We start from the raw sequence: 57,671 nt of genomic DNA on the forward strand, positions 1-57,671 counted from the left end.
CGCAGCCAGCCGTGCTCTTCATTCGAAACGGTGACCATCTCGCGATTCTTCAAAGCACCCACGATCGACGATTTAAGCGAAGGCTCGCTGCGGACATTCAATGAGTCGGTGTATACCTTGGCTGTATAACTACCGCTTGCTTCCGCCCGGTTTGGTATATAACCGGAGATACTAATCAACCCACAGATCAAAATTTTCAGGTATACAATTTTTTTCATACAAGTCTCTTTTAGTATTCTTAGGCTATGTAGATCTACTATTATACCAGCAATTACTAGATTCATGCAGACCTATATATGCAAAATTCCGCCCGTATTCTCCAGCGCCGCAAAAAATTAGAGTCATACCATACAACAACGTGATAGTAGGTTTCGGGCTCGCGTTTGAACAAAAAAAGACCTCGGTTCTCAAATAAGAACTTAAGGTCTCTTTTCATATTCAATGTGTGAGATGAGTTTTAGTAATATCCCAAATACTATCTTTTATCTGTACTTTAACGGTTGTTGTCTTTTCAACACCATTTGAGTAATAAGAAGTAAAGAGGAAATTATAATAGCCGTCTGGCAGGGAATTAAAGTTTTTTCGCCACATCGACCCCTTAAAGATAATGCTTCCAGATGGGCTATTACTGAGATCGATAGTTATACCTTGACCTACTAAACCTACTGTTACCTTATCCGCCTTGACTAATGAAGATCCAGTATCTGTTACATTTGCAGAAAGAACAAATTCTTCACCTGCCCAGAACATATCTGACGGGCGTGTGGCAGTCGGATTGGCTTTATTAAACTCTAATCGGTTTTCCTCCCATTTTGTTGTATGACTGACCCATCCTGTAATTCCAAGTGGACGAACTTGAATTACCTTCGTAACCGTTATCGGTTCAGCGATCTCGTCACTTACTACCATTTTTGCTATCCAGTTGCCCACCTCAGACATTCTAATCGATGGACCATTAACTGGATATGGTTTGTTCATATTGTAGCTGTAATTTTTCTTAACACCTGAGGGACTTGTTAATTCATAAGTTACTACAAGTATATTGCCATCTTCATCATTAACATCTGTTTTAAATTGGACCATATCCCCTTCATAGACCGGTTTAGGTGACCAATCAAAGTCTCCCGTCGGTGGGCGGTTAGTAACGAAATGGATATACGCATAATGGCCTTCATTCCCTGCAACGTCATAATCCAAAACAGTTACCCGATATTTTTGCCCGCTAATTAAGCCTTCAACGCGATATGAATGTTTAGTGAGTGCAAGCGGTACGCTGTATTCTGCCGATCCATCCTTATTTAAGTCAATGTTTGTCACGCTGCCGTCTTCATTTACCTTTTGTAAGTAGAAGATTCGCGTAGCATGGCCAGAAGACGGATCCGCATCACTAAAGGCATTGAAGCTCACCGTAACCGCTGTTGGCTTATTGAATCCCGCTGTCTCGAGCCGATTGGACAATTAGTGCTATTACCTCTTTTTGTTCTTTCGTCAATTCACTCAAGACTCTATTGATCTTTTCATTCTCTTCCGTTTTCGGCCAGCCATTGCCCGTTATCCAACGAGGATACACACTTGGGCGGAGTTCTACCAGATCATCTATGAATTCCTTATATAGTTCTAATGCTTGCTCCTCCATCTGTTGACCCCCAATTTATCTTTCTGACCTGACAGCTTTGTTTCAACTAAAGATTCAACTAACGTGTTCCGTTAACGTAACGCTAAGCTATGATTTTTTAAGCACTATTGACTTTCACACTAGTGTCAACCTTTAGAATGAGCTAAGTAAGGATTAATTCGAATCCATCAAGGAGGAAAACGCATGAAAAAGTATATAGCTAAGAAAGCCGTCATTACGGGCGGTACGCATGGCATAGGGCTGGCAACTGCAAAAGCCTTATTGGAGGAAGGCGCGGAAGTGATTATCACAGGACGCAATGCAAGGAACGTAGAAGAGGCGCAACGGGAGCTTGGGAATCGAGCGCACGTCGTTCAGTCCGACGTGTCGAGTTTGAAGGACATTCAAGATTTAGGAAATATTGTGCAGGAACGATTCAGCCAGATCGATTTTGTGCACGTTAACGCAGGGATCGCGCTGCTTGAACCGTATCATGAGGTAACAGAAGAGTCTTATGACAAAACATTTATGGTTAATACGAAGGGGGCCTTCTTCACCGTGCAGCGCCTGGCTCCGCTGATTCGAGATGGAGGTTCCATCGTGTTTACATCATCCATTGCGGATGAAGGAGGCTCTCTCGGCATGAGCGTATATGGAGCCTCTAAGGCAGCGCTACGTTCATTTGCATCTGGATTTGCGGCCGAACTGCTGCCGAAAGGCATACGCGTGAACGTTGTAAGCCCCGGATTTATCAAAACACCGACTATGGGAGTCGCCGGCTTATCCGAGACGGAGCGCACCGCCTTCGAGGTTATGGGAGATGCGGTTACACCCATGAAGCGTCATGGCTCCTCCGATGAGGTTGCCAAAGCAGTCCTATTCCTTGCCTTCGACGCCACATTCACCACAGGCATCAAGTTAGCCGTTGATGGAGGTCTGGGACAAGGTATTGTATCCCCTTAAATAGTTCAAAAGCATTTCAATGCAAAACTCATCATCATCTGAAAGTCATACTTTAGAATTAGGTTTTAAATTACATTAAACCTAGAAATACAAGGAGGAGATAATATGAAAGATACATCATTTAGAGATGCTGTGATGACGGGCGAGGACCGTTCACCTGTAACGGTTATCGGCTTAGGCAATATGGGTTTGGCACTGGCCGACACGTTCCTGAAGGGTGGCCACCCGACAACCGTCTGGAACCGTTCTGCCAACAAGGCCGATGACCTTGTCACGAAGGGTGCGGCCCGTGCGACCTCGATCGCTGAAGCGATTTCAGCGAGCGCCGTGGTCGTCGTTTGCTTGTCTACCTACGAGGTCATGCACAGGCTCCTCGCTCCCTTGGGCCACGAACTCTCCGATCGAGTCATCATTAACCTCACCACCGGAACACCGGAGGAAGCCCGCAAGACAGCGAAGTGGGCAGCCGAGTGTGGCTCCGATTATCTCGATGGAGCGATCATGGCTATTCCTCAGATGATCGGGTTGCCTGAAGCCCTCATCTTCTATGGCGGTCCGAAGGCTCTCTTTGAAGCCCATGAGCCGATGCTGAAACTCCTGGGAGGCAGTACCACCTATCTCAGTGAGGACCATGGCGAACCGTTGCTATACGACTTGGCGTTGCTTACCATGCTTTATGGAGCATGGTACAGTTATCTCCACGCACATGCCTTGCTGAGCAGGGCATGCATCTCAGCGACAAAGATCCTGCCGTACGTAACCAACTGGCTCAATTACGTGATTGTACCGAGTCTTACCGACCCCAACGCTGCACGTGCGCTTGATGAAAGTATATACGCGACCGATGTTTCCAACCTCACTATCAACAAGCAAGGGCTGGACAACATCGTCCGCTCTAGTAAGGAACTGGGTATCTCTGTCGACTGGCTGACGCCTATCCAGGCTCTTGCCACCCTGAAGGTTGCGGAAGGCTACGGTGCCGATGGCTTCGAGCGTATTTTTGAGGCGATCAAAAAGCCATTAGCATGAAGTGTTCGTCACGGCATCGACGTCAGCGTCTGAATGGGTCAAAGCCGTTGCCTGACCGAATTGCGAACGAAAACGACTGCGTAAACAGCTTCTAAAGAACAGCGAAAATTATCTATTGGAGGTCCCAGGCCTTTATTCAGACTGGGACTTTCCCTTATGTCGTTATCTCAACAAGGAAAAATCTTTCAATCTTCCTTTTTCCTTCGTTTGTATTATCTGATTTTCCAACCGATTCTTTACAACTGCTAATGCATTAATTTGTCTATTGATTTGATCCAATTTCTCTTGATAAGTTTCCAGCATTTCTTCGCAAAATTCGTATTCACTAGGACCATTATCCTCGCATTTCAATATTTCCTCAATTTGCTCGGTTGTTAGTCCCAAACCCAAGTAGAGTTGGATGGTTCTAATGCGTTTAACAGCAGAATAATCAAATTCCCGGTAATCATTTTCCAAGCGAACCGCAGTAACTATTTTTTTCTTTTCATAATGTCTGATGGATCGGGTACTAACACCTGTTATTCTAGATAATTCACTTATTTTCAATTAAATGGCCTCCTTTTTTATCAAACCTTAATTTAAGGGATAACCGTATGGCAAGGAACAAACGTTTTACAGTCGTTCGGCTATACTGCTAATGAAAAAAAAGAGGCACTGCCATATGTAGAAAGACCTCCGGAATCAAGATATATTGTACCGTACTATGGATAAGTCAGGAAGATGGATTATTGCGTTAAACTGCCCGTTAGCTCAACGAGGCTGCCGTTTCATGTCGGCAGCCTCGTCCTATTGTTTGTTTAGGTATAGTTCGTTAGCTTAATGGCGAATCATTAGTCTACATCTTTATTTTCCTTCAACACTTACTGTCAAAGCAAAACAGATACCAGTTGATCTAACTTGCAACTGTTTAGTGATGATATGATGAAAATCGACTTGCCATCCGATTATCATCCATATTACATTAAAAAGAAGTAAAATACCGCTGCGAGTGCGAAACGATAAATCGCAAACCATTCCAGCTTAAGCCGCTTGATTATATTCAAAAAAGTAACGACGGCAATCATAGCCACGATAAAGGCCGTAACAAACCCGACTAAAAACAGCGTCAAATTGCTTGACGTCAATAACTCGCGGCTGTCATACATGTCCAGCATCGTCGCGCCGAGCATGACCGGAACCGATATCATAAACGTGAAATCCGCAGCGGCTTTCTGGCTCGTGCCGAGCAACATTCCGCCAGCTATCGTCGATCCCGACCTTGAAAAACCCGGCCATAAGGCGAGGCATTGGAACAATCCGATTCCAAACGCCTGTTTGTAGGTAATGTCGTCCGTTTGCTCGGCTGTCACCTTCCGTTTTGCCCGCGCGCCAATGATCAGGAGAATCCCTCCCAGAATCAAGCCAATTAGTACAGGTGCCGGCCCGAACAATTCCTGTTTAATGGTATCCTTGAAAATCAGGTAAACGATAAGGGCAGGAACCATGGCGATTATCAAATGAACGGCGTTTAATTTCCCCGCTGCGGAAAAGTTGAAAGTCAGCAGGCCTTTCAGCATATCCAAATACCTTTTCCAATAAAGCACGAATACCGCCATGACGGCACCGAGCTGAATGACAATCTTGAACGTGGTAGCCGCATCTCCTTCGAAACCCATCAAATGGCCTGCCAAAATCAAATGCCCTGTAGAAGATACGGGCAGAAACTCGGTCAACCCTTCAATAATACCCAATATAATCGCGCTTATGAAATCATTCATTAATGAACGTCCGCCTTTCTAAAGTAGAGAAGTGCCGCGATGAAACAACCAATTGCTGGCACAGCGATCGAAACGTATGAGTATGACGCGGGATACTTCGGCAGGAGCGTTCCATTCACAATATCGAATGCCGCTGTCCACGGAATCAACCCTTTGTACTCGGAGTTTCCGCCCATTACATTGATCAAAGTAATCACAATAGTCAAAATAATCGCCGGCACATAATTTTTCAATAGGAGTGTAATCAGAATAACAGGCGTGGAAAGAACAAACAGAAACGAGCCCGCAACGGTGAATTGCGTGAATGACTGCAGAAGCAAGGACAACGTCAAGCCATCAAACTGTCCGAGCATGCCCAGCAGCAGTGTCAATCCCCACGCCACGATCGTAAGCGCAATTATCCACATAAACAGAAGCAGCATCTTGCTGACCAGTATGCCGGTGCGGGAAACCGGGATAGTAAGCAAATTTTTCAACGTATCCTCCGCGTATTCACGACTAAAAAGATATGCTGCCGCCACACCGTAGAGTGGAACGCCTATCAGTACCGTCGTATATAAGTTGGTATCAAAAAATAGTTCGGCAAACAGAATCTGCTCCGTCGGCTCATTGCTATGAACATGGATATAAGTCGAAACTACGACTAGGAACGGAGCAACCAAGGCACCGATAAACGTTAATAAAAACATTTTAGAGCGTTTAAGCTTCAAAATCTCCGTATAGACCAGATCACCCAATGCTTCCGCCTCCCACAAGCTGAGTAAAATAATCTTCTAATCTGTCCTCACTGACAGCAATCCTTGAAACTTCGATGTCATGCTGAACAAATGCTTTATTGATTTGACCCTGCTCTCCAAAATGCGAATAAATCCGGATTTGCCCTTGCTCACGAACCTCATAATCAATGACGTTAAAATGATTCTCAAGGATCATGGCGGCTTTATTGTCGCTTGACACTTGAAACTCCACATATTTGCGATTAATTTGGCGAAGCTTGTCAAATGCGATTTCCTCCAGCAATTCGCCTTTATGAATAATGCCCACACGATCCGCAAGCTGCTCGATTTCCGATAAAATGTGGCTCGATAAAAAAATGGTGATTCCGCGTTCCTCTGCCAATGCTTTAATCAGTTTGCGCATCTCCTTGATCCCGATTGGATCAAGCCCGTTGGTAGGCTCGTCCAGGATAAGTAGCTCTGGATAGTGAAGGAGCGCTCTCGCAATGCCAAGACGCTGCTTCATCCCGAGCGAATATTTTCCTACCACCTTCCTTTTTTCATCCTGCAGTCCGACCATCTCTAGCGTTTCCGCAACCGCATTTCGTTTATGGAGTCCCATTATTTTGGCATTAATCAACAAATTCTCCGCCGCAGTCAGATTTTCGTAAAAGCCCGGCACTTCAACAATCGACCCGATTCTGCGCAAAATATCTTTTTGACGGTGCGCAAGGTTTTCGCCGAATATGTCGATTTGGCCATCGGTAGGTTTGATTAGTCCCATCAGCATGCGGATGGTCGTTGTCTTGCCGGCGCCGTTCCGTCCCAGAAAACCGTATATTTCGCCCTGATTGACCGTCATGTTTACACTGTCGACCACAATCGACTTACCGTAAGCCTTTTTCAGGTTTGTGGTTCTAATAATAACGCTAATCGTGAAACACCTCCTTCGTAAGCATGTCATCATTATAGACAGACGATTTTAACAGCTTCTTATCTATTTTTTAATTGTTTCTTAATTTTTACGCCGTCTTTCGGCAGAAACAAGCCGAAAGACGTTTTCTCCCACGGCATACTTTGGACAGCAATCCCTCCGCCTTCTCTTTCCGCTAGCGACCTAGCTATAGCTAGTCCGAGACCGCTTCCGCCGCTTTCCGAGCTTCTCGCTTTATCACTTCTATAACTTCTTTCAAATATGTGCGCAAGCTCCTCTTCTGGTATCCCCGGCCCCCGATCCCAAATGTTCAATTGGTACTCATCGTCCATTTCTAGCAAGTCTACCCCCAGCACTTTCCCTTCTTTTCCGTACTGTACAGCATTTTTTACAATATTTCCGATAGTTCTCATCAGTCCCATCCGGTCTACCCGCACAGGGTATTTCACATCCGGAATATGTGTTTCTAAGGAGATCCCTTGCTTTTTCAGCTCCGGTAGAAACTCAATCAACAGTTCCCTGGTCAGCTCGGCCAAATCGATAGCTTCCTCTTTGCGAGGCATCTCATCGGCATCGAGCTTCGCCATCATAAAAATCTCATCAATCATTTCCTTGAGCGCGGAAGCTTTTATCGACAGAATCGCGATATACTCCTGTTTTTCCTTTTCGGAAGCGGCAATGCCGTCTTTCAGGGCGTCCACATAGCCAATAATGGAAGTGAGAGGCGTTCGAATATCGTGTGAAATGCTGGACAACAGGCTAACTCTAGCCGACTGCGATTTGACTGATTCGATTTTAACTTGTTCCAGCTGATCGATGATTTCATTGATCGAAAAAACAACCTCATTCCAAATCGGATCTTCTTTCGCAAATAATCGGGTCTTGAAATTGCCGCCAGCCGCTCGTTTTAACTGCGCGGACATGTGCGCCAATTTCATGCGGAAACGCAACACCATAGCCAAAGTAATGCCCGTAACTACAATAAATACAGCGAATAAAATCCACTGAGGAATAACCGGCCCGTTGCGATTCGTAATCGTGATAGCAATCCCAACGATGATGACCAATTGAACGGCAAGAAGCGCGGTGAGCTTATTAAGATTCATCTTTTTCACCTGTAAATTTGTAACCGATCCCCCATACCGTTTGAATAAACAGAGGGTTGGAAGGGTCTATTTCTATTTTCTTGCGAAGTTTTCTGATATGCACCATTATCGTGTTGTCGTCTTCTATGTAGCTGCTGTCCCATACATTACGAAATAACTGGGTCTTGGTAAACACCTGTCCGGGATTAGTCGCGAAAAACTTAAGCAGCTCAAATTCCTTAGCCGTAAGTGAAACCTCTTCTCCGCCGGCATTGACGGTATATTGCCGGAGATCGATCGAGAGACCTTTGTACGTGATCTTTGTTTTGCCCTGCGTACCCAGCTCGCTCCCTAGGATCAGAAATCGCCTCATAAGCGCCTTTACTCTGGCGACAACCTCATTGATACTGAACGGCTTCGTCATATAGTCGTCAGCGCCTATACTTAAACCAAGTATCTTCTCCACTTCATGGTCCCTGGCCGTAAGCATCAATATGGGAACGTTAGATTTGTTCCGCAGTCTTCTGCATACTTCGATCCCATCCACCTGCGGCATCATAATATCCAATATAACAAGGTTGTAGCTGTTAGCGTTGAACAAGCGCAGGGCATGTTCTCCATCTGCAGCAACATCCGCTTGATAAAGCTCTCGTTCCAAATATTTCTTCAGCAAATCCCTTATTTCTTTGTCATCGTCGGCAATCAGTATCCGAACCGCGTCCATGACTTCACCTGCTTTTTTAATTTGTTTATTATTCAATCATATTGCCATATCTAACCTTAGTTCAATAGAGTTGTTCCTGTCCATAGAGCATTATTCGGAGTCAGCATAAAAAAAGACCGGGAGTCGACAGGTATGAAGCCGTTAGATACCAGTCTCTCGCTAGTGCTGAGTCAAGAAATACCTGCATGTCTTGGCCAAGTATCTAGTATTCGATTAAATGAAGGGTGCAAACAGAGTCTTATAGATTCTTGCGTTCAATGTGCAGACACTCCGAATGAATCTAAATGAACATACTTGAATAACGGACCACGTTCCGTAGTAAAAGCGAAAAGGGCACACGAGCCCCTTCATTATCTTAAGAGATTTTGGACTCATCTACTTCCCCCTAGTTTGGTATTCCAATTGAAACATGAATAAGGGCGTAAGCACAATTGTGCCTACGCCCTTGCTCATATCATTGAATTTCGTTTATTATACAGTGGTTTTCCGAAAAGTAAATACTTACCATATTGTACGAGCCACCACGCTAAACTGTCCGTTAGTTCAATGCCCATCTCCAGTCTAATACTTTATTTTCCTAGTCTACAACTATATCGGTCTAATACTTTATTTCCGTTGAACAGCCTGATGGTCAAAAAAAATCGCGAAGCCGGCCGCTTCGCGATTTTTCATGCCTATAACCGCTTCAGGAACGATACGATCGTCAGAAGCCCTTTGTCGAAATTGTACAGATGAAAATGTTCGTTCGGCGCATGCAGATTCTCGTCCGGAAGACCAAAGCCCATCATAACGACAGGAGCCGCCAGTTCGCGGGAGAAGGTTGCGACGATCGGAATCGATCCTCCATCTTTCGTGAACAGCGCTCGCGTGCCGTAGACGTCTTCGTAAGCATCCGCAGCCAACTGCAGCATTCGGTCGGAAGGATCGATGTTGAAAGCGCGGGCCTTCTCGCCATCTTTGACTTGCAGCTTCGCGCCGGGCTGAACATGCTTCTGCAAATGCCGTTTGATCTTGTCCAGAATGTCCTGCGGGTCCTGGTCTCCAACTAGGCGGCAGGTGATCTTGGCATGCGCCTCCTTCGGAATGACCGTTTTGGTGCCTTCGCCCTGAAATCCGCCGTAAACGCCGTTCAGTTCAAGCGTCGGCCTCGCTCCGACGCGTTCCACGAAGGAGAAGCCTTCTTCGCCGTACAACGCGTCAAGACCAAGACTTGCCTTCAATTGATCTTCATCCAGCATCTGCTTGGCGAACTCTTCTCTCATGAGCGGCGAAAGCTCCGGCACGCCTTCATAGAATCCGTCGACGCTTACGCGGCCCCGATCATCGTGCAAAGTCGCAAGCAATGAGACGAGGGCATGAAGCGCGTTGGGAACGCCTCCGCCGTATGTTCCGGAGTGCAAATCGGTATTCGCGGTGTTCACGGTGACCTCAAGCGAACACAATCCCCGAAGTCCCGTACTTATGGCGGGCTTGCCCGGCTCGAGCAGCGATGTGTCCGAAATCAGGACGACGTCAGTGGCCAGCTTGTCCCGATTCGTCGTCAAGAAAGGGGGCAGGCTCCGGCTGGAAACTTCTTCTTCGCCCTCGATGCACAGCTTGATATTGACCGGAAGCCGCTCTTCCTGCTTCAATATGGCTTCTATCGCTTTGATATGCAGAAACACCTGGCCTTTATCGTCCGTCGCGCCCCGTGCGTACAGCTTGCCGTCCCGGATGTCCGGCTCGAAGGGAGGCGTCGTCCACAAATGCAGCGGATCGACTGGCTGCACGTCGTAATGGCCGTAAACAAGCACGGTAGGTTTGCCGGGAGCATGAAGATGATCGGCGTACACGATCGGATGGCCGTCGGTTTGATGCACTTCCACGTTCTCGAGGCCCGCGCGGGTGAGCGCGTCCGCAAGCCATTCGGCCGCTTTGTTCATATCCGCTTTATGCGCGGACAGGGCAGATATGCTCGGGATGGACAACCAATGCTTCAGCTCGTCCAACTGCTGTTCCCTTAAGTTTTGAAAATAGGTTTCATAACTCATCTGTGATTTCATCCTCCCTTTCAATATATATCCCTATCATATACCTCCACCAAGCAAAGATGCCAGAGACTCGGCGTAAATTGTTGGCGTGAACGGAATAACGGTATATTCCGCGAGTTTTTCTTTATGGAAAGGATCTTCCTTAATAATTCCCTCAATCTCCGTCTTGGATTCCGCGCGCGCGATAATAACTCCGCCCGTTCTTGGCTCCATTGGGCCGGATGCGATAAATCGGGAAGCCCCATAGAATGTGTGCTCCAAAGGAAGCCGGTGATCACAAGAAACTCAGTACAGCACAGTTCTCAGCGCTGTCTTTAACGAAGGACAATCTTAAGCGGGTTGGCTTTTCCTTATACAATACGTCGCAACTCAACTAACGCTCCCCTTAGTGAATGGATTGGTAAGCACCAAATTCATTACCGAAAGGGTCAGTAAATTTGATCATATAACCAAAACCTTCATCTTGAAAGAATAGGATCGTTGCATTAACGGCTTCTTATCGTTCTTTAAGGAGATTGATATTCTTTATCAAAAACATGAAAGCTGGCATCGAAAAAGCGTCGTTTGTCAACCATCGCTCGTAATCTCGTAAAGCTTTTTTCAATCTATCGTAACGCCATTACGTTCCTAAATATCGGCCAATGTATTGCCGTATTGTACAACCTTCCATGAATGAGCGGCTACGCTGTGCTCTTCAAACTTAAACTTACCTCGGCAGTATGCATTAACTGCAAGCATAAATCGTGTTTTATTAACTATTTTCGTCTACAAACCATTCCCCCGAATGAAGTATTCTTTTGGCTGGAATGTTTTTTTACTGTTGCTAATCCAGTAAGGACGAGGGGTGAGAGGGTTCGAATGTGAAAAATGACAAGCCGCAGCATGAATGACATATTTACACTGGCTAACTCTATAAGTTATTCATATAAGAAGAGACAACTCCAAAGCATCATGCAATGATTTAAGGCTGGCCGACCTGACAGCTAGCATAGGGGTCTATCCGTTTCTGAGCAATTCAATGTAGAAGTAGAAGCAAGGATCTTATTTCATTATTTAGACGATCTTGAGGAGGTACGACCATGTCCCATGAGGAAGAACAATCCCCACGCCGTCCGAACATCCTATTCATTCAGACGGATCAGCAGCGCGTCGATACGCTGCGCAGTTACAGTGGACAAGTATGCCAAACGCCAAATTTAAATGACCTTGCGGATGAAAGCGTTGTCTTCGAAAATGCCTATACAAGCTGCCCGGTATGCACGCCGGCTCGGGCTTCGATGCAGACGGGGATGTATCCGTTCAAGCACGGGATGCAGACGAACGGATACGGCATGGGCAGCATGGTTCAAGAACTGCCGGATACGTCCCGGCTGCTCAGCAGACAGCTGGAGGAGCAGTCGTACAGCATTGGCTATACGGGCAAGTGGCATCTGGGCTTCGGACCGGAGATGGGCAACTACTTGCGGGAGAATCTCGCTTATGTACGTTTTCCGGACATTGTCGCTGGAATCAAATCCATGCCTACCGATGTCGGCTATGAGGGCGACGATTTCGCTGGCCACGGGGGCGGGGGGATGAATTACCCGCAATTCAGGCATTATTTGCAGGATAACGGACTTACCTGGCAGGAAGAAAATAAAGTGAGCGGTCACTTCGAGTATCATTACGCCTCTGAATTGACCTCACCTATTGAGTCCACTGTTGAATACTATTTGACGGAGCGGGCAATCCATTATATCGATCAATTTCGTCAACGAGAGGCACCTTTTTTCTTCTCATTAAATTTTTGGGGTCCGCATGAGCCTTATGTAGCGCCAACGCGGTTTCTAGACTTGTACCGCGATGTGGTTATTGAGCCGTGGCCGAACTTCTACGACGACAACAAAGGAAAACCGTCCATTCATCGCATCAAAAAAGGAAACACGACGGAATGGTCCGATTTTGTTCCCTATATTAAACATTATTATGGAGCGATGAGCAGCATTGATGAGCAGATCGGACGGCTGCTGGATTACTTGAAGCAGCATGATCTGTACGAAAATACGGTTATTATCTTTACCGCTGACCACGGAGAGTCGCTTGGCATTCACGGCGGCTTGTGCGACAAATCGTTTTTCATGTATGAAGAAACCTGCCGCATCCCGCTCATTGTCAAGCCAGCCGGTGGTCGAATCGAGCCGCGGACGGAAACCAGCTTCGTCGGCACCTGCGATATCCATGCGACGATACTCGATCTCGCGGGCGCTGGATCCCCACCGCCTGGGGCGGACGGCAGGTCATTCGCTCCAACGCTAGCGGGAGAGGCTTTGGTCGAATGGCCGGATTGTATCGTGACTGAGGGCGCCGGCCTTGAGGCTGCAATGTTCACCCAACGTATGCTCCGCAAAGGTTCATACAAATATGTATTTAATTGCGGCGATATGGATGAGCTTTACGATTTGGCATGCGATCCTCACGAGCTGACCAATCTGATCGACCGCTCGGACTACAATCAAACGCTTGCCGATCTGCGGCAGTCGCTTGTGGACTGGATGATTCATCACGAGGACAGCCTTCTCAAACAGTTTAAGCGGATGCGGATTGATTAGGGGAAGAGAAGTCTAGGGGATTCAGGCCTTATTGCGAAATCGTTCCCGCGTGCATGATTAACTCGTTTAAGCTATCTGTCATATTCAAAGTACAACGCAGTCTGGCGTTTGCGCTAGGCTGCTTTGTGCTTTATTGCTTGTTGCTCATGCTTTCTAGCAGGTATCAACAAGGCTTTTCTGCGTACAACCAGCTATTTGGTTTTGGCCATCTGAGTAGAATCTAAGGCTGAGGCTTATTCGCCGATTAGACGGACGACGAATTGTTCCACAGCCGCGCGGCATATCCATTGGCATCCCCTTTCCAAAGGAGATGGCTTCAGCCTCTGTTCTAACGGATCTGCGGGAAATATGCAGAAAAGGCTCCCGATCCATTTCTGTCGGCAGCCTTCTCCTGATGTTTATGTTGAATAGGCATAACTTGACCCACAGATGTTCCGATCTGCAGTTAGACGGTCATTCCCTTTTCCGAACTGTATGTAACAATGCCTCGATATCCTTCAGTTTACTGAAGGCTCGAGTTTCCAGAATACGGATCAGTCAACTTCTAATAAATTTTCCGGAGTTCTTTTGCTCAAATTTTTTCATTTTATCGATTATCTCTAGCCCTGATCCGAACACAATATCATAATGATTAACGCATAATAACCATTCGTATTTTTTGGAAACTACATAATGCTCCCTTAGGTGCATAAGTTCAGGAATAACATTCTTAATTATAAAATTTGTATCTCTCCTTCATAAAGCCACATTTTATCTTTGTAATCCTCTACAATAAACCAAACCTTCTCATCATTAATAAAGTAATTTAAGTATCTTTCTGAAGCATCAACTAATCTAATCATATATTGTGGATCTTTAAGTCTCTGCCAACCAATGCAAACTATTTGTATAATGCGGTTTTTGAATGAATCTCTCCTCGATTTTATTGAGAACTGGTTTCCACAAATTCTTGTCTACTTCAGAAAAGTGCTCCTGACTTTTTAGTGAATTTATTAGTTCTCCTATCTCATCTCGGATTGCAAAATGATCCATTGCGAAATCATCTCCGTTTGGAACTTTTCACTATAAGTTGTCAACATTTTTGAAATTGAAACAGTCTAATATAGAAAGTAAGGGGGTGGCTCACATTGAATAAATATCTATTAGCAATACTCATTTGTATCAGCATTGTGATGTCTGGTTGCAGCCATAGCGAAGGAGAAGAATTTATACTCTCGGGGAAAATCACATCAATTGATGAAAAGAAGGGTCATGTTTACATCGATGAAGTCAGCGAAATCGAGTATAAGGACTACAAAAAACTACAGGTTGGTCAATCTGTAAAATTCACTTTATACAGTATATCTAATGATGATGTCTGGGATCCCAAGCTAATAAAAGTAAAGTCTGTTGAAATCCTGAACACTCCTTAAACGTCAATACAAAATTCTGAAGTTCTTTGGGCTACGCTTTTCTGGGCCAGCAATGTTGCGCTAATCTTCCCGTTACTTTAATAAGCAAGGAGCAGACTGCCGCTGGCAAACTGCTCCATGTTTTGTTGAACTATCGTGTCCCGTTAGTTGAGTGCTAGGTAATCCCCTATTGACAGTAAACAGAGCTTAAATTAAGATATTGGTAAATGAACCGTTCATTCATTATGCGAGAGGTGGATCAAAAATGGCGAGAATAATTACGAATAGTAAGTGGACAATCCAAGGCAAATATGTTGTGATTACTGGGGCTACAAGCGGCATTGGGTTGGCCGCGGCCAAAGAGCTCGCAACTCGGGGTGCTAACATAGGAATCGTAGCTCGTAATCAGGCTAAAGCAAATGAAGTAGCGGCTCAAATCGTGGCATTAACCGGTGGAAGAACCACTGTGGATGTATTCTTGGCTGACATGGCTTCACAAAAGTCCATACGTCGTGTTACAGCTGATATTTTGGCCAAATGCCAGAGAGTGGACGTTCTGATCAATAATGCTGGCGCCTTGTTCGAAACGCGGCAATTAACCGAAGATGGTATGGAGATGACTTGGGCTGTTAACCATCTGGCGCCTTTCCTTCTGACTACGCTTCTCCTTGATCGTATGAAGGAAAGCGAGCATGCCCGTGTTATCACAACCGCATCCCATGGTCACAAGATGGCCAAGAAGGGCATCAACTTTGATGATCTTACCGCGGAACACCATTATAGCTTTCCAAAAAAATTTATTGGCGGTCCTACATTTCGCTACGCTGAGACCAAGCTCGCCAATATCCAATTCACCGCTGAATTGGCGAGGCGGCTAGAGGAGACCGGAGTCAGCGCCTACTGCTTTGATCCTGGCCTTGTTTCCACGAGCTTCAATCAGAACAACGGACTTTTAGCCCGTATGACTATGGCCGTGATGAAAATGTTCTCCCGCAGTCCGGAGAAAGGTGCCGAAACTTTGGTGTGGTTAGCAGACTCGGACAAATTGACTGGTCATATTGGTTATTACTACACCGACAGGCAAACAACAATCCCGTCTGTTCCCGCTCAGAACCTGGATGCAACAAAACGATTATGGATGGTAAGCGAAGAACAGATCGGAATTCGAAGACTCTAACAGAGATTTGTCACAAAGAACCTAATTGGAGAGTGAATAACGTTGACACAACTACATGAACATTCCCCTGATCGCATTCACGATGAACGCAGAGAACAGATTAAGAGAGTAGCTCTTAAAATATTCGCTCAACGAGGAATTGCTGGCACAAAAATGAGCATGATTGCATCTGAAGCCGGTATTAGCCAAGGACTTTCTTACCGCTATTTCAACTCCAAAGAAGAAATCTTTTCCGTACTCGTACAGGAAGCGATCGGAGAAGCCCAAGAGGCGATTAAAAACGTTCATCAACTACCAGGTACTCCCTTAGAACAAATAAGAACTTTAACAAAAAGGATGCTTGATGAGAGTCATAAACATTTTTTCTTATTGCTTCAGCAAGTACAAAAGTCGGATGACGTGCCGGTAAAGGCCAAAGAAATGATCAATCATTATTCTCCGAAAGATACAATTGATCTACTTATTCCTATATTCATAAAAGGTCAACAAACAGGAGAATTCTGTGAAGGTGATCCTCAAGAGCTGTTGTTCCTCTATTTCACCGTCATAACAGGACTCATGTTACAGGAAACGCAATCCAATAAAGGTTGGCTGTTAGAGGTGGACACCTTAATGAAAATTTTAACGAAATGAACACTCTTACACATTTTGTCCAGTAACGATCCTTACACAAATCTGCCCTTTAGATTAATAAAATGAGCAGGCCACTGAAACGCCTGCTCATCCATATGTGTTATTCAACTACCGTGTCCCATTAGTTTAATGACCTACCACATCCCAATGTGAAAGTAAGTGTTCTTGCCTCAATTTATCCTCATGTAGGCCAGTAAGTGTGTAGTAGTACAAAGTACGTACTATTAAATCCCCCATACGTTTTGGCTACCCAACATGACACCCAAGCGAATGTCGGCATCTCCAGCGTCTGTACGAAAAGCAGATCGATGCCGTGCACGTCTGGCCGGCCTCAGTTTGTCGGTTACGTACCCCCTATCCAGTAACCTTACGCACGATTTCTTAGGACTGAAAGATCCGATTCGCTGAGCCTTTAGCCGAAAGGCGGAACACCGCGTTCTGAATGGAAGGACTCGACCTCATTGGTTTCCATGGCGAAGGCAAACTTTCCGCCGGTATAAGTTCCTTCCGGGTTAGAACGGCGCACGGGCTCTGGGCCCGAGACGCTCAGAATCCAAGCCACGTACCAGCGGCCGAGACCTTTAAGCAGCAGTGGCAACAGCAGCGCGAATACCACGCCGACCCCGCCGGCGATCCAGGAGCGCTGGGCGGGCGTCAAGTTCCAGTCGAGCAGCCGGTCCAGCCCCCACGTGCTTGAAAACAAATTGAAATCGAACAGCCGCATGCTTACCTCATAAGCGATCGGCGAGAGTAGCACCGCGAACGCCGTTATTGGCAGCACGATGGCGAAGGTGAACGCCGCGATGCCGATCGGAAGCTGTATAATCCCGAATAGGATACCGCGGTACGATCTACCATCCTTCAGAACGGACATCAACCAGGACCTCCATCCTTGCTGTTCTCCGGCAGTCGGGTCCGGAGGAGCGGAAACGGCAGTATGCTCCTTTCCCTGGAGCCAGGCCGACGCGTATCTCAATTCACCAACCATGATCGTCCGGCACAGGACCAACGTCCCAGCCAGCAGCGGTACGCCGATCAGAAATACCGATAGCGGAAGGCTTACGGACAATCCGGCTACGGCGATGACGAATGCAGCGATTCCCTTGGGAAGAGACAGGACGAGCATTTTCCAGGCCTGTAAGGCGCTTGGCTTCCTCATAAACACAACCACGCTTTCTCGTTTTGTTGCTCTCATTGTAGCCTTTCCCTCTAGGTATCATCATCCTCCTGGCGGATGGAATCGGTGCCGGACCTTGGTCCAGTTCGGCGGTCGTCATTTCAGCAGCGTTCGCGTCAGAGTGTCCCGTTGCGGAATTCGAAACTCGTCCACAACATCAGCTTGAACGCCGCGATCATTTGCGTAGCCGAGATGAAGGACTACGCATTATTAATCTAAAGTTTCCCAATAGAATTCCTGTAAAACGGATAATTGGAGTTTGCACAAACTTCTTATATCACGTATAAGTTAAGGGTGAAATCCTGCGAATTCATGAGTCTGCGTGAGGAAACTGAATATTCGACCAACAAAGAGAAAATGCCTTATAGGGTCTTTTGTATGCCTGTGAAGAGGTTTTGTTTATGGATGCAGTCACAAATGTAGCTGTTTTGTAGGTATGTTTTATTAAACTATAGTGTCCCGTTTGTTTAGTGAACGTTATTTTTTAACCACAATTTAGCTCTCCATATTATTATTGAGATTGCTACTGCGAATGCAAATGCAAAAAGTAATATCAGTATATATTTATTTTTCCATTCGGGTTCAGATAATCGGTCTAGGGCTTGAATATCTTTGCTCGCCTCAGTAATCAGTTTATTGCCGCTACAAAGACTGGTTAATTCTTTGCCTTCAACATTGTTTGTATAAACTAAATATGTATTTCCTACTTCAAATTCAGTCCCACACATACCATTGAAACCACTGTATACATAACCATCCGTGAGATTTCCTTTCCAGGCCTTCTTCACATTAAAAATATTCCCGCCTTCTTTATCCTTGCTAAGCAACGTACCTGTGAATATGACGCTAGATCCCTCAAATTTTTGTTCAGTGCTTGAATCACCGCAACTACATGCGAACACCTTATTAGGGCTTAGTACACTAAAACTAACCATTAAACATGTTATTAATCTTTTCAGCGTCGCATTCTATGTCTATCTGTAAGAATAAGAAGGTAACGAATGACGCTTCATGATGAAAATCACTGTTTTTTAAACATAAAATATCGATTATTTGGGTGTTGATGACAGAATGTTACAACTATAATGAGTCGTAGAAAGGGGGCAGCCTCTAGTAGACAAGCAAGTCGGCAAGGATCTATCAACTAATTAATGGATGGTGATTGAATAATGGGATTTAAGAGAGCCTCATTTGGCAAGAAAATACTGTCAAGCGTTGTGATTATTCCGCTTCTGCTTACGAGTATAGCAACGGCATCTGCATCCGGTACGGATATGAAAGACAAGGAAGGGAACGCACGCGGCATTCAGCTGGAATATTTGGACCGTGGCTTAACTGCGGCCTCTACGTCGGAAGGCGTATTTCTTAGCTGGCGACTGCTCGCGAATGAAGTGACGGGATATTCAGAGACTGGTTTGACCGGCGCGAATTTCAACGTGTACCGCGACGGCGTTAAAATTGCGGAGATCGATAACAGCACCAATTACCTCGACAAAGACGGCTCCGCTGCTTCGCAATATTATGTAAGCGCTGTTTTAAACGGCCAGGAGGTTGATCAAAGCGCCCAGGTTAAGCCTTGGGGAAATGCCTATTATGATTTGCCGCTGCATAAACCGGCAGACGGGATCACACCTGCAGGAGAAGCGTACACCTACTCCGCGAATGATTTGAGCGTAGGCGATGTCGACGGTGACGGACAGTATGAGTTATACGTCAAATGGGAGCCGTCCAATTCGAAGGATGTGTCACAAGTCGGATTTACTGGCGTGACCTATATCGATTGCTACGAGATAGACGGAACACTTTTGTACCGCATTGATCTGGGCGTGAATATTCGTTCCGGTGCTCATTACACGCAGTTCATGGTTTACGATTTTGATGGAGATGGTAAGGCGGAAGCGATGCTGAAGACCGCTCCAGGAACTAAAATCATTACGTATGACCGGCAAGGCCAAGTCTCTTCCGAGAAATATATTACGATGCCGATTGAGGATGTAAATGCCGGCTACAGCAATAAGGATGATTACCGGATGAGCAGTGATGATTATTACGAGCATCTGGTCGGTGTGTTTATGAACTGGTCAGAGCATGAGGAAGTGAAAAACGGCAGTTGGCCAGCTACGCTCGAAGAGAGCTTCGGAATCGAAAAGAAATACGACTATCCGTTATCCAAATTGGATGCGGAGAGCATGGTCGATTACTTTATGGACGTATATGCGCCGAGCAGAAGCGCCCGTAACAATCTCCGAGCGTTCGAAGGCTTTATTGTGAAAGGGCCTGAGTATTTGACCGTCTTTAACGGTGCAACCGGTTCCGAGCTGGAGACGGTGCCCTATAAGCCCGGACGCGAGGACGACGGTCTTCTGTGGGGAGACTATGCGATGGCAAGAATCGAGCCGGGCAACCGGGTAGACCGTTTTCTGGCCGGGGTAGCCTACCTTGACGGCGAGAAGCCGTCAGCGGTGTTTGCAAGAGGCTATTATACGAGATCGACTCTAATCGCTTACGACTGGGACGGCAAGCATCTTAAGGAGCAATGGTTCGTTGACAGCGGATGGACGCCGATGACAAATCCTTTCAACGACGGACCGCACGGCCGGGACGGGACAGACCCCGAGTTCGGCACCCTAACGACGCAAGGAGCCCATTCCTTAAGCGCCGCAGATGTTGACGGTGACGGCAAGCATGAAATCATATATGGATCGGCTACGATTGATCATGACGGCACTTTGTTATACAGCTCGATGGATGTGATGCCGCCGCAGAGCGCAGCTCCGGGAACGACAGCTAGACTAGGCCACGGCGATGCGCTTCATGTAACGGATATCGATCCGGACAGACCTGGGAAAGAAATCTTCATGGTGCATGAGGGCGGCGTCTGGGCGCCTTACGGCTATTCCTTGCGTGACGCAGAAACAGGCGAAGTGCTGTACGGCGGATATACTGGCAAAGATACGGGACGTGGAATAATCGGCGATGTTGAACCTGGTCATGGCGGTCTTGAAACATGGGCGGTCGGTCTGTGGACGGCTGACGGTGCTCCGATTAGCGCATCCGCGCCGGGCACCAATATGAATATTAAATGGTCGGCGGATATGACGACGCAGATTGTGAACGGAGCCATTGATGCCACTCCGACCATTGATGATTGGAAGAAAGGCAGACTGCTGACAGCCGAAGGGACAAGAACAAACAATTATACAAAAGGAAATCCGGGACTGGTTGCGGATATACTCGGTGACTGGAGAGAAGAAATGCTCGTCCGGACTGCAGAAAGTTCTGCGATCCGGATATACCTCAGCACCGAGGTAACAGACCGTAAGCTGTACACGCTCATGCATGACGCTCAGTACAGAGCAGAGGTGGCAAGACAGAATACGGCGTATAACCAGCCTGCGTATACGAGCTTTTATTTTGCCTCCGATACTGATTGGTCTGCCATTCCGGTTCCGGCTGTTCAGACTCCAGGGGTGTTGACAGCTCTGTCGAAGCTTATGGATGATTATGCAGCATCCGGCGAATTGAATGGGCCGATCGTGCCGCAGCTGAACAATACGTTAAAACAGGCGCTGCATCATCAAGAGAAGGGTTCAATGAACAATGCAGTGAAGTCTATTGAGAAATTCATTGCCCAGCTGGACAAAGAAACGAAGAAAGACGCAGTCTCCGAACGGGCGCAAAAGAACCTGTCCTATCATGCGTGGAATTTCATAAAGATGTGGAAATAAACAGGAAATGTAAGGAGCGTCCATGTAAGGCATGCAGTTCGTAAATAAGTTTTAGACTGACCACAATAATAGAAACTGCGGCAGCCAGTGACGAGAAAATAAAATCTGATATGCTCCCCATACATTTGCAGGTTTTATTATTTCACCTGTCTACCGTTAGGGGAGCATATCAGTTTTGATCAAACTTTTGATCAAAACGATGGCTTTTAGCCTCAACAGGAATGTTTAGTTTATTTAAGAAGTTAACGGGAAACAGCTCTTTGAGTAGTTTCCTGTTAGCTGAATAAATTCACTTTGTTTGTTTCAACCCTTAAATTATAATTGTACATGCCATTGAAACCACGGTATGCATAACCATCCGTGAGATTGCCCCCTTCAACATTAAAAAATCCAGCACTCTGATCTTTAAAAAGTTAACCATATTTCCGGACGACTTTACAAATGAGAGCCACCACTGGCATCAATCAACTGCCCGGTTACCCAGCGGCTATCAGCAGAGGCCAAAAAAGCGGCTACATCCGCGACATCTTCTGGTTGCCCCCATCTTCCAAAGGTAGAAAAGTCAGCACCGAATTTATGTCCTGCAGGATCTTGTAGCATCGCTGCATTCATATCCGTGGCAACGAACCCAGGTTGGATTGCATTGATCGTTATACCACGTGGGCCGAGTTGATTTGATAGGGCGAGCGTCAGTGTGTTGATTGCCCCCTTGGTCATGCTGTACGCAGGAATGGCAGGCAGGGAAATTCTTGTTATAGCGGACGATATGTTAATAATTCGACCTTCATCTCTTAAACGTCGCAAAGATTGTTGAATCAGGAAAAACGGTGTTTTCACATTGATTGTCATAATTTCATCGTAAGCTTCTTCTGTCGTATCCTCAATGGGAGCCGATAGGGCGATTCCCGCGTTGTTCACTAAAATATCGAATTGCGTGTCCCCCCTACGTTCTAACAATGCTTCATCCAATGCTTGATAAAGAGACATAATGCTCTCTGAAGAACCTAGTTCCCTGCCAATCGTGAACGCAGTCCCACCATTCCGGTCAATATCACGAACGACTTTTTCAGCAGCATCGCGATTCTTACCGTAATGAACTGCTACTAATGCACCTTCTTGTGCCAATCGTGTCGCAATGGCACGACCAATCCCTCTGCTTGCGCCCGTAACGAGAGCAACCTTGCCTTTCAACTTGCTCATTATTTTCATCTCCTCTTGTGTCTATCAAGTACAACTATTGTTATAACACAAGGTGAATTTTGTAATGTTGCTCTCTAATTCGCGGAACACAAATTCGGAACAAGAAAGTTTGATGGTCCGTTTCCATAGATTCTATTGTATGCAAGGGCAGACTTTGGGGGAAAAACGTGCATTTGGAGACGTTCGTTGAGGATAAAAAAATCGTGTTTAGCTGTGATGGGAAGAAGACTAGTCGGAAGTTCGTCTAGACTTTGCCACTCTCTCTTTCGTTCTTATTTTATCTGTTTTCAATAAACAGATATGTTAAAAAGCCCGACCTTCTAAAGGTCGGGGTTTTCAGGTAGGGTGGGATCCTTGCGAATCTTTCAACAAAAGACCACTGTCTCCAGAGCGGTCCCTTGTATTCGCTATAACCCTCTTTTCGCTTATGCAACCGGAATTTCTTTTTCCATAATAAAATCATCCATGACGAATCCATTCCCGATATCCGCAATTTGTTCTCGTACGGTTTGGAAGCCTTTTTTCTCATATACCGCAATAGTGGATTCGTTATGACGATTGACCGTCAGCCAAATATGACTTAGATTTCGGTCTTTGCACAGCTGCTCAAGGAATGCCGTCGCTTTGCTGGCATAGCCGCGTCCCCGGTGATCCTTGCCTATATAAAACTTGCTCAGGAAGAGCTTCCCCTCTTCTTGTCTGACCGACATATATCCAACCGCAGATCCATCGTGATGGATGAAGTAATATTCGTAGCCCTGATGATGGATCTGATTCTCAATCGCTGGAATTGATTGGAATTTGCCAATCATGTATTCAATCTGCTCTATTGTAATAATGGATACATAATATTCGCGCCATATTTCTGCCGCTAATCGAGCAACCTCAGCGATTTCTTCCTCTGTATTCACGCGTGAAAATATAAGCTTCATGACATGTTCCGCCTTTCCTTGATCTCTCCGTTCATGCTTTCAATAGAATATCATAAATTTCAGCAGAAGGTTTAGTCGCAATGAGCGAAGCAAAAGGCAGCTGATCGACTGGTCGGCTACCTTCGCATATTTAATCAACTTCGCTTCCCGTTAGCTGAATCGATCCTCACTAGCAAGTCCTCAATCTTCTCGGCAATTTCTGCCACTATCTCATCTTTAGTTGGGCATAATTTCATCCGTACCAGGTCAGGTTTCAACTCTAACAGTATTTCATTTGACAAACGAGTTATTAATCCATGGAGTAAGAAGTACTTCCATCCGCCATCATTAGATTTCATGACAACCCGTATATGAGTAATTAAGTGCTCTTCATATTTAAGAATGATATCCTCAATATCTTGAGCAATGGGCCAGTTCATGTCCTGTAGCCACTCAAGTAGTTGTGGGAGAATAGGGAGTATTTTTTCTTTCTCTGCTTCTTTTAATAGCGCTACACGCTCGTAATCCGATTTAGTTTTTGGGATCAATTCGGAGTACTCCATCTTGATAACAACTCCCTCCCTCATATCAAACTAAGCAAGTGATATACATATATTTTAACTAATATTACCACATGCCAAAGTAGTATGATATCACAGACTGCTATACGTTCTTCAACTGCTATTGTGAAAATAAGCACTATGCTTCGAATCAGAAGGTAAGTTTTTACTTCTTTAATGCTTCAAGCATGTCGTAGATATGACTATGCATGAGTTGACTTGCCTGCTCGCTGTGTCGTTCCTCAATGGCGATCGCAATTAAGATGTGATAATTGGATGCTTTGGTACGCATATGAGGCAAGGTGTTTGTCTGCTTGCGACCTTCGGAGAGAAGTGGATAGATTGACTCCAGCATTCGTAATAGGACAGGATGTTGTGCTGATTCTGCAATGAGAGAATGGAAGGAAAGATCGGTATCTAAAAATGGGCCCCCTTCTTCCATCTGGTTAACCATAGAGTCAGCCAGCGCACGAAGTTGCTTTACTTGGGAGCGCGTAGCATGCTCTGCACTCAAGGCAGCAAGTTTGGGTTCAATGAGCAGTCTTGCTTCCAATAATTTGACGAGAGAAACATCCCCCAGTTCCTTAAGGTCTGCAGTAGGGTCTTCCAACAATAATGGATCGTTACGTACATACATTCCCCGTCCATGTTCGATACTGACATTTCCTTGGCTTTCCAGAGTCCGCAGCGCTTCTCTTACAGTGGATACACTAACAGCCAAGTCCTTAGAGATCTCTTGCAACGTTGGTATACGCGATCCGGGCGGCCATTCCCCACTAATAATTTTCTGTTTTAGTACATCTATTGTCATCGTAAAGGTAGTTTTTTTCATCATAATAATCCCCTGTATATCTTCATATTAGGTCTATATTAACATAATCGTATAAGCTTCTCCTAATCGTAATTACGTATTGACATCTAGAATTAAAGATACTATGATACCTTCATAAAGATCAGATCTTTAATGTAATAAAACAATTATATGAGTTATTTTATACATAATCCTATCATTAGATCAGATCTATATAAGCTAATATTAGATCTTTTATATATAGATACGATCTATAGCTTGAGTGTCAATCGTTGTAACAGAGGAGGAGGACAGCATGGAAAGCAAGCTTGGGCAAGAGGTGGAAGCATCATGAACAAAAAGGAACAGCTAAAGCATTTAAAGGATTCCGGCATCGTTGCAGTCATTCGAAAGCCTCCATTTAACAAGGTAATTCAGATTACGGATGCACTGGTTGCAGGTGGCATTGGAGCGCTAGAGGTTACGGTCGATACAGAAAGGGCATATGAAATTATTGCTCTGTTAAAAGAGAGATACGAAGGTAAAGTCCTAGTCGGCGCAGGTACAGTATTAGATGAACAAACAGCGAAGACGGCGATCGAAGCTGGAGCCGACTTTATTTTCTCTCCGATTTTGGATGAAGCTACGATCCGTCTAACCAATCAATATGGGCGTATTTCAATTCCCGGGGTCATGACCCCGACAGAGATCGCGAAAGGGTATCAATACGGGGCAGACGTGCTTAAAATTTTCCCGGGCTCCTCACTAGGTGTTAACTATATAAAAGAGTTATCGGCTCCACTCGGACATATTCCGATGATGCCAACGGGTGGAGTCACTTTGGACAATGTAGGCCCTTTTATTCGTGCAGGTGCTGTGGCCGTCGGAATAGGGAGTTCATTAACGGACAAGAGAGCGATTGAAGAAGAACGGTACGATGTGCTTACAGATTTAGCTCGACAATTCAGACTGGAGATCAAAAAAGCCAGAGAACAGGGAGAGGATAAATTTGAAAATTACAAAGTTTGAGACTTTTATCGTACCACCTCGGTGGCTATTTTTAAAAATTGAAACGGATGAAGGAATCGTTGGATGGGGAGAGCCCGTAATTGAAGGCAAAGCTCATACGGTACAAGCGGCTGTAGATGAGCTCATGGATCTGTTAATCGGGAAAGATCCGCTTCGCATTGAAGATCATTGGCAAGTGATGTACCGTGGCGGGTTCTACCGAGGCGGATCAATATTGATGAGTGCGATCGCCGGGATTGATCAGGCGTTGTGGGATATTAAAGGGAAATATTTAGATGCTCCAATCTATCAGTTGCTTGGCGGGGCATGCCGGGATTCGATGCGTGTCTATTCCTGGATCGGCGGGGATCGACCGAGTGATGTTGGAAAAGCGGCATTGGAAAAGCAGCAGGAAGGCTTTACAGCGATTAAGATGAACGCTACTGAAGAGATGCAATATATTGACAGCTATCAAAAGGTTGATCAGGTCGTGGAGCGGGTAGCAGCGATCCGTACTGCGACCGGTTCGGACTTTGGCATCGGTGTAGATTTTCACGGTCGTATTCATAAACCAATGGCGAAGGTGCTTGCCAAAGCATTAGAGCCTTACAGGCTGATGTTTATAGAAGAACCCGTGCTTCCAGAAAATAATGAGGCACTCCGAGATATCGCTAATCATACTAGCACACCGATTGCGACGGGTGAGAGAATGTTCTCTCGCTGGGATTTCAAATCATTACTGGAAGATGGCTATGTGGATATTATTCAACCAGATTTATCGCATGCAGGAGGCATTACAGAATGTAAGAAAATCTTCGCGATGGCGGAGGCTTATGATGTTGCAGTAGCCCCTCATTGCCCTCTTGGCCCTATTGCACTTGCTGCCTGTCTGCAAGTTGACGCTACGGCTCACAATGCAGTCATTCAGGAACAGAGCCTAGGGATTCATTATAACCAAGGAAATGATCTACTGGATTATGTAACGGACCCTAGCGTATTTTCCTACGAGGATGGATATGTGAAGATTCCACAGGGCCCGGGACTTGGTATTACCGTTAATGAGGAGTACGTCCGTAAAATGGCGACGGAATCCCCACATCGATGGAGAAATCCGATTTGGAGACATAAGGACGGATCTATAGCCGAATGGTAGAAGAAGAGCCAAGGTTTAAGCAAACTGGCTTTTAATCTGAGTTCATTGGGCGGCATGATATAAATGAGCAGTTACTAAGGATTATAATAATGAGAACTAAATATTCAAGGAAAATAAAGGATTAGACTGACCCTAATAATAGAAGCAGCGGCAGCCAGAGACGTGAAGATAAAGTTCTAGACTGCCCCTGTTTTATTGAACGATTTTGTCCCGTTAGCATTCCTGTAGAGCGTTAATTATCAGCTTTGCAAAAACAAGCGCCTCGGTACGATCCATAAGAACGATTGGTTTTTTCGCCGATACACCGTCATGCTTAAAAAATGAAAATATTATTCTCTTTCCTGAGCCTTCACGTTTCCGAACACGGGCTCTGCTCCATGCGGAGATGCCGCCCACCTAACCGCATTCGCGATTACAAGCAAAATCTCTTTATTGTAATAAGTCGGATGCGTTTCATGCCCCGGTTGAAAATAAAATATTTTCCCTCTCCTGCGATAAAACGTACAGCCGCTTCGAAACACTTCTCCTCCCTGAAACCAGCCTACGAAAATAAGCTCATCCGGCGTAGGAATATCAAAAAACTCCCCGTAAGTCTCTTCCTCCTGCAGCTCGATATATTGTCCAAGCCCTTCCGTAATGGAATGCGCCGGATTAACGACCCATAATCTTTCCCGCTCCTCCGCTTCCCGCCATTTCAGTTGACAGGTCGTTCCCATCAGCTTTTGGAACAGCTTGGAGAAATGTCCGGAATGCAATACGATAAGCCCCATTCCCCGCAGCACTTTTTGATAAACGCGTTCGACTACATGGTCATCCACCTCTTCGTGCGCTAAATGCCCCCACCATATTAATACGTTCGTATCGTTTATGACCTGCTCTGTCAATCCGTGCTCAGGCATCTCTAAAGTTGCCGTTCGAATCCGAAATCCATAAGGAGCCAGCCCCTCTGCTAAGGCATAATGAATTCCTCTCGGATATACGTTAGCTACCTCTGGATTCGTTTTCTCAGCTAAAAATTCATTCCAAATCGTTACTCGGATTGTCCTTGATTCTGTGAACGTCTTACCACCTATCACGGCTTTAATCATTGTATTAGCTCCTCCGATACAAACAATGTCCCTTTTATTCTATGTGCCTATGCCGAAACGGTGAACGCTGCGATTCGAATCAGCACGGCCGGCAACTTATCATTAAACAGCTACAAATACATAAATATAAGGAAACGTTAATTAAGGAAGTGTGCACAATGAGGCTGTACGTTGCTGGCAAAAATGATACATTCGAAACCATTGCCAAACAATATCAAATAGACGTCGAGCTGCTTCGCATGGCCAATTCCCATATCATGCACCACCATACAAGCTTTGCCGGGGCAACGATCCAGATTCCTGACGGGTCTGAGGGCGATACGTCCAGCACCTTATTCTCCTGTCCGCCCATAGATCCAACGCCTTATCTGAATAACTGGATTCCGCTAGTCTCTCTGCCGCAAATGGCGGAAACGGAATACGACGTTCTCATCATCGGCTCGGGAATAGGCGGAGGCGCAGCCCTATGGCGCTTGTGTGAGCATTGGTCGTCTACCAACATGAAGATCGGGGTAATTGAGAAAGGCGGCCTTCTGCTGCAAACACATGCCTGGAATGTTCCAACCTTAAATAGCAGCAGGGCGGCCCGGCTCTTTGCCAATCCTGCCATCTCCACTCCGATAGGCTTGACGCTGCCCCAGTTTTCAGGCGCGAGAGAAGTATACTCGCTCGGAGGGCGCACGCAGTTTTGGGGCGCAGTCACGCCTCGCCTTCAGCCCCACGAGATCGCCGATTGGCCGATATCGCCAGAGGAATTAACAGCTTATTACAACATCGCGGAAAGCGTCATGAGCGTCTCGAACGGATACAGCAAGGATTCTTCGATGACAGGAACCGTGCTGCACAGACTATGGGCGAACGGCTTCTCGGAAGCAGTAAACAGTCCGCTAGCGGTAAACCTGAATCCGACCAAATACGGAGAAATTGTTTCGTCAGCCGTGTTCAGCTCCATTGATTTTTTTGCAAAAGCGCTTAATACGGCTCCTTTCGATTTAGCTGTAAATGCATGTGCCACACGAATCGTAACGGAGGGTAACCGGGTCATCGGCGTTCAAGCCGCCAATCCCGACAAGCAAAGTTTTTTCCTGAGAGCAAAATCCGTCATTCTAGCTGCCAGCGCCCTGCAAGCGCCTCGTTTGCTTCTGCATTCGGGAATTCCCGGCAGAGCCATCGGGCACTATCTGACCAATCACTCAATGGTCGTTACGAACGGGACGATTAATACAGCTTCATTTCCCGAAGTACAAGGAACGTTGGCCATTCTGTTGCCTTCAACGTCTAGGTACCATTTTCAGGTTCAAATCCAAGGGCCAGAGCCTTACTATCATTATCATGACATGTACAAAGGTCTGCAGAACGATTGGATGCTTAATTTCTTTGGAGGGTTCGGTAACGTTGAATCGAGGTTTGAAAACGAAGTCTATCTGGATTACACCTGCAAAGACGAATACGGCGTTCCCGGCATTGGGGTCAACTTCTCATACAGCGCCAAGGATCAAGCTATTATTGAACAAATAAAGGCGAATATACCAATCATCGCGCAGGCTGCCGGCATTCAATTGACAGGTCCCATCGGTAGGACTGATCTTTGCCTGCTGCCGCCAGGCTATGACTTCCATGAATCCGGCACATGTCGAATGGGTGATGACCCTTCCACATCGGCTGCGAATCGTTATGGCCAAATACACGGCATATCCGGCCTTTACGTGGCGGGAAACAGCGTATTGCCTTCTATTGGAGCCGCTAATCCAACTCTCACCGCTGCCGCTATGGCCATAAGAACAGCGGACTATTTGTCAGATAATATTAGGATTAGACAGTAGTATTTTTTATTAAAACACAAAACCCGAAAGACGGGCACTCTTTCTAAAGTGTCTATCTTTCGGGTTACAGTCCACCGTAGCAAACGGCCCCCCATAAATTCTCTAAATAACGCTTGAATTTGGTTACTTTTATTGAATATTAGCGGTAACCTTTAGCGTCTGCTGGTTTGCCTGCATCTTGGACTTCTACGAGATACCGCCAGCAGTCTGGCTGCGAGCCGTCAAGATCATAAAAACCATACACCTGTGCGAGTTTGCCACTTGAAACAGAGTGACCGTTCCACCGAGCAACTTCTGAATCTCCAGACAACGCGGCAACGGCACGCCCTACAAATCGGGGCGATTCTGAGATGATGAAATGAGGTTCCCTCACAGTGGCGTCTCGCCAGTTTTCTTCCTTAACACCATAGTGATCAAGCATGATTTCAGAACGCATCCAACCCGGAGTCAATGCTACTGCAGTGCATTTATATGGCGAAAGTTCTTGGGCTAAAGACTGAGCCATTCGAATGACAGACGTCTTGGCTAGATCGTAGAATAGTGATAAACGGTAGTTTTTATCGTTGTATTCTGCCGTGCCGTCCGTAATCTCAATGACTAGGCCATTCTTGTTTCGGATTAACAGGGGAAGTGCAAAGTGGCTTGTAATAATATGCGTGTCAATCGCAAGTCGGAGCATGCGAAGTCCCCGTTCAAGAGAGTGCTCCCACACGGGCACATTCCACTGTGCCAAATATTCAGCCCCCCACACATCGTTGACCAGAATATCCAGTCTCCCCTGTTCATTCTCAATGCGAGCAATTAGAGCCTGAACCTGATCAGGATCCAGATGATCCACTTGAACCGCTATTCCCAGGCCACCTGCATTACTTACAAGTTCGGCGGTTTCTTCAATAGTTTCAGGACGATTGTACTCAGATTGTTGTGTTCGTGTCGTACGTCCTGTCACATAAACAGTAGCCCCAGCAGCTCCTAATTCTATAGCTATACCTCTACCCGCGCCGCGTGTTGCACCTGCCACCAAAGCCACTTTTCCATTTAGGGGTTTCATGATCTGTAACTCCTTTCGTTGATCTATCACTATTATAGATCTTAAATATGCCAACTTATGTCATATTAATAATAACGAGGGTATCTTTTCAACTATGTCCCTATTTGAAGTAATTTCAAACCTTGCTTTTCCATAGATTGAATTGCATTTTCAAGTGAAAATTTTTGTTCTTCACCACCACCCGAACAGGCAGGTAGTACAATCAATGAAATAAGAAATACGAATACGAGTTTAAAATTCCTCTAATCAATTCTGACGCTTATGTAGATGAACTAGTTTCAATAAACGGAAATGTAATACAATCTCCTACACTAATCTGCCCTTTAGCGTAACAAAAAGCTGATCGGCAAATATCGCCGATCAGCTTTTTTCGATGTTCATTCTTCTCGAACGACTAATAGTACACCAATAAAGATTAATATAGTACCTATCCAAAAAGACAAGCCAATTTGTTCACCTAGTAGTAGCCACCCTAAAAAAGTACCGACTATAGGTTGGAAAAAGAAAAATAATCCGCCACTTGAAGCATTAAGCATTTGCAGTCCACGATTCCACAGTAAAAAGGCACATGCTGTCGAAATAATTCCCAAGTATAAAAGACCGCCCCAAATTGATGGATGCATCATGGCTTGAACATCAAGCTCTGGTAATCGGCTCATTGTAAAAGGTGTGAGTATAACGATTGCTACAAGTGTTGTATAGTAGGTTACGACAATTTGTGAATATTGCCCGGGTACCCGTTTAATAAGAACAGACATAAGCGCCCAAGTAAGTGATGCAATAAGCAGTGATAAACCACCAAGTTGAAGAGATGGATCGATATCGGCATTTCCAACAATAACGCCTACACCGATTGTTGCTAAAATAATAGAAATTGCTTTTTTAAGCGTGATTTTTTCTTTTAAGATGATGCGCGCAAATAACACCATGAATGCAGGTGTCGTTGAAGTAATAATGGCACCCATTTGTGCAGTAGAAAGCATCGTACCAACTTCTTGGGTTATGATAGAAATTGTATTTCCAATAAGTCCAATCATGAAAATTAATAGCAAGTCTCGTTTTTCAATACGCCATGATTGTTTTGTTATAACGCCAATTATTAGCAATGCAAAAATCGCAATTACATAACGAATCCATACTAATTCAAGTGGTGGCACAAACTCTACCACATGCTTTACCACAACATACATCCCGCCCCAAATACTAGCAGCGAGTGATAAATACAAAGAACCTAATAACGTGTTTTTCATTTCGTACCCTCCGTTTTTCTAGACAAATCCCTGTCCTTAACGGAGATGTAGTTTTTCTACCGTTAAGGGAGAATAACTACAGGTACATCATTTTCAAATAGTGGTGACCACATCATCAGTTTTCAACTCACTTTCAAAAGAATAATTTCATTTTACCCTAATCTTGTTGATTTGGGTATAAACTGTTTAAACCATAACTAACCTGCCATTAAAAATATTAGCCAAGCTCAACTCCTCCGTCGTTCCGCCGTCTCGGCATGCTAAGTCTCGGAGAACATCCGTGATCAGCTTGTTTATTCCAAAGAAAACGGCGGATTTCCTAATTTCAAGAGGTTTGTCATTGCTCCCGAGTGCCCAGCAAACCTTTCAATCGCAAAGCCGTATAAATCATGATATTCAACCCCGGATCGGTCGGCGGCTGCAAGGTCACATATTCAAACTCCATCTCTCACTGAACTAGCTTCACACTAAGCTGCACATTCGTATTATGAGGTCACCAGAACTAACTGGTCGACCTCTTTTTTTGTATAGTCGTAAGCTGACACGAAGAGAATTATTGATAAAATGCCCTCTTTTTGGAAAGTACTAACATCGTGCCGAAAAGGCCGTGAAAAGGGGGATCGGAATGTCTAAAACATCCGCGATTAGTCCGACTCAGCTGTTCGCTGTCATTATCTTATTTGAATTCGGTACCGCCTTAGTGATTCCGATCGGACTCGGGAACGGGTGGAATACGTGGTTATCGATTTTGCTGGCTATGCCTGGGGGTATCATCCTGTATCTACTCATTGTTTATTTTTATAAACAATATCCGTCATTGATTCTAAGCGGCTATATCCGAAAAATTTTAGGGGTTTACATCGGCTGGCCGATTAGCTTATTCTATATCGTTTTTTTCATCTATAATGGTTCGCGCAATTTGCGGGAGGCGGGTGATCTTCTAATTTCAGCTTCGTATGATCAAACCCCAATTACAGTTGTCCATGCAACATTGATCATTGCGGTTATTTACATGCTCTATAAAGGGATTAACGTACTGCTTCGGTTAGCGGAAATTTTTGTCATCATTATGCTTTTGATAGGAATTTTCAGCAACCTTGCCGTTATTTTATCCGGTGCGATCGAGTTAAGAAACCTACTTCCAGCTTTAGGCGAAGGTTGGGCTTCCACATTTAAAAATGCCTACCCAAATATCTTTATGTTTCCATTTGGTGAATTAATTTGCTTCACAACGATTTTGCCACATTTAAAGCAAAAGAAAGTCGCAAGTAAAACAGGAATTATAGCCATCATTGTCAGTACAATTCTTCTCAGTTTGACTCATGCAATGGAGGTTTCAGTCATCGGCTCGGACGTCTATTCACGAGCAACCTTCCCGTTATTCACGGCCATCACCACGGTGGAACTAGCGGAATTTATCCAGCGGCTGGATGCATTAGTCATTCTCGCGCTCGTTATTGGAGTGTTTTTCAAAATGACCGTTTACGCCTATGCAGCTTCCGCCCTAGCAGCAGATATATTCCGCATACCTGAAAAGCGCAAGCTTGCCTATCCGATAGGCATTATCATTTTCCTCCTAGCAGTGCAGTCCGCTTGGAGCTTCCCAGAGCATAAAAATGAAGGAGTATTCGTCGTGAACATCATTTTACCTGTGCTAGTCGTTATAATCCCGATGCTTCTCCTATTCATACATTTAATTAAGAAGCGTTTTAGCCATTCTCATCGAGCTTGATATTTCAACCTAAAATGATATTTGCGGGGTGCAAATAATGTTTTTAAAAAGTTCAATCCGACATAAAAATAAGACTCCCCAAAAGACTAAGGATGAGTCTGGGACCGATATACATTCAGGGGTTAATGTGCCTCTTTCCCCTAGTCTATCCGATAATTTAAGGTTCTTCAAAAACGAATTAGGAAACAGTCCGGATATTATTGTTAGGCTATTTGAGATGGGAGGGAATCGGACTCGGGCGGGTGCGGTTTACTTGGACGGCATTACGGATAATAAAATGGTCAATCAGTTTATTCTGCATTCTCTCATGATCGATGCCAGCACTGGCATTAGACTTGATCATGAACAAAGCGAGCTAGCGTTCATCCAAGATAATGTACTTACTATTGGTGAAGTCAGCGTTCTAAGGGATTGGGACAGTATCATCTTATCTGTTCTATCCGGCAACACAGTCATATTTATCGAAAACTCGACTGAAGTGATTAGCGGCAACACGAAAGGGGGAGAGCAGCGATCCATTACAGAACCGTCAACACAAGTCGTGATTCGAGGCCCGAAAGAGGGATTTACGGAATCCATTGGAACGAATGTCTCCCTTGTCCGTCGAAGAATCAAAAGCTCTAATATAAGGCTAGAGCCTTTTAAGATCGGCATCAATACGCAGACAAGCGTAGCCATTATGTACATACAAGGTACAGTGGATGACAAGCTTGTTCAAGAAATCCGGACTAGGATTCAAAATATCCAAATTGAAGCATTGGCTGGCTCTGAACATCTTGAAGAGCTCATACAGGATCAGAGTATGACGCCATTCTCGACAATGCTGAATACGGAGCGCCCTGACACGGTTACCGGCCACATTTTAGAAGGAAGGATTTCCATTTTTATAGATGGTACACCCTTTAATTTAATAGCTCCAGTAAACTTTTACATGAATTTCGAATCTGTAGAGGATTATTATCAACGTCCGGAGGCCGCGGCTGCCGTCCTGTTTCTACGTTACGCAGCGCTGATTATTTCGTTGTTCGGACCTTCCATTTACATCGCAGCTATTACGTTTCATCAGGAGATGATTCCAACATCACTTCTACTTAGCTTGGCCGCACAACGTGAAAGCGTTCCTATACCAGCATTCATTGAAGCTTTAATGATGGAATTCACTTTTGAAATTTTACGCGAAGCAGGTATACGCATGCCTCGTGCAATTGGTCAGGCCGTATCCATCGTAGGGGCGCTTGTACTCGGACAAGCGGCTGTGGAAGCAGGCATCATCTCTTCTGCAATGGTAATTGTGGTTGCTCTTACGGGTATCTCTAGTTTTGCAACCCCCACTTACAATATGGCTTTTTCGGTTCGGTTAATCCGTTTTTCCATGATGGGTGCGGCGGCGCTGCTCGGGTTTTATGGAATTGCGGTATTCAGCATCATTCTACTCGGACATTTGTGCAGTCTAACTTCGTTAGGCATTCCCTATATGACTCTTTTTTCGCGATTTATACCTGAAGACCAGAGAGTGTCGTTGTTTGGACTTCCTTTAATGAAAGAAACCATAAAAAATGCTTCAGAATCCGAGTTAGTTACGAATACATCGGATAGTGAAGACGAACCTCCATCCTGCGCATCGTCAATAGATCATCTAAACGAAAGGGGTTCCCAATGAAGCGATATTTTATCCTCATTTTGCTGACGTTGGTTAGCCTACTCTTTCTGAATGGCTGCTGGAATAGCAAAGAACTTAGTGATTTAGCTATCGTCATAGGTATAGGGATCGACAAAGTTCCAAATTCGGACCAATACAAAGTATCCTTGCTAATTGTAAACCCTAGTACGGTTGCTGCGGGTAAAGGAAGCGGCGGAAAAAGCACGATGCCGAATATCGTATTCTCTTCCGTTGATCGTACTCTCTTAAGCGCATTTCGAAAATCATCGCAAAAAGTGTCACGACGGCTATTTTTTGCCCATTCCCAGCTTCTTGTCATTGGAGAACCGGTTGCAAGGGAAGGAATTTATAATCTTTTTGACTACTTCGAAAGATCACACGAGCTTCGACTCACATCATCGGTAGTCATAGCTAGAGGAATACATGCTGAATCCTTGTTAAATATATTAACCCCTTTGCAATCCATAACGGCTACCTCTATCAAAGATAAACTTAAGGTGTCATCGGAATCTTGGGCACAATCAGTGGATGTTAATGTAATCGAGGTAATTAAAAGACTGAGCGGATCAGGAGAGCCTGTCATTAGTGGAATGCGAGTCATCGGAAACCCATCAAAAGGAAATAAGAAGTCGAACCTTGAGAAATCCCCTCCTTACACGACTATCGAAACGAATGGGATAGCCATATTTTCAAATGGGAAGCTCTCAACCTGGCTTGATGGCAAAGTAGCCCGTGGCGTTATTTGGGTACTAAATAAAATGAAGAGCACAATCATCAATATTGACTGCGAGGACAAGAAAGAAGCAATATCTATTGAGATAATCCGTTCATCAAGCAAATTGAGGGTAGACGTGTTAAATGGCAAACCTTCTTTGTCACTGCATGTTACAGAAGAAGGTAATTTTAGCGAAGCGAAATGTCCCATCAATCCCAACAATCACGATGAGCTTGTAAAGTTGCAAAACCAGTTAACGGAAGAAACGAAAAAAGAGATCAAATCAGCTATTAAAGCCACGCAAAAAAAGAAGAGTGATATCTTTGGTTTCTCGACAGAATTGGAGCGTACCCATCCTAGGGAATGGAAAAAGATGAAAAATAATTGGCCTAATCTCTACTCTGAAACCGAAGTAAAAGTAAGCGTGGAAGCTTACATTAGACGGACTGGATTAAGAATCAATTCCTATATGAAATCAGAGGAAGAGTAATCATGCTCAACTTCAATGAGCCATTTATTTCGCTCCTGTTTTTTTGGTCTTATTTAAGATGCTGATCGCAGGCATTAAGAACGGTATAAGGACCGCCACAAAAACGATAGCTTTTTCCGCAGCTGTTATAACAGAAAATGACTGAAGTAATATCCGAGTGGATTCAAAAAAGGTTATTCCGGAAATAAGGTCCATGATTGTTAAGAAACTGAGGCAGCATATGTAAAGAGTAATATAAACAGTCAATATTTTCATATAAAATCATCTCCAACGGCAAGTTTATTGTCATGTGTATGTTTTCCAATTACCATGTTAATAATCCAAGCCGTATGATCAAGTATTAATGCTACTAGTCTGTTCGTCCCGTCCCTCGGTTTTAAGGGTTTTTCTCACATAGATTCAGGATTGAATCTATGTGAGAAAAACATCATCGTATTTATGCCCAGTATGGAGATGGAGGCTGATCAGAGGGCTGCTCTGTCCAGCTTCCCTCAACGCCACCGAGCACCAGGTTTCTTCACGTAGTGTGCAAACACATAGCGCCAAGGAATGCCGAAAGGAAAGATCAAGACCAGCAAACAAGCTGAGGCCGTTTCCCAGGTTGACTCATCCATTGTACCCGCGGACCATAGTGGGATAGCAACGACGATCAGCCAGATCGACTTCCATACCAATTCCCACAGAAGCAAAGGCAGCATCTGTAACGGATACCGAAGCCCCAAGAGAGATAGAGCCGAAAAGGCGGCCAGCATGCATTGGACCACTCCTTCCATCAGTTCCCACGGCTCTTCGTGGAAGATGACTCCAGGCCATACCGTGATACCGAGCCCCACCGAGACAAGAAGGTAAAGCGCCCTCAGAAAATAAAGACGAAACAACGAGACCTCATTCATTCTAAATATCTCCTTCTTTAATGAAACCACTGTATTAGTGTACTGATGTAATAGTACACTAATTTATTGGCTCTGTAAATAGACAATAAGAAAAAGAAGCAAACAAGGAAACGCGGCGCTATTCATAATTCAAAACCCGCACGAAGAAGGATACAAAGTTCGAGATTTCTGCTTCGATACTTTTTGAGTAAGACTTTGCATTAGATATGCATTTTTGAAAAAAACCGCTTCCCGCTATAAGAGGACTCTGCGATATAAATCGCGGGGTCCTCGCATTTTATGATGCTAAGTTTTGATATTTTCAAGTTCATCAAGAAAATGATTAAATAACCAAATCCTTGGGAATTAAAAAAAGACTCCAGCTTAGTTCGCTGGAGTACGGTAATTATATTTACTTAGAAAAGCTTATATCAAACAAGGTACGGCTCACCCAGATTCATTCCCTGAGCGATCTACTCCGTATAGCGCATCCATATGCTCAATATGGGCGGCTCCCCAATCGTTCAATGCCTGTAACACAGTGCTTAAACCTTTGCCGTAATCCGAAATCGAATATTCTACTTTCGGAGGGATTTGGTTGTACACCTCGCGATGTACGATATCGTTATACTCAAGTTCTCTTAATTGTTGGGTAAGCATCTTTTTGTTTATATCCGGTATCGCTTTTTGAAGCTCGCTGAATCTCATTGTGCCGTTTGAAATAAGCTGCAGCAGAATGACAGACTTCCATTTTCCCACTAAAATATCCAGCGCTGATTCAAATTTACAATACTCTTTCATTGAACTCCCCCACTTCCCTTTGCATTGTTAGGTAACTTTTTAGTTACTCTGTTTAGATAAAGTGCCTACTTGCTTGAATCGATTACTAGGGTCTACTATACCATTAGTGAATGGCGAACAAATAGTCAGGAGGTTGGAATCATTAATGAATATCGCAATATGGATCATTCAAGGGCTTGCAGCAATAGGTTTTGTCTACTCTGGCTGGTTGAAGGCGTTTCAGTATGAAAAAGCCAAAAAGTCTTGGGGATGGGTAACAGACGTTTCAAAAGAGTTCGTCGTCTTTATCGGGTTAGCAGAATTGTTCGGGGCACTTGGACTCATTCTGCCTCAAGCGACGAATATCGCGCCTGTATTGACACCAATTGCCGCAACCGGACTCGCCGCAGTCGTTCTTTTCGGCGCCCTATTCCATGTTACACGTAAGGAATATCGAGAAATCGGAGTGAACACTGTCTTCTTCGCGTTAACTGTATTTGTTGCGATCAGTCGTATTTAAGCCGACGTTAAATCTTCGTCAGGTTAGATACGATTCACCGAAACATATCGAATCACAAAGTAGTATGTCACTAGTACAAGCACAATCACTCATTGGTTCATAAGATATCCTATATTATTTTAAGGAGTGATCTTATGGCTGCCACTGTTAAATGTGTATTGCTGCAAATTGCTAGATTATCTGCGAAACTGGCAAAAGACGTACAATTCAGAAAGAAATTTGAACGTATTATTGGCGACACGCAAACAGGTACAAACAAAAGAGTCCTACAGATGAGGGCGCTATTAAGATCAGCGGGTTTCAAATCCCCAAATCGGGTACGAATATTTAATGATCTTGGAGAAACGCCAAAGGTAGTAATCTTTTATGATGCAATTGACGCCAAATTACAATCAAGTGTAACCCTTTCCTTTACTTTCCAATTAAATCCAGGACCATAATGATGATAACTAAAACGGTGTACACAATCATTAAAGGACACCAATAAGGTGTCCTTTGGTTTGAAAATTCCAATCACGGATATCCTTCCGTGAGATGAGTTTGATGTTTTCCTTGTTTTGAACGCTCCGTCTGTCCACTCTCTTATACAAAAAGGTACCCATCGCTAAACACTTTTTTCAAAGTGTCCAAGGTATGGGTACCCGTTTCATCCTTGCAACTCCGCTTTAGGCGTCGATCTTTTTGGCGGCGTCTCATCCGACACCGGCTTAGCAATCTTGCTGATGCTCGTTACTTGCAGCCACTCGGAGGACGCTCCTCCTGAAGCGTTTCCTTCAGGCGTTTCCTAAACGCCGGTGAAAAGAAGGCTGATGTCCTCGTTGCCGTTCTTCGTCTTCCATCCGTTGAAGCCTGCCGCATCGGTAATGCCCGGTTTGAACGTAAGATAGTACACTTGGCCCGGCGTCATGTCCTTGGACAGCTTCAGTGTAACCTCAGTGACGACCGCGCCCGTGTTGTTCAATTCGTCGTGGGAGATACGGACGGCATCCCCTCCCTCTTCCTTCATCACGAAGTACGTCTCGTTTACGTTTTTCACCGGCTCGCTGAATACGACTTTAATCGTCGTCCGGTTCAAAACGATCACCTGTTTTGCGTAAGAAGCCTCGTTGGCGACAATAGTTCCCGCGAACGCGGCTTCGTTCGCGCCGTCCTGCGAGAGGAGTGACGACACGCCCGTTACCTTGGCCGTGTACACGTGGCCAGGATGGAACAAGCCCGGGTTCGGATCGGTTCCCGTGCGGAATTGGACGGCAACGACCCTATTCGTTCCCGGCTTGCGGACGGCGTATTTGCTCCAGCCGGACATTGAGACGTTGGCGCCGTTGTCCTTGATCGATACAACTAAGGAACCGACGTCAGCGTCCTTGATATCTCGGTCGAATGTGATCTCGATGGTGTTCTCGTTAACCGCGGCTATGCTCTGAAGCTTCACCGGCAGGGTCGGATTGGAGATGCCCCCGAACAGAAGGCCCGATTTCGTATCCATCACGTTGCCAGCCAGGTCGGGAATGCCCGACACAGTAAGGCTGTAGACGGTTTTGTCTTGTTGGGCGGATGTCCGCAGCGTGACGGTACGCCCCTCGTTGTCAAGGCTCGCTGATTCGATAGCCAAGCCGCCGATGCTGTACCGTCCGGTCTGCACGGCAATGTCCCGATTCACCTTCTCGCTGAATTTGACGGTCAATGATGCATCCGCATTCACCTTAAATTCCGAAACGCTGATCGTCGGCTTTGTCGCGTCGTCGTTGCCGACGATGGACAAATCCGATCGCGTGTCCATGACGTTGCCGGCGAGATCCTTGACGTTCTTAACGGTCAGCCAGTACCGGACGTTGTCCGACTGATTCGACGTGGAGAACGTGACCTGTCTCTTGTCCGAGGAGAGCTGCAGCGTCGTTAGCTTCAATCCGCCGGAGAACGAGTAGTTAGCGGGATTCGTAGCCGTCTTTTGGTCAACCGGCTCGGAGAACGTCAGGACATAGACGTGAGCCTTTACCCGGTCGAACGAGGTTATCGTCGGCTTCGTCATATCTGATCTCGCCGAAGTGTACGGCCACTCCTTGCCGTCGATGGTTAAGTAATGCATGCGGTTCTCGATCTGGTAGCCCGTTGTGAGCGATACCGACATCCCGTCTCCGCCGACCGTCGCGAGAATGATCGGCACGACGTTGCCGAGATCGTCCCGCAGTGAGAATCGTCCGATATCCGCCGAGTCGATTTTCGCCTTCAGGTTCACCCGCACCGTCTGGACGTTCAGTCCTTCGACCGACTTCACGTCAAGCGCACTGTCCCAGCCCGTATAGACCGCGTAGACAGTCTCAACGAGCACGCCTCGCGTGGCGTAGGCCGTGTAGTCGTTCCGAGGGGCGATCCAACCTTTGTTAAGAGCGGTTCCGACCGCAACCTTCGCCCAGGCCGATACTTTGCCAACGAAGCCGACGTTCGGGTTGGCGGGGACGTTGTAGACCTTCATCAGCACGGAGGCCAGCTCTTCGACCTTCACCGGGGCGGTCGGCTCGAATCGGTTACCCCCTTTTCCGATCATGATGCCCGCGCTTCGCACCGCTTGGACCGCCGTGAACGACCAGCGCGTCTTCAGCACGTCCACGAAGCCAGGCGTGGAACTGGAACGAGGCAATTCGAGAAGCTTGTAGAGCACGGAAGCGAACTGTTCGCGGGACATCGATTCGTTCAGGCGGGATGACCCGTCCTCGAAACCGGTCATAATTCCTTGCCGCTTCAGCACTTGGAACTTCTCCTCCGTCGTGAGAGTCGCCGCTCCCGCGGCCGGCACGGCCAATCCAAGCAGCAACGATAACGCGAGCAATGCCAGAGCGATTTTCCTCATCATTGCAGTCCTCCTAAGGGATTTCTGCCGGAACCGCGAAAGAAGAAAACGGATGCGGGCCAGCGAATGTACCCTCTTTAACGACGCCACGGAGGAAAAAGTTTCTGTCGAAGGCTGTTTTATCCAAAACTAGTCACGGTTCGAGCAAACTTCCGGAAATTCGCCGCGAGCTTATTCCCGCAAGGAGTCACAGCGCTTGCCAATAATCAGCCTTTTTTCGATTCATAGCCTCTTATTTTAAGAGCCTAAATCAGGTTGATCCCAAAAGGTTACAGCATGATCAGAAGTTCCATGCAATTCAAAGATCACAATCTCATTGTCGCCAAGCTGCAATAAAGGCCCCGGCACATATAATCTATTTTGCGGTCCCATATTCCAATAACGTCCCAAATTGAAGCCATTAATAAACACGACCCCTTTGGTCCACCCTTCCAAGCTGATGAATGTATCACATGGCTCATCCACAACTAACGTTCCTCTGAAGAAGCTCGGGTCCAATTGTTCCGAGATGCCCCCGAATTGCAGGCCCGATAAATCCGTTAGCGGTAACGTATACGTCTTCCAATCCGACAAGAACTGCCGGCCATAACGCGCACCTTCCGTAATTCCTTTACGATCCTTCATATACGGCCCATAGTTGACACGGCCTAAGTTCTCTACAAGCACGGTTACTTGCACCCCGTCTGCGGGTACCTCAAACTCTAATTTTGCTTTCGTATCCGTACGATCCACAATACCCGCCAGTTTTCCATTAAGAAATACTTGTGCACGGTCATGCAAGTCCTGCAAGAAGAACTCTTCCTTCGGACGAGGTCCACTAATGAATGTCTGATAATGAATAAACCCGTAATCCTGCCCCAGTTTTTCCATTGTTTCAGGGTATGCCGTATATATAGGTGTCGAAATGTTGTCTAGGTTAGCCGTTAATGAAGCCTGCTCGGTCATTTCCACCCGTCCATACGCTTTTTTAGCGATCGGAGCTGGTAATTCACATTCACCTAGATCCACGTATTTGGAGATAACGTCGCGCACGGCATAATATTTGGCTGTCGGTTCACCGGCTTCATTCAACAGGGCATCATAATCATAGCTTGTAACCGTCGGCTCATAGCTATCAACTGTATGACCGTTTGCTCCGTTGAAAAAGCCAAAGTTTGTACCGCCATGGAACATATAGAAATTAACGGATGCGTTTAGACTAAGCATTTCATCCAACACGTATGCAACATCCTCGGCGGGACGGGTATGATGCTCCTCATGCCAATGATCAAACCATCCGTTCCAATACTCCATACACATAAATGGCGCATCCGGTTGATATTCTTTAAGCTTCTCGAAAGCTTCTGCTGCCCGAGAACCGAAATTCACCGTAGCCAGAACACCGTCAATCATACCGCCTTGCAGCATCGCATCTTCAGGACCATCAGAGGTGAATAACAGCACGTCCATTCCGCGAGCGATCATGCTTTCTTTTTGATGATTCAAATATCGTTTGTCATTGCTGTAGCTTCCATATTCATTCTCGATCTGCATCGCGATTATCGGTCCGCCATTGGTGCAAAGGAGTGGTTTTAATTTCGGAAGCAGCACATCATAATAAGCATCTACATGATCTAAAAACGGCTGATGGTAGCAACGGAGACGCATATCCGAATCTGCCAGCAACCAAGACGGCAATCCGCCAAATTCCCATTCTGCACAAATATAAGGCGCAGGCCGAACAATCACATGCAGCCCGAGCTCTCCAGCCAGCTCAATAAAACGAACGATATTTGCCATGCCTTCAAAATGAAATTGGCCTTTCTTCGGCTCGTGGAGATTCCATGGAACATACGTTTCAACGGTATTAAGCCCGCAAGCTTTTAATTTTGCAAGTCGATCCTGCCAATGCTCGGGTACGGTTCGAAAATAATGAATGGCTCCTGAAAGGAGGCGTATGGGCTGATCATTATAATAAAATGAAGATCCTGAATAATTAAATGTAGTCATCTATTCTCCACCTCACTAATTAGTTAAATCATTATGCATAATGACTGGCTAATGCCTGGTTGATTCTCTCTCTTGTCGCTAACAACCATTCTCCACTGCCTTTTGGATAGACGGAGAACGTCAATGGCTCTGTTAAACCCTCTTCCAATAGCTTTAGCGTCTGTTCTTTGCCAATCTTCTGCTCAAGCAGCTCCAATGCGCGCAAGTCTTGCATCGCCTCATAGAGAACTTCCAAGCGAATAGATTCAACCGGACCCTCTTCGCCCGGATAAACCAAGTAGGAATCTCCCGAAGGAAATCCAAGCTTTGCGTCCGTTGACCGATAGGGATCGAGCTTCTGATCGATGGAGTACTGCGAATACCAGAAGTTAAAGCCCCAATGCAGAAAGCCCTTCAATCCAAACTTATACAACTGAAGTCCAATAACCCGGTTTCTGGAAGACGGCATGTTAAAAAACCGATTAGATACTTCTTGATGCTGCGCACAGCAATAATAGGTCCATAAATCTGGAACGCCATGCTCCAGGAACGGTTCGATATGATTGTTCCCCGGTATCGGCCTCTGCACCAGACCCCGCTCATACATAGCCAAATCGGATAGCGCATCCATGATGGGGTAATCAGCTAGATGCTTACGCACGATCTGGCTTGCAGCTTGATACGATTTCAATTGACTGAGATCAGGCTCATCCGAAATATGGAACCAGCTTTGCTGATCCAGTCCATTCTCTTTCAAATATCGATCAAGACTAGGCAGAAATTGATCCAAGAAGCTGCGATAAGCTTCTGAGGATGCATCTGTCTCCCAGCCAAATAGCTTTTTCTCTTCTCCATGAACCGTTCCTATAATCTTTGGAGCGCACTTTGCTCCCCATTGCGTAAACAAGTGTGAAAACTCAAAGTACTTCACGTCTAGCTTCCTGCACATGGTTACCCACCGCGTAAGCTGATCAAAGCCGAATTTATAACTATCTCCCTGGACATCAACTTGCACTAGTTGAACCGTTGGACGTTCTCCTCCAATGAGGGTATCGAGCGGCGGCGTAAATAGTGGCGTCAGTATCATGTTCATGCCATGCTTGACCATCGAGTCCACATAGCGTTCCAGAAGCGTCCAATGCGCTTCACTAAAGACCTCTACACCATACTGCGTCGCAATACAATCCACATGAAGCCATTCCGTGTGAATTAACTGTTGTGGAGGTAATGTGGCAGGGATGACAGTCAATTGAAATATATCGGAGACAGCTAAAGTCTCTCCTTCCGCTGATTGGAAGGAGATTTGAATGGAATGAGGACCCTCAGAGACAGACTCATCAAGCTCAACGCTCACCCAAATGGAACGCCATTGCTGGGGAAGCGCACTAATTGATTGCTGATTCAGCTCATATAACGGATCTGGATATAGTCCCGGTGTCGTACGCAAAACGTTATCATCAGGGTCTTTGAAACAAGGCATCTCCGAAGGAACCAGCCCAACAGATCTAATCAAAATACGGTCCGCAAGGGATGAGTCAATGTTTGCATTTATATTTTTCAAGAGCGTATCTGAGGTGTATGCGACTTGGAAAGAATAGGTTTCGCCGAAAAGCGCAGATGCGCTTGTAAAGGCTTGTTCGGTTGGCGTCTCATCTGCGAATACTTTTGTCAATGAGCTAAGTAACTTCGTCTCCAATTGGATTGGATTGTTCATTAATCTTTCACCTCATTATATTAGGATGCTTTTTGCAAAATCCTTGAGATTGACGCTGTTACCATCCGTTCTTGATTGCTCCGCCGCGAAGGCCATTAAATGGCTTTGAATCGATTGACTTGCCGAAGTAAGACCCTGGCTCTTGCCGTCTTCTCTTACCAGTTTTAAGAAATCTTTGAGTAAACCCATATCACCGCCGCCGTGACCAACGTGACCTCCCATATCTTCAAAAGAGATTCGCTCAACCTTGCCGCTGCCGAAATGAATCACTTCAATTTCATTCTTCTCCATGGCACCGCGGATTTCCCCTTTGGTTCCCATAAGCTTGATTGTACGGCTGACGTCTCTAGTAAATGCGCTCATCGTAAATGCTGCAGTGACGGAGTTAGCGAATTCCAAATTCACAACCTGATGGTCAACGACATCATTGTCACAATGATAAACGCATCTGCCGTAAGGGCCTTCCTCTAGCGCCTTATAACGCGCACTATAGCTCAAATCATTACTAATTGCCGATGTTGGCCAATTCGTATCCTCTGTTAAATAGTGCTTAGGCGCATAGTAAAGACAATCATCTGCCACAGGACAACCGTCCAAGCAGCGTAGCGGAGCCCCTGCCGGCGCTTGATCGGATGTAAAATGAGAGAGTGATCCAAAGGAGGATACACGAACACATTCCGACCCTGCTAACCAGAGCAAAATGTCCAGATCATGACAAGACTTCGCTAGAATCATTGGGCTGGAGTCCTCCTTCCGGCTCCAATTTCCTCTCACGAAGCTATGTGCCTGATGCCAAAATCCTACATTTTCATTATGCGTGATAGAGATCAAATTTCCAATCGTTTCATGATCTAGCAGTCCTTTAATGGTAGAAAAGAAATTAGTATACCGAAGCACATGACAAATCGAAAACACACGGTTTAACTGAGACGCCTTTTCTCCCATAAGCAAACATTCTTTGGCATCGGGAGACATCGGCTTCTCAAGCAGCACATGATAGCCTGCCTCGAGCGCTTTCATTGTCGGATCAAAATGCTGTTTATCTTGCGTGCAGATGAGTACGGCATCCGCGAGTTTCGGCAAAGCGAAAAAATCATCCCAGTTCTCAAAACACATCTTATCTGGAATGCCATGCCTAGCTTGGAAGCTCTCCCTGCGTTCAACAACCGGTTCGGCAACGGCTACAACTTGCAGCTCATTAGGATGCTGAAGAGCATACTCCAAATAGTTGACTCCCCGTAATCCCGCTCCAATTATGGCAACTGTAACTTTTTTCATGAATGATCTCTCCTCGTTGTCGTAAGTCTGTCTATTCCTTGACGCTTCCTACTGTCATCCCTTTAACAAAATACTTTTGCAAGAACGGATATACGAGCATAATAGGCAAAGCGCCCATAAAAATTTGCGCATTTCGCAATGTCTTCTCGCTTAGGTTATCCATCACTTTGAGCTGCTCGATAGACATCGAAGACATTTGGGCATTAATCGACATAATTAATGTAGACAGATAGGTTTGAAGCGGGTACTTTTCTGGTGAATTCAAGTAGAGAATACCGTCAAACCAAGAGTTCCAATGCCCGACAATCGTGAACAATCCAATGGTTGCAATCGAAGGAAGCGATACTGGCAAATAAATTTGCCAAAGTACCCGTAAGTGTCCCGCACCGTCAATGGTAGCTGCTTCATCCAGTTCTCTTGGAATGGATCTGAAAAAATTCAACATGAGCACCATATTCCATACATTCAATGCACCAGGCAAAACGAGTGCCCAAATCGAATCAATGATGCCTGTATTTTTTACAATGATATAAGTAGGAATTAAACCTCCGCCGAAAAACATCGTAATTGCAAAGAACCATACGTAGGGAGTTCTGAATTTAAACTGATTATTCGATTTAGCGAGTGGAAAAGCTGTAATAAATACAAGCAGCATGTTTACAGCCGTCCCAAGCACGACCCGCTGAACGGAAATCCACAATGAACGGAAAAACTCGACCTTCTCTCCCAAGTATTGATAAGCATCCAAGGAGAAACCGACAGGCCAGAGTTTAACTTCTCCTGCCATCGCTGCCGTATTCGAGCTAAGGGAGATGGAGAGTAAATGAATAAACGGGATAATGCCGAGCAGCGTAATAGAAGTTAACAACAACGTATTGAATACGACAAAAAGCTTTCTGCTGATTGATTGTTTGTGTATCACCGTATTACCTCCGCCCTAGAATATTCTGTAATTGTTAAATTTGTAAGCCGCATAGTAGGTAATGGATACCAACCCTAATGATATGACCGATTTAAAGAGGCCGATTGCCGCTGCCGGACCGAATTGTTGACTAAACATCCCTAATCGATAAACGAATGTATCAATAATATCTGCACCTTCATAAACAGTCGGATTATACATAATTAGAACTTGTTCGAATCCAGCATTGAGAATTCCGCCTAAGCTTAATACGCCAAGCAAAATAAGAATTGGGGCAATGCCTGGAAGCGTAATATGTATGACTTGCTTCCATTTTCCTGCTCCATCAACCTCTGCTGCTTCATAAAGCGTTGCATTGATGCCTACAATGGCTGCAAGCATAACAATCATATTGTAGCCCATGCCTTTCCAAACATCTGATCCAATGACAATACCTCTGAACCAGTCATTGTCGAGCATAAACATAATCGGCTGAAATCCAATACCGGTTATCAAGCCATTAATAGGTCCGCTTAGAGAGAATAGTTCAATAACGACGCCTCCAAGCACGGTCCATGATAGAAAGAACGGAAGGAAGATGGCGGACTGAATGAAGCCTGAGAACCATTTTCTTGTTACCTCATTTAGCAATAGCGCAAGAATGAGAGGAACCAGCAGAAACAGGACCATTTTGGAGATCGCGATCATGATCGTATTCCAAATTACCTGACTGAAATTCGGCAAAGCAAATACGTAACGGAAATTTTCGAGGCCAACGAATTCTGATTTAAAAAAACCGGATAATGGTTCAAACTGTTGAAACGCCATGACAAGCCCAGCCATAGGACCGTATGCATAGATCAATGTAGCGATAACACCAGGCAATAACATCAAATGCAGCAAATATTCTTTTTTCAGCGTTCTCATGGATGACCCTCCTAACCAGCTACTAATAGTAAAGCGGGAGGAGTTGTCGACTCCTCGACTCGTCTCTCCCGCTTTTTAATTAAGATTTAATTTTTCGACTGCTCGCTATACCATGCATTGACTTCTTCTGTAATATCATCGCCGCCTAGCGACTTCCAGCTTGCAACGAACTTATCAAATTCATCAATAGAAGCGCCCATAATGATTTTTGTAAAGGATTCTTGCATAAGCTTATCAAGCTGAGCGCCCTTCTCTACTTGTGTTTTTGTAGGAAGGCCATAGAATTCATTGTTTACAAACGCTCCGCTTTCTTTAATCTTACGAGTCGTTCCCCAGCCGCCATCTTTAGCTGCACGGCTATAATATTGACCCCAATTTACGCCTTTGGAAGCATCTTTTGTATTTCCTGCAAGATAGTCGGTTCCTGCTTTGAAGACATCCGCTACATTCTTGAAATTCTCGTCGTCCAGCGTAATTTCAGTCTGTTTGGCATCGAGCGCCTTGTTCACTTCCGTATAGATCGTTTCAATCTGGGCAGGGTTGTAGATACGCGGATTAAACCAGTTATAGACATAACCGTTCTCTGCTTTGTTTTTTTCCAAATATTGTTTGTTGCCCATCTCGATATAGAAATTGATCATTTTAATGGCTGCTTCTGGATTTTTCGCTTTTTTGTTTACAGCGAAAGCCTTGCCAGCGCGAATTTTCGGAACAAGTGATTTTGCCGGACCTTCTAGCCCTGGAATTTGAACGGCAATCCATTCAGCCTTCGGATCATTGTCAATATTTAAATTAAGCGGCCAGTTCGGGTACCACCATTCTCCGTAGGAAATACCAACCTTGCCCGAAGTAAGATCTTCTACCGCTTTGTTCTCATCCTTCAGAGCAAACTCTTTATTGAGAATGCCATTTTGGTACCAAGACTGCAGCTTGCTAAGCGCCGTCTTCACCTCTGGCTGAATAAGACCTGGTATAAGTTTATCTTCACCATTTTTGAGCCAAGCTGTCTGAGCATCACCAATGGATGGATAGGCACCGAATCCGTTAAATAATCCTCTTACATCAAATCCCCAGAAAAACAGCGTTTTCTGCAATGAAATACCGTAAGTATCATTCTTGCTATTTTGATCCGGATCATTTTTCACAAACGCTTCTGCTACCTTTTCCAGCTCATCGATTGTTGTAGGCGCCTGTAAGTTCAAATGATCGAGCCAATCCTTCCGAATCCAAAGCAATTGAGTAGATAGGAATGGATCTTCAAAAGCTGGAATCGCTAGTTGTTTGCCATCTGAGTTATAGGTCTTCATTGCAAAACCGCCATCAGATTCCATGTACTTCTTAAGTGTTGGCGATGCATATTGCTCATAAGCTTCTGAAAGATCAGCGAGCATATCTTGTTTTTTCAGCTTCTCGAAGTTTTTCGGGTCCAGCTCTAAAATATCAGGCAGGTCACCCGATGCCATCGCGAGTGAAAACTTTTGTTCAAATTGGCTGGAAGGCACGGTCCATTTATATTTCACTTCGATGTTCATCATCTCTTTGAGATCTTTGAAGTAAGCATTCTGCTCGGGTGTAATTCCTTTTGGCGTTCTTGAATCCTCAGGTGGATTAAATCCAAGTACTTCTGTAACCGTAACCGGCTCAGGGTATTTACCGAATGGATCTGGCGGATTGACTTCAGTCTGGTTGTTCTCTGCTGACGGTTTTGAGGTTTGATTATTTGCCTTCTCATTTCCTTGAGTTGAGCATGCTGTGATCGCTGAAAGAGACAGCGATAACAATAAGATCATTTTCATCGTTCTGACATTTTTCATATGGAACACTTTCCCCCTTTTGATAATGCTAGTAGCCCTAATCCCTGTGTTTATTATATTTCGAGAGGGAAAGCGGTTTCAATTTCACTTTTTTTACATCGCTTTTGTTTTTTTTACTTATTGTGAATTTCGATACTCCTGAGGTGAAAGACCGGTCATTTTTCTGAAAAAAGTCGTAAAATACGAAGCCGAATCAAAACCCGCCTTACTCGCAATTTCATTTAATTTCAAGGATGTATTCCTCATCAGATCAATGGCAACCGTCATTTTCGTAGATTGAATATACTCTAATAAATTATGTCCCGTGATCTGCTTGTAATAGCGAGACAAATAGGATGGATTAAAATGCACCTCTGCCGCAATAGCCGATAGAGACACATCATTGGACAGATTGTTATGAACATATCGATGAATTTGTTCAATTAGCAATTGTTTAAATTCTTCCTGCTTCATCTCTCCGCTCATATCGGATTCACAGCCGGTTGATTTTTCGTAATCAACAATAACCATTTTTTGACCGAATGCCGCTCTTTTCTGAATCATTGCGCGAATGGCTTCCACTTGGAGTTGGAGCGTATCCCACTTCCCTAACAGATCACCAGAAATGCCGAATGAAACCGAAGCTTCCAGCACCTCAATGCATTCATTCTGTACAAGCTCCAAAATGCCTTTCATGTAAGAAGCAATGCCATGCCCATTTACATCCGTATCCGGTTGATCCCCTCTAAAGCGTCCCAATAATTTCTCATCCGCTTGAAGAAGCCACACAAGTGAGCTGCCCTTGTAGACCGCTTTCTCCCCGACTATGGAAGCCGGCAAATGATTGTCAAAAATCCGTTGTACCGATTCCAGCACCTTTAAATTATGAACCTCCAGCCGATCCACTTGCCCTACAAGGAAGAAAGAGGGACGCTCAGCAGCAATGCCAAAGTCCACATCTGCATAAATGGGTTGGGTCAATAGAGTAGGAAGCGGCTCCCCGCTCAGCATGGCTTCCATCAGTTCTTTTTTTAGATAAGGCTCCGCGATTTGAATATGCCTTTGCGCCTTTTCCTGCTGCAGCCTAAGTCGCTTCTCTTCTTCCAGTTTACCGATAACTTCTTTAACCGCTTGGAAAATCGGCTCAATTCCTTCTGTTTTCAAGATATAGTTTTCTGCATTTTTTTTTAGCGCTTCGTATACATAATTAAATTCGCTATACCCCGTAAGAAAGATTACCCGGCATGAGGGCCAATAGTATACCATTTCATCCACTAATTGCAGGCCATTCTTCTGAGGCATACGAATATCGCTGATCAAGATATCCAGTTTCGTTTTCTTTGCTATTTCAAGCGCTTCACCGGAGGAATATGCTTTACATATATCCAGCTCAAAGTCTTTGTTTCCCTGAAAAAGCTGTACTAGGCCATTCACAATGACAGGCTCGTCATCTACGATTAACAATCGGTACATTATTATGCCCCCTTATTCTCAAGATGAATGATAAGCTCCACTTTCAAACCGCCGTATTGGCTTCGGGAAACGAATAAGCCGCTGCCCGCTCCATAAATTAGTTTTAGCCGATTGCTCACGTTAATTAATCCTGTTTTCTCAACCTGCTTAGTTTTGACTACCAGCTGCTCCTGCAATTGCTCTATTTTATCATCGGTTAATAACCCGCCGTTGTCTTCTACGGTGATGCGTATCGTATCATCCTCATGGCTAGCTCCAATATAGACAACCCCGTTCATCGTACCATCTTCAAAGGCATGATCAAAGACGTTCTCGACAATCGGTTGAATGATGAGTCTTGGAACGTAAACGGTATGCAAATGATCTGAAATCTCGGTGTATTCATACGAGAACCGATTAGAAAAGCGTATACATTGGATTTCGCAATAATCGAGCGCATGCTGAAACTCCTTGTTTAGGAGCACTTCATCAGAACCGCTTCTTGTAATGTATTGATAATAGCTTCCAAGCTTTTGGGAGAGCTCCGCGGCACTATCGGAATCGCCTACTTTGCACATCATATAAATATTAAAAAAGCTGTTGTATAAAAAATGAGGGTTGATTTGAGATTGCAGCTGCTTTAATTCCGAATGCTGCAGCGCTATTTTTTGTTCATAGTTTTCTTTTATTGAAACTTTCAACCGATGTGCCATCCGGTTGAAGCTTTGAAATAAATAATGAAATTCATCCTTTGTCTTGGATTCGATGACTAGGTTTAGATTATCTGTTTCAATCATTCGAAATGCCTTGCCAAGATTGGACAATGGGCGATGTATCATGACATTAACCGAGAACGAATATAGCAAAAGAATGATAATGGTAATGCTGAACAGGAGGTAATACAGCGTATAAAATTGACTTAACGAACTTGTGATCTCATTTTGATTCACATACATAATTAATGACAAATTTAAAGAGCTGACAAAATTGTGTATAACAAAATAATGGATGCCGTTCACTTTCTCCATTTTGGACATACTGTCAGCTTGATCATTAGGCTCTTTAACCAGTTGTTGCTGTACTGCAATGGCTTGACCCTCTTGCGTCGTGGAAAATACACTTCCCAAGCCGTCGCTGCCAAGCAATACCTCTGACTCCTGATATAAGGTCGTAATTTGATGCAGCTCTTCGAGCAGCTTCACTTTCGAAATTTCAATATACGACCATATGCCGTCATTATTCGCCGTCTCAATAAAGAATATCCGATCTCCGTCTCTATAAAAGGAAGGCTTGATTGCAACTCCTAATAGTGTAGAAATGAGTTTATATTCGTCATTTGGCGTATTGGTAACACCATTCGAAATAGAGATGGTTTTTCCTTCTGATGCAATATAAACCCCTGCATTAAGCACGTATTCGCTAGAATTCATGAGAAAGCTTAATCGATCCCTCACTTGTTCAATCAGTTTAACCTCATCATATATCGCAAGGCTTCCTCCCCTAAAGCTAAGCTTTTGCAAATCTTCGCCGTTAATAAATCCCAATTGCTGAGTGCGAATAAAATACATTTCCTTATCCAGTTGCTTAGCGTAAAAGGAAGCTCCCGCTTCGGCTGAATCCAGCAGCGTATTTTTTGAAAAAGACATGCCCTTGTAATTGACCCAGATGTTCATCGCAATGAGAGGAACAAGAAACACGATAAATACGATGACAATTTTCTGATAGACGAACCATTTCGCTTTGCCGGCAGCCTGCAATTTCATAGGATATCCCCTTTTTCATCAGCATCTTCTCTAGTCGGTACTCGAAGCGTTGTTCTTGGAGTTGGAGTGCAGCCAGATATAGATATTTTCCCAGCGTAGCATCGCCCCTTTTGCTTAAACTTCATACTAAGAGCGCCTCCTTGATGGTATTGGGTTATAAACCCGTCTACAAACCCATCATACCGAGGCGCTCCTTTTTTGACAAAGGCCAAATGTTAGGCCCTATGGAACGTTTAGCTTAACATCAAGAAGTCACTCATTCGTAAAATCTCATAACTTAATTGGTCTATATCCGCAGCAGCCGGCCATCATGGACATGGTAGTCATAAACCCAGTAAAACAAAAACCCCATCGTTCGGCAAGCTAGCCTTGCGGACGATGAGGTTTTTCTTCAAAACCTCAATCAGACAACCTTCGTCTCTTCACGCCCGGCGCTCCTCTTATACAGCACCAGCAGCGCCATACTTGCCGCGAACGATAGAACAATCAATAGGAACGGCAGGGAAGGATCGAGGCGGTAAGCCCATCCCCCAATAATGCCGGACGGTGATACGACAAGCAGAATCAGTACGGACAGCATAGCAAATACGCTTGCGCGGTTTTCGTCGTCAATGGCGTTGGCGACCGCCGCTTCCAAATACGGATACGTCATCATCGTACCCGCCGCGGCGAGAACGGTGCTGACGATCAGCCAAAACATCATGCCGGGGAGCGGGAGGATCAGCAGCAGATTGGACACCAGCGAGATGAAAAAACCCCACAGCATGACCGCGTGAAGTCTGTTATCGCCCAGCCGGGGCAGCAGCAGCCACATCGAGAGGAGCATAACAATCGAAGTTACGGCCGGGAATATAGACACAAGACCGCTGTCCAGCTTAAGATCATCCACGAGAAAGAGTGATAAGTAGGTCCCTTTCATCGTAAGCTGGAACTGGAATAGAATGTAGACGCTGAAAATCATCAGCAGTGACTTATTCTCCGCCATTCCGCGGATAACCCCTTTGTACTCACGCAGACCGGCCATAAAACCTACGCTGCGGGTTACCGCCATTTTGCGTAGTCCGATCTCCGTCTCACGGGTGGCAAAATGCCGTCCGACGAATTGAATCGTCATGCATACGCAGGCGAGCACATACATGATCCGCATGCCGGGAATCAGGCCGTAATGCGCGACGAGCAGTCCGCCGAGAGGAGCGAACAAGCCGCCAAGCATGGCGACGAACTGAAGAACGGAGAAGACGAAGGTCCGGTCCTCCGGTTTGGTATCCTCCACAAGTAAGCAGTAGAACGCGGTATGCGGAACCCTCTGAAAACCGTTCACGACGGCCGCGACGATAAAGAACCAAATATTTTGCGATACTGCCCAGAGCAGGGTGCCGACCGTCCAACTGAGCACGTCAAAATAAAGCAGCGCCCATTTCCTGCCGAGCCTGTCGGTCAGATAGCCGCTTATGAAGGATGAGAATACCTGCACAAGCAGGGTCAGCGTGGTGACCCAGCCGATTTTCGTCTCGCTCATCCCCATTTCAAACATATAAATCGTGGCATACGTGCTGAACATGCTGTACGGGATTAGAAACAGCGGCTCGTACAGAAGGCAGCCGCGCGCATTTTGGGGAAGTCTGGATAAACCAAACATCTTTTTCCTCCAATCACTCAATCAACTAGCCTTTAACCTTACTAATTAGTTCGGCCAGAATGACAATTATCCTTTTTTCAAACTCCCCCTCAATATATATGTGACATATATTCAAATGCTGTTGTTCCATATACGCTTTTAAAATGTTTATTTAGATGGGTCAAATCAACGAAACCACATTCAGCTACTGCTGAATATATATCTCCATTCTTTTCAATTAATTGCTTTGCTCGCTCTATCTTGCAGTTAAGAAAGTATTGGTAGGGCGAAACTCCAGTATGAGCATTGAACAATCGGATAAACTGGAATTTCGATAAATGAAGCTCTTTACTGATCTCCTCAAGCTTAAGTACTTTCTCTAAATTGGAATGAAGCATATCCTTTGCTTTTCTAATTAGAGCATTACCTTTCTTATCATCAGTGGAAAGATTAGTATGAATAAGGCTATCCGTGAGGGATAATAGCAATTCGCTGCACAAAGCCTCATCTTTATCGCTTAATATGGCATGAGAAAGACTTAAGATTTTTTGTTCAAGCCCATAATCATACACAATAGGGGTTGAAAAACGCACAATATCCTTTTTCTCAATAACCTCTAAAAGCAGTTGTGGCTCAATATATAGCATAATATAGTCAAGGCCTGTTTTATCATGCGCCATTCCGTCATGTGCCTGTTCTGGATTAAAAAGCATAACACCGTTTGGATAGGATAATTGTAAAGTGCCATCCATGTTATATTGTTGAATACCACGCAATGTTACACCTATTGCATACTCCTTGTGAGAGTGCTTTTTATACATAAAATCAGTCATACTTGCTGACAACGCAGTAATACCTGCCGATTTTTTATAAATAAATTTGTTCATTCCATTCACCTCTTAATAAGCTTACCTACATCCATATCATGATTGCGGCGTAAGCTAAAGATAACGCCATCATTACATTAACAGTCTTCTTATGTTTCTGTAAAAACTCCTTGAAGATGGTACCGAAAAGAATCCACGTAATAAATGCTGAAAATCCAATAAGCGTTATAGCTATAATACTTATCATCACCGCAGGCACTGCGATATAGTGGGGCATAATAAAACTAGGAATTACAGTCAATGTGAACAGCACAACCTTTGGATTTAAAAACTGCATAAGGAAGCCAGACATAAAGGTAGCCGTTTGGTTTACACGTGGATTTGATGTATCCATTCTGTAAATTTGGTAAGCGAGACAGAACATATAACAGCTTCCGATTATCTGCATAACCATTATTATTTTTGGTATTATCGTTATGAGCATGGTATTCAACACAGCAGAAATAACAAGTAATAAACCAAAACCAATAGTTGCTCCATACGAATATTTCATTGCTTTTTTTGCCCCAAAATGATGTACGGTGGATAATATGACGATATTAGTAGGCCCTGGCGTAAAAGTAGCAATCATACAATAAATAAAAAAAGATGTAATTTCCATGAGAAAACTCCTTTCAAGCTTTCTCATATCCTACATCTAAAAATGATATGCCTATAGTATATTATTGCAGATATAAAGCTTCTTCCGCCATGGATCTGAGTGGAAAAAATATGGATAGCCAGTGAAATGATTTAATTTTGCTCCCTTAGCAACACAAAGAAAAAGAGCAGCTGCCGCAGCAAACTGCTCCCTGTTTGTACAACTAGCGTTACTCGTCGTCGTATAGTAAGAACACGCTAAACGACTTTGACATTCAATAGTCTGGTTTTCGTGACCATACCCGCACTCTCCAGCGTTCTCTTAGAGGCTTCGTTATAGTACCAACATCCACTTACAGGCTTAATCCCCTGCCTATCACACCATTTCCTTAATTGTAAAACGATGACTCTCCCAATTCCTTGTTTTCTATATGCCTCATTAGTTAGCATCCCTATGCTTGCTAATCCTTTGAACATTTTAGACTTCTCAACCACTCCGATTCCAAGTAACACAGCTCCCCTATAGTATGTGAAGAGTTCTCCACTTGCAATCCGCCGTTCGTATTGGTCAAGAAAATCTCCACAGATTTGTTGTATTTGTTGTAGGTCTTCTAAATTAGCAAGGCGAAATGATTCATCACTTGAAGGATTACTCTCTATTATGTCTGCTTGATTGTCTTGGAAAAAGTAAGCTTGTTTGTTGATCGTGAAGTCCTTATCTATCGCTAGGCTAACAAATAGTTCATCGCAGGTCGGAACGAAAAGCGAGTTCACTGTATGACGTTCAAGCACT

The 57,671-nt window shown here is 44.9% G+C and carries 53 protein-coding genes and 1 pseudogene (1 of these 54 running past the window's edge); 15 read left to right on the plus strand and 39 right to left on the minus strand.

The features are described from left to right. The 3 genes from HI950_RS08740 to HI950_RS08750 form a co-directional block, all read right to left on the minus strand. Positions 1-218 (minus strand): SH3 domain-containing protein (locus tag HI950_RS08740; RefSeq protein ID WP_169083994.1); only part of this gene is annotated, 218 nt, incomplete at its 3' end. A 220-nt stretch (positions 219-438) separates the two neighbouring features. Next, entirely contained in the window at positions 439-1,458 is a 1,020-nt protein-coding gene (locus tag HI950_RS08745; protein WP_169083993.1) for a hypothetical protein, read from the minus strand. Next, positions 1,424-1,636 (minus strand): DUF6547 family protein, encoded by a 213-nt coding sequence (locus HI950_RS08750; protein ID WP_187768059.1) that lies wholly within the window; start codon positions 1,634-1,636, stop codon positions 1,424-1,426. Before HI950_RS08750 ends, HI950_RS08745 begins: the two co-directional genes overlap by 35 nt. A gap of 183 nt (positions 1,637-1,819) precedes the next feature. Here HI950_RS08750 and HI950_RS08755 point away from each other — a divergent pair, with 183 nt between their 5' ends. Together HI950_RS08755 and HI950_RS08760 are read left to right on the plus strand one after the other, a co-directional pair. Next, a complete protein-coding gene (locus HI950_RS08755) occupies positions 1,820-2,578 on the plus strand; it encodes an SDR family oxidoreductase (protein ID WP_169083992.1) in 759 nt (252 codons plus the stop codon). A gap of 105 nt (positions 2,579-2,683) precedes the next feature. Further along, the gene (locus tag HI950_RS08760; RefSeq protein ID WP_223285189.1) at positions 2,684-3,607 is read left to right on the plus strand and encodes an NAD(P)-dependent oxidoreductase; all 924 of its coding nucleotides are present in this window, start codon (positions 2,684-2,686) and stop codon (positions 3,605-3,607) included. Between the two features lie 162 nt (positions 3,608-3,769). On the opposite strand, the gene HI950_RS08765 is transcribed toward HI950_RS08760, so the two are convergent. The 8 genes from HI950_RS08765 to HI950_RS08800 form a co-directional block, all read right to left on the minus strand. After that, positions 3,770-4,153, minus strand: coding sequence for a MerR family transcriptional regulator (locus HI950_RS08765; protein WP_169083991.1), 384 nt, complete (start codon positions 4,151-4,153; stop codon positions 3,770-3,772). Positions 4,154-4,563: 410 nt separating this feature from the next. Continuing rightward, complete coding sequence (locus HI950_RS08770; RefSeq protein WP_169083990.1) at positions 4,564-5,364, minus strand: undecaprenyl-diphosphate phosphatase; 801 nt, start codon at positions 5,362-5,364, stop codon at positions 4,564-4,566. Beyond that, a complete protein-coding gene (locus HI950_RS08775; protein WP_169083989.1) occupies positions 5,364-6,101 on the minus strand; it encodes an ABC transporter permease in 738 nt (245 codons plus the stop codon). The genes HI950_RS08770 and HI950_RS08775 overlap by 1 nt, the downstream gene beginning before the upstream one ends. Further along, positions 6,094-7,044 carry an ABC transporter ATP-binding protein gene (locus tag HI950_RS08780; RefSeq protein WP_169084038.1) on the minus strand — a complete coding sequence of 317 codons (951 nt, stop codon included), beginning with the start codon at positions 7,042-7,044 and terminating at the stop codon, positions 6,094-6,096. Before HI950_RS08780 ends, HI950_RS08775 begins: the two co-directional genes overlap by 8 nt. A 29-nt stretch (positions 7,045-7,073) precedes the next feature. Then, entirely contained in the window at positions 7,074-8,120 is a 1,047-nt protein-coding gene (locus HI950_RS08785) for a sensor histidine kinase (RefSeq protein ID WP_169083988.1), read from the minus strand. Further along, on the minus strand, positions 8,110-8,823 hold the full coding sequence (locus HI950_RS08790) for a response regulator transcription factor (protein WP_169083987.1): 714 nt from the start codon (positions 8,821-8,823) through the stop codon (positions 8,110-8,112). Before HI950_RS08790 ends, HI950_RS08785 begins: the two co-directional genes overlap by 11 nt. 674 nt (positions 8,824-9,497) lie before the next feature. Then, entirely contained in the window at positions 9,498-10,853 is a 1,356-nt protein-coding gene (locus tag HI950_RS08795) for a dipeptidase (RefSeq protein ID WP_169083986.1), read from the minus strand. A 36-nt stretch (positions 10,854-10,889) separates the two neighbouring features. After that, positions 10,890-11,114 (minus strand): YciI family protein, encoded by a 225-nt coding sequence (locus tag HI950_RS08800; RefSeq protein ID WP_223285190.1) that lies wholly within the window; start codon positions 11,112-11,114, stop codon positions 10,890-10,892. A gap of 818 nt (positions 11,115-11,932) precedes the next feature. Here HI950_RS08800 and HI950_RS08805 point away from each other — a divergent pair. Next, positions 11,933-13,441 carry a sulfatase family protein gene (locus HI950_RS08805; RefSeq protein WP_169083984.1) on the plus strand — a complete coding sequence of 503 codons (1,509 nt, stop codon included), beginning with the start codon at positions 11,933-11,935 and terminating at the stop codon, positions 13,439-13,441. A 537-nt stretch (positions 13,442-13,978) separates the two neighbouring features. Here the strand turns inward: HI950_RS08805 and HI950_RS36955 are convergent. Next, on the minus strand, positions 13,979-14,158 hold the full coding sequence (locus tag HI950_RS36955; protein WP_411268085.1) for a DUF6756 family protein: 180 nt from the start codon (positions 14,156-14,158) through the stop codon (positions 13,979-13,981). Further along, positions 14,155-14,473: pseudogene (locus tag HI950_RS36960) on the minus strand (DUF6756 family protein). Before HI950_RS36960 ends, HI950_RS36955 begins: the two are co-directional and overlap by 4 nt. A 95-nt stretch (positions 14,474-14,568) precedes the next feature. Here HI950_RS36960 and HI950_RS08810 point away from each other — a divergent pair. From HI950_RS08810 to HI950_RS08820, 3 genes are all read left to right on the plus strand, one after another. Next, positions 14,569-14,853 carry a hypothetical protein gene (locus tag HI950_RS08810; RefSeq protein WP_169083983.1) on the plus strand — a complete coding sequence of 95 codons (285 nt, stop codon included), beginning with the start codon at positions 14,569-14,571 and terminating at the stop codon, positions 14,851-14,853. A 244-nt stretch (positions 14,854-15,097) separates the two neighbouring features. Beyond that, positions 15,098-16,009, plus strand: coding sequence for an SDR family oxidoreductase (locus tag HI950_RS08815; protein ID WP_169083982.1), 912 nt, complete (start codon positions 15,098-15,100; stop codon positions 16,007-16,009). A 42-nt stretch (positions 16,010-16,051) separates the two neighbouring features. After that, positions 16,052-16,642 (plus strand): TetR/AcrR family transcriptional regulator, encoded by a 591-nt coding sequence (locus HI950_RS08820; RefSeq protein WP_191296767.1) that lies wholly within the window; start codon positions 16,052-16,054, stop codon positions 16,640-16,642. A gap of 412 nt (positions 16,643-17,054) precedes the next feature. Here HI950_RS08820 and HI950_RS08825 read toward each other — a convergent pair whose 3' ends face one another. The 3 genes from HI950_RS08825 to HI950_RS08830 all read right to left on the minus strand — a co-directional run bounded on the left by HI950_RS08825 (position 17,055) and on the right by HI950_RS08830 (position 18,607). Continuing rightward, positions 17,055-17,711, minus strand: coding sequence for a sensor domain-containing protein (locus tag HI950_RS08825; protein ID WP_223285208.1), 657 nt, complete (start codon positions 17,709-17,711; stop codon positions 17,055-17,057). Next, positions 17,620-17,865 (minus strand): hypothetical protein, encoded by a 246-nt coding sequence (locus tag HI950_RS35700; protein WP_223285225.1) that lies wholly within the window; start codon positions 17,863-17,865, stop codon positions 17,620-17,622. The genes HI950_RS08825 and HI950_RS35700 overlap by 92 nt, the downstream gene beginning before the upstream one ends. A 421-nt stretch (positions 17,866-18,286) precedes the next feature. Next, positions 18,287-18,607 (minus strand): hypothetical protein, encoded by a 321-nt coding sequence (locus tag HI950_RS08830; RefSeq protein ID WP_169083980.1) that lies wholly within the window; start codon positions 18,605-18,607, stop codon positions 18,287-18,289. Positions 18,608-18,988: 381 nt separating this feature from the next. On the opposite strand from HI950_RS08830, the gene HI950_RS08835 reads away from it, so the two are divergent. Beyond that, entirely contained in the window at positions 18,989-21,547 is a 2,559-nt protein-coding gene (locus tag HI950_RS08835; protein ID WP_169083979.1) for a rhamnogalacturonan lyase, read from the plus strand. 435 nt (positions 21,548-21,982) lie between these two features. Here HI950_RS08835 and HI950_RS08840 read toward each other — a convergent pair whose 3' ends face one another. The 4 genes from HI950_RS08840 to HI950_RS08855 all read right to left on the minus strand — a co-directional run bounded on the left by HI950_RS08840 (position 21,983) and on the right by HI950_RS08855 (position 25,053). Further along, entirely contained in the window at positions 21,983-22,747 is a 765-nt protein-coding gene (locus HI950_RS08840) for an SDR family oxidoreductase (protein WP_169083978.1), read from the minus strand. Positions 22,748-23,172: 425 nt separating this feature from the next. After that, the gene (locus tag HI950_RS08845) at positions 23,173-23,679 is read right to left on the minus strand and encodes a GNAT family N-acetyltransferase (protein WP_169083977.1); all 507 of its coding nucleotides are present in this window, start codon (positions 23,677-23,679) and stop codon (positions 23,173-23,175) included. Between the two features lie 134 nt (positions 23,680-23,813). Beyond that, complete coding sequence (locus HI950_RS08850) at positions 23,814-24,221, minus strand: DUF5071 domain-containing protein (RefSeq protein ID WP_169083976.1); 408 nt, start codon at positions 24,219-24,221, stop codon at positions 23,814-23,816. Between the two features lie 163 nt (positions 24,222-24,384). Next, positions 24,385-25,053 carry a FadR/GntR family transcriptional regulator gene (locus HI950_RS08855; protein WP_169083975.1) on the minus strand — a complete coding sequence of 223 codons (669 nt, stop codon included), beginning with the start codon at positions 25,051-25,053 and terminating at the stop codon, positions 24,385-24,387. A 306-nt stretch (positions 25,054-25,359) separates the two neighbouring features. Between HI950_RS08855 and HI950_RS08860 the strand changes: the two genes are divergently transcribed. Both HI950_RS08860 and dgoD read left to right on the plus strand, forming a co-directional pair. Further along, entirely contained in the window at positions 25,360-26,037 is a 678-nt protein-coding gene (locus HI950_RS08860) for a bifunctional 4-hydroxy-2-oxoglutarate aldolase/2-dehydro-3-deoxy-phosphogluconate aldolase (protein WP_169083974.1), read from the plus strand. Continuing rightward, on the plus strand, positions 26,018-27,169 hold the full coding sequence (gene dgoD, locus HI950_RS08865) for a galactonate dehydratase (protein WP_169083973.1): 1,152 nt from the start codon (positions 26,018-26,020) through the stop codon (positions 27,167-27,169). Before HI950_RS08860 ends, dgoD begins: the two co-directional genes overlap by 20 nt. 329 nt (positions 27,170-27,498) lie before the next feature. On the opposite strand, the gene HI950_RS08870 is transcribed toward dgoD, so the two are convergent. After that, positions 27,499-28,257, minus strand: coding sequence for a ThuA domain-containing protein (locus HI950_RS08870; RefSeq protein WP_169083972.1), 759 nt, complete (start codon positions 28,255-28,257; stop codon positions 27,499-27,501). A gap of 158 nt (positions 28,258-28,415) precedes the next feature. Here HI950_RS08870 and HI950_RS08875 point away from each other — a divergent pair, with 158 nt between their 5' ends. Further along, complete coding sequence (locus HI950_RS08875) at positions 28,416-30,080, plus strand: GMC oxidoreductase (RefSeq protein WP_223285191.1); 1,665 nt, start codon at positions 28,416-28,418, stop codon at positions 30,078-30,080. Positions 30,081-30,219: 139 nt separating this feature from the next. Here the strand turns inward: HI950_RS08875 and HI950_RS08880 are convergent, their stop codons facing one another. Continuing rightward, complete coding sequence (locus HI950_RS08880; RefSeq protein ID WP_169083971.1) at positions 30,220-31,131, minus strand: SDR family oxidoreductase; 912 nt, start codon at positions 31,129-31,131, stop codon at positions 30,220-30,222. A gap of 377 nt (positions 31,132-31,508) precedes the next feature. Next, positions 31,509-32,381: a DMT family transporter gene (locus tag HI950_RS08885; protein WP_169083970.1), complete on the minus strand. Its 873-nt coding sequence runs from the start codon at positions 32,379-32,381 to the stop codon at positions 31,509-31,511. 625 nt (positions 32,382-33,006) lie between these two features. On the opposite strand from HI950_RS08885, the gene HI950_RS08890 reads away from it, so the two are divergent. Genes HI950_RS08890 through HI950_RS08900 form a run of 3 tightly spaced genes read left to right on the plus strand, consistent with a single transcriptional unit; the run spans position 33,007 to position 36,978 of the window. Next, complete coding sequence (locus HI950_RS08890) at positions 33,007-34,113, plus strand: GerAB/ArcD/ProY family transporter (protein WP_169083969.1); 1,107 nt, start codon at positions 33,007-33,009, stop codon at positions 34,111-34,113. 37 nt (positions 34,114-34,150) lie between these two features. Further along, positions 34,151-35,773: a spore germination protein gene (locus HI950_RS08895; protein WP_169083968.1), complete on the plus strand. Its 1,623-nt coding sequence runs from the start codon at positions 34,151-34,153 to the stop codon at positions 35,771-35,773. Further along, a complete protein-coding gene (locus tag HI950_RS08900; RefSeq protein WP_169083967.1) occupies positions 35,770-36,978 on the plus strand; it encodes a Ger(x)C family spore germination protein in 1,209 nt (402 codons plus the stop codon). The genes HI950_RS08895 and HI950_RS08900 overlap by 4 nt, the downstream gene beginning before the upstream one ends. Before the next feature lie 24 nt (positions 36,979-37,002). Here the strand turns inward: HI950_RS08900 and HI950_RS37265 are convergent, their stop codons facing one another. The 3 genes from HI950_RS37265 to HI950_RS08910 form a co-directional block, all read right to left on the minus strand. After that, positions 37,003-37,233, minus strand: coding sequence for a YczF family membrane protein (locus HI950_RS37265; protein WP_486187804.1), 231 nt, complete (start codon positions 37,231-37,233; stop codon positions 37,003-37,005). A 236-nt stretch (positions 37,234-37,469) separates the two neighbouring features. Then, positions 37,470-37,871: a hypothetical protein gene (locus HI950_RS08905; protein ID WP_169083966.1), complete on the minus strand. Its 402-nt coding sequence runs from the start codon at positions 37,869-37,871 to the stop codon at positions 37,470-37,472. A 426-nt stretch (positions 37,872-38,297) separates the two neighbouring features. Further along, entirely contained in the window at positions 38,298-38,651 is a 354-nt protein-coding gene (locus tag HI950_RS08910) for a winged helix-turn-helix transcriptional regulator (protein ID WP_169083965.1), read from the minus strand. Positions 38,652-38,796: 145 nt separating this feature from the next. Here HI950_RS08910 and HI950_RS08915 point away from each other — a divergent pair, with 145 nt between their 5' ends. Both HI950_RS08915 and HI950_RS08920 read left to right on the plus strand, forming a co-directional pair. Beyond that, complete coding sequence (locus tag HI950_RS08915; protein ID WP_169083964.1) at positions 38,797-39,150, plus strand: DoxX family protein; 354 nt, start codon at positions 38,797-38,799, stop codon at positions 39,148-39,150. A 134-nt stretch (positions 39,151-39,284) separates the two neighbouring features. Further along, positions 39,285-39,590: a hypothetical protein gene (locus HI950_RS08920; RefSeq protein ID WP_169083963.1), complete on the plus strand. Its 306-nt coding sequence runs from the start codon at positions 39,285-39,287 to the stop codon at positions 39,588-39,590. A gap of 344 nt (positions 39,591-39,934) precedes the next feature. Here the strand turns inward: HI950_RS08920 and HI950_RS08925 are convergent, their stop codons facing one another. The 13 genes from HI950_RS08925 to HI950_RS08985 form a co-directional block, all read right to left on the minus strand. Beyond that, positions 39,935-42,001, minus strand: a complete 2,067-nt coding sequence (locus HI950_RS08925) for an Ig-like domain-containing protein (RefSeq protein WP_169083962.1) — start codon at positions 41,999-42,001, stop codon at positions 39,935-39,937. Positions 42,002-42,235: 234 nt separating this feature from the next. After that, complete coding sequence (locus tag HI950_RS08930; protein WP_169083961.1) at positions 42,236-43,987, minus strand: glycoside hydrolase family 35 protein; 1,752 nt, start codon at positions 43,985-43,987, stop codon at positions 42,236-42,238. A 31-nt stretch (positions 43,988-44,018) separates the two neighbouring features. Next, entirely contained in the window at positions 44,019-45,680 is a 1,662-nt protein-coding gene (locus HI950_RS08935) for a DUF4091 domain-containing protein (protein WP_169083960.1), read from the minus strand. Between the two features lie 15 nt (positions 45,681-45,695). Beyond that, complete coding sequence (locus HI950_RS08940; RefSeq protein WP_169083959.1) at positions 45,696-46,958, minus strand: Gfo/Idh/MocA family protein; 1,263 nt, start codon at positions 46,956-46,958, stop codon at positions 45,696-45,698. A 31-nt stretch (positions 46,959-46,989) separates the two neighbouring features. Then, positions 46,990-47,877 carry a carbohydrate ABC transporter permease gene (locus tag HI950_RS08945; protein ID WP_169084035.1) on the minus strand — a complete coding sequence of 296 codons (888 nt, stop codon included), beginning with the start codon at positions 47,875-47,877 and terminating at the stop codon, positions 46,990-46,992. 18 nt (positions 47,878-47,895) lie between these two features. Further along, positions 47,896-48,786, minus strand: coding sequence for an ABC transporter permease (locus HI950_RS08950; RefSeq protein WP_169083958.1), 891 nt, complete (start codon positions 48,784-48,786; stop codon positions 47,896-47,898). 86 nt (positions 48,787-48,872) lie between these two features. Then, positions 48,873-50,600 (minus strand): extracellular solute-binding protein, encoded by a 1,728-nt coding sequence (locus HI950_RS08955; protein WP_169083957.1) that lies wholly within the window; start codon positions 50,598-50,600, stop codon positions 48,873-48,875. A 117-nt stretch (positions 50,601-50,717) separates the two neighbouring features. Beyond that, on the minus strand, positions 50,718-52,052 hold the full coding sequence (locus HI950_RS08960) for a response regulator transcription factor (protein WP_169083956.1): 1,335 nt from the start codon (positions 52,050-52,052) through the stop codon (positions 50,718-50,720). Positions 52,053-52,054: 2 nt separating this feature from the next. Further along, positions 52,055-53,794: a sensor histidine kinase gene (locus HI950_RS08965; protein ID WP_169083955.1), complete on the minus strand. Its 1,740-nt coding sequence runs from the start codon at positions 53,792-53,794 to the stop codon at positions 52,055-52,057. Between the two features lie 403 nt (positions 53,795-54,197). Further along, a complete protein-coding gene (locus tag HI950_RS08970) occupies positions 54,198-55,433 on the minus strand; it encodes an MFS transporter (RefSeq protein ID WP_169083954.1) in 1,236 nt (411 codons plus the stop codon). Between the two features lie 89 nt (positions 55,434-55,522). Further along, on the minus strand, positions 55,523-56,299 hold the full coding sequence (locus tag HI950_RS08975) for an AraC family transcriptional regulator (protein ID WP_169083953.1): 777 nt from the start codon (positions 56,297-56,299) through the stop codon (positions 55,523-55,525). Between the two features lie 25 nt (positions 56,300-56,324). Next, a complete protein-coding gene (locus HI950_RS08980; protein ID WP_169083952.1) occupies positions 56,325-56,900 on the minus strand; it encodes a LysE family translocator in 576 nt (191 codons plus the stop codon). Positions 56,901-57,136: 236 nt separating this feature from the next. After that, positions 57,137-57,671 carry the 3' portion of a GNAT family N-acetyltransferase gene (locus HI950_RS08985; RefSeq protein ID WP_169083951.1) on the minus strand. 236 nt of this gene lie beyond the right edge of the window, so only the last 535 of its 771 coding nucleotides appear in the window; its start codon lies beyond the right edge, outside the window; it ends in the stop codon at positions 57,137-57,139.

This window comes from Paenibacillus sp. PL91, from assembly GCF_012935325.2.
Lineage (GTDB): Bacteria > Bacillota > Bacilli > Paenibacillales > Paenibacillaceae > Pristimantibacillus.

What these genes read in the sequence shown, in the direction of transcription:
- HI950_RS08750 (WP_187768059.1), bottom strand. Translation starts at nt 1,636, where the DNA reads ATGGAGGAGCAAGCATTAGAACTATATAAGGAATTCATAGATGATCTG.
- HI950_RS08755 (WP_169083992.1), top strand. Translation starts at nt 1,820, where the DNA reads ATGAAAAAGTATATAGCTAAGAAAGCCGTCATTACGGGCGGTACGCAT.
- HI950_RS08760 (WP_223285189.1), top strand. Translation starts at nt 2,684, where the DNA reads ATGAAAGATACATCATTTAGAGATGCTGTGATGACGGGCGAGGACCGT.
- HI950_RS08770 (WP_169083990.1), bottom strand. Translation starts at nt 5,364, where the DNA reads ATGAATGATTTCATAAGCGCGATTATATTGGGTATTATTGAAGGGTTG.
- HI950_RS08780 (WP_169084038.1), bottom strand. Translation starts at nt 7,044, where the DNA reads ATGACATGCTTACGAAGGAGGTGTTTCACGATTAGCGTTATTATTAGA.
- HI950_RS08785 (WP_169083988.1), bottom strand. Translation starts at nt 8,120, where the DNA reads ATGAATCTTAATAAGCTCACCGCGCTTCTTGCCGTTCAATTGGTCATC.
- HI950_RS08790 (WP_169083987.1), bottom strand. Translation starts at nt 8,823, where the DNA reads ATGGACGCGGTTCGGATACTGATTGCCGACGATGACAAAGAAATAAGG.
- HI950_RS08795 (WP_169083986.1), bottom strand. Translation starts at nt 10,853, where the DNA reads ATGAGTTATGAAACCTATTTTCAAAACTTAAGGGAACAGCAGTTGGAC.
- HI950_RS08805 (WP_169083984.1), top strand. Translation starts at nt 11,933, where the DNA reads ATGTCCCATGAGGAAGAACAATCCCCACGCCGTCCGAACATCCTATTC.
- HI950_RS08815 (WP_169083982.1), top strand. Translation starts at nt 15,098, where the DNA reads ATGGCGAGAATAATTACGAATAGTAAGTGGACAATCCAAGGCAAATAT.
- HI950_RS35700 (WP_223285225.1), bottom strand. Translation starts at nt 17,865, where the DNA reads ATGATGATACCTAGAGGGAAAGGCTACAATGAGAGCAACAAAACGAGA.
- HI950_RS08835 (WP_169083979.1), top strand. Translation starts at nt 18,989, where the DNA reads ATGGGATTTAAGAGAGCCTCATTTGGCAAGAAAATACTGTCAAGCGTT.
- HI950_RS08840 (WP_169083978.1), bottom strand. Translation starts at nt 22,747, where the DNA reads ATGAGCAAGTTGAAAGGCAAGGTTGCTCTCGTTACGGGCGCAAGCAGA.
- HI950_RS08845 (WP_169083977.1), bottom strand. Translation starts at nt 23,679, where the DNA reads ATGAAGCTTATATTTTCACGCGTGAATACAGAGGAAGAAATCGCTGAG.
- HI950_RS08850 (WP_169083976.1), bottom strand. Translation starts at nt 24,221, where the DNA reads ATGGAGTACTCCGAATTGATCCCAAAAACTAAATCGGATTACGAGCGT.
- HI950_RS08855 (WP_169083975.1), bottom strand. Translation starts at nt 25,053, where the DNA reads ATGATGAAAAAAACTACCTTTACGATGACAATAGATGTACTAAAACAG.
- HI950_RS08860 (WP_169083974.1), top strand. Translation starts at nt 25,360, where the DNA reads ATGAACAAAAAGGAACAGCTAAAGCATTTAAAGGATTCCGGCATCGTT.
- HI950_RS08870 (WP_169083972.1), bottom strand. Translation starts at nt 28,257, where the DNA reads ATGATTAAAGCCGTGATAGGTGGTAAGACGTTCACAGAATCAAGGACA.
- HI950_RS08875 (WP_223285191.1), top strand. Translation starts at nt 28,416, where the DNA reads ATGAGGCTGTACGTTGCTGGCAAAAATGATACATTCGAAACCATTGCC.
- HI950_RS08880 (WP_169083971.1), bottom strand. Translation starts at nt 31,131, where the DNA reads ATGAAACCCCTAAATGGAAAAGTGGCTTTGGTGGCAGGTGCAACACGC.
- HI950_RS08885 (WP_169083970.1), bottom strand. Translation starts at nt 32,381, where the DNA reads ATGAAAAACACGTTATTAGGTTCTTTGTATTTATCACTCGCTGCTAGT.
- HI950_RS08890 (WP_169083969.1), top strand. Translation starts at nt 33,007, where the DNA reads ATGTCTAAAACATCCGCGATTAGTCCGACTCAGCTGTTCGCTGTCATT.
- HI950_RS08895 (WP_169083968.1), top strand. Translation starts at nt 34,151, where the DNA reads ATGTTTTTAAAAAGTTCAATCCGACATAAAAATAAGACTCCCCAAAAG.
- HI950_RS08900 (WP_169083967.1), top strand. Translation starts at nt 35,770, where the DNA reads ATGAAGCGATATTTTATCCTCATTTTGCTGACGTTGGTTAGCCTACTC.
- HI950_RS37265 (WP_486187804.1), bottom strand. Translation starts at nt 37,233, where the DNA reads ATGAAAATATTGACTGTTTATATTACTCTTTACATATGCTGCCTCAGT.
- HI950_RS08905 (WP_169083966.1), bottom strand. Translation starts at nt 37,871, where the DNA reads ATGAATGAGGTCTCGTTGTTTCGTCTTTATTTTCTGAGGGCGCTTTAC.
- HI950_RS08910 (WP_169083965.1), bottom strand. Translation starts at nt 38,651, where the DNA reads ATGAAAGAGTATTGTAAATTTGAATCAGCGCTGGATATTTTAGTGGGA.
- HI950_RS08915 (WP_169083964.1), top strand. Translation starts at nt 38,797, where the DNA reads ATGAATATCGCAATATGGATCATTCAAGGGCTTGCAGCAATAGGTTTT.
- HI950_RS08920 (WP_169083963.1), top strand. Translation starts at nt 39,285, where the DNA reads ATGGCTGCCACTGTTAAATGTGTATTGCTGCAAATTGCTAGATTATCT.
- HI950_RS08925 (WP_169083962.1), bottom strand. Translation starts at nt 42,001, where the DNA reads ATGATGAGGAAAATCGCTCTGGCATTGCTCGCGTTATCGTTGCTGCTT.
- HI950_RS08930 (WP_169083961.1), bottom strand. Translation starts at nt 43,987, where the DNA reads ATGACTACATTTAATTATTCAGGATCTTCATTTTATTATAATGATCAG.
- HI950_RS08935 (WP_169083960.1), bottom strand. Translation starts at nt 45,680, where the DNA reads ATGAACAATCCAATCCAATTGGAGACGAAGTTACTTAGCTCATTGACA.
- HI950_RS08940 (WP_169083959.1), bottom strand. Translation starts at nt 46,958, where the DNA reads ATGAAAAAAGTTACAGTTGCCATAATTGGAGCGGGATTACGGGGAGTC.
- HI950_RS08950 (WP_169083958.1), bottom strand. Translation starts at nt 48,786, where the DNA reads ATGAGAACGCTGAAAAAAGAATATTTGCTGCATTTGATGTTATTGCCT.
- HI950_RS08955 (WP_169083957.1), bottom strand. Translation starts at nt 50,600, where the DNA reads ATGAAAAATGTCAGAACGATGAAAATGATCTTATTGTTATCGCTGTCT.
- HI950_RS08960 (WP_169083956.1), bottom strand. Translation starts at nt 52,052, where the DNA reads ATGTACCGATTGTTAATCGTAGATGACGAGCCTGTCATTGTGAATGGC.
- HI950_RS08965 (WP_169083955.1), bottom strand. Translation starts at nt 53,794, where the DNA reads ATGAAATTGCAGGCTGCCGGCAAAGCGAAATGGTTCGTCTATCAGAAA.
- HI950_RS08970 (WP_169083954.1), bottom strand. Translation starts at nt 55,433, where the DNA reads ATGTTTGGTTTATCCAGACTTCCCCAAAATGCGCGCGGCTGCCTTCTG.
- HI950_RS08975 (WP_169083953.1), bottom strand. Translation starts at nt 56,299, where the DNA reads ATGAACAAATTTATTTATAAAAAATCGGCAGGTATTACTGCGTTGTCA.
- HI950_RS08980 (WP_169083952.1), bottom strand. Translation starts at nt 56,900, where the DNA reads ATGGAAATTACATCTTTTTTTATTTATTGTATGATTGCTACTTTTACG.